Origin of the sequence: Pseudomonas sp. MCal1 (genome assembly GCF_026341415.1) — a bacterium.
GTDB lineage: Bacteria > Pseudomonadota > Gammaproteobacteria > Pseudomonadales > Pseudomonadaceae > Aquipseudomonas.
In genome coordinates, this window is the sequence record NZ_JAKUMP010000012.1 from 57,672 (window position 1) to 112,617 (window position 54,946).

At 61.2% G+C, this 54,946-nt stretch carries 56 protein-coding genes and 1 pseudogene (1 of these 57 running past the window's edge); 28 read left to right on the plus strand and 29 right to left on the minus strand.

Going from position 1 to position 54,946, the window contains the following annotated elements:
- Positions 1–47 carry the 3' end of an SCP2 sterol-binding domain-containing protein gene (locus MKZ87_RS20140; RefSeq protein WP_085696809.1) on the plus strand. It extends 340 nt beyond the left edge of the window, so the window shows 47 of its 387 coding nt (coding positions 341–387); its start codon lies off the left edge, out of view; it ends in the stop codon at positions 45–47.
- Positions 48–167: 120 nt separating this feature from the next.
- On the opposite strand, the gene MKZ87_RS20145 is transcribed toward MKZ87_RS20140, so the two are convergent.
- From MKZ87_RS20145 to exbB, 6 genes are all read right to left on the minus strand, one after another.
- Complete coding sequence (locus MKZ87_RS20145) at positions 168–1,568, minus strand: aminoacyl-tRNA deacylase and HDOD domain-containing protein (protein WP_085702315.1); 1,401 nt, start codon at positions 1,566–1,568, stop codon at positions 168–170.
- 79 nt (positions 1,569–1,647) lie between these two features.
- Entirely contained in the window at positions 1,648–3,723 is a 2,076-nt protein-coding gene (recG, locus tag MKZ87_RS20150; protein WP_085702316.1) for an ATP-dependent DNA helicase RecG, read from the minus strand.
- A gap of 9 nt (positions 3,724–3,732) precedes the next feature.
- Positions 3,733–4,662 carry a hydrogen peroxide-inducible genes activator gene (locus MKZ87_RS20155; RefSeq protein WP_064379831.1) on the minus strand — a complete coding sequence of 310 codons (930 nt, stop codon included), beginning with the start codon at positions 4,660–4,662 and terminating at the stop codon, positions 3,733–3,735.
- Positions 4,663–4,938: 276 nt separating this feature from the next.
- Positions 4,939–5,688 (minus strand): energy transducer TonB family protein, encoded by a 750-nt coding sequence (locus MKZ87_RS20160; protein WP_085702317.1) that lies wholly within the window; start codon positions 5,686–5,688, stop codon positions 4,939–4,941.
- Positions 5,685–6,113 carry a TonB system transport protein ExbD gene (gene exbD / locus MKZ87_RS20165; protein WP_064379836.1) on the minus strand — a complete coding sequence of 143 codons (429 nt, stop codon included), beginning with the start codon at positions 6,111–6,113 and terminating at the stop codon, positions 5,685–5,687. The genes MKZ87_RS20160 and exbD overlap by 4 nt, the downstream gene beginning before the upstream one ends.
- Positions 6,114–6,119: 6 nt before the next feature.
- Positions 6,120–7,073 (minus strand): tonB-system energizer ExbB, encoded by a 954-nt coding sequence (gene exbB, locus MKZ87_RS20170; protein ID WP_085702318.1) that lies wholly within the window; start codon positions 7,071–7,073, stop codon positions 6,120–6,122.
- A gap of 188 nt (positions 7,074–7,261) precedes the next feature.
- On the opposite strand from exbB, the gene MKZ87_RS20175 reads away from it, so the two are divergent.
- Positions 7,262–8,119 (plus strand): NAD-dependent epimerase/dehydratase family protein, encoded by an 858-nt coding sequence (locus tag MKZ87_RS20175; protein WP_085702319.1) that lies wholly within the window; start codon positions 7,262–7,264, stop codon positions 8,117–8,119.
- 63 nt (positions 8,120–8,182) lie between these two features.
- Here MKZ87_RS20175 and MKZ87_RS20180 read toward each other — a convergent pair whose 3' ends face one another.
- From MKZ87_RS20180 to MKZ87_RS20205, 6 genes are all read right to left on the minus strand, one after another.
- Positions 8,183–8,923, minus strand: coding sequence for a hypothetical protein (locus MKZ87_RS20180; protein WP_085696815.1), 741 nt, complete (start codon positions 8,921–8,923; stop codon positions 8,183–8,185).
- A 73-nt stretch (positions 8,924–8,996) separates the two neighbouring features.
- On the minus strand, positions 8,997–9,377 hold the full coding sequence (locus MKZ87_RS20185; protein ID WP_085685905.1) for a RidA family protein: 381 nt from the start codon (positions 9,375–9,377) through the stop codon (positions 8,997–8,999).
- A gap of 24 nt (positions 9,378–9,401) precedes the next feature.
- Complete coding sequence (gene spoT / locus MKZ87_RS20190; RefSeq protein WP_085696816.1) at positions 9,402–11,507, minus strand: bifunctional GTP diphosphokinase/guanosine-3',5'-bis pyrophosphate 3'-pyrophosphohydrolase; 2,106 nt, start codon at positions 11,505–11,507, stop codon at positions 9,402–9,404.
- A gap of 57 nt (positions 11,508–11,564) precedes the next feature.
- The gene (gene rpoZ, locus MKZ87_RS20195) at positions 11,565–11,834 is read right to left on the minus strand and encodes a DNA-directed RNA polymerase subunit omega (protein WP_065258182.1); all 270 of its coding nucleotides are present in this window, start codon (positions 11,832–11,834) and stop codon (positions 11,565–11,567) included.
- Between the two features lie 168 nt (positions 11,835–12,002).
- Positions 12,003–12,623 carry a guanylate kinase gene (gmk, locus tag MKZ87_RS20200; protein ID WP_085696817.1) on the minus strand — a complete coding sequence of 207 codons (621 nt, stop codon included), beginning with the start codon at positions 12,621–12,623 and terminating at the stop codon, positions 12,003–12,005.
- 13 nt (positions 12,624–12,636) lie between these two features.
- Positions 12,637–13,500: a YicC/YloC family endoribonuclease gene (locus MKZ87_RS20205; protein WP_085696818.1), complete on the minus strand. Its 864-nt coding sequence runs from the start codon at positions 13,498–13,500 to the stop codon at positions 12,637–12,639.
- A gap of 267 nt (positions 13,501–13,767) precedes the next feature.
- Here MKZ87_RS20205 and rph point away from each other — a divergent pair, with 267 nt between their 5' ends.
- The 3 genes from rph (at position 13,768) to gltS (ending at position 16,485) form a co-directional block, all read left to right on the plus strand.
- A complete protein-coding gene (gene rph, locus MKZ87_RS20210) occupies positions 13,768–14,490 on the plus strand; it encodes a ribonuclease PH (RefSeq protein ID WP_266201893.1) in 723 nt (240 codons plus the stop codon).
- Between the two features lie 29 nt (positions 14,491–14,519).
- Complete coding sequence (locus MKZ87_RS20215) at positions 14,520–14,888, plus strand: DUF4870 domain-containing protein (RefSeq protein WP_266201894.1); 369 nt, start codon at positions 14,520–14,522, stop codon at positions 14,886–14,888.
- 388 nt (positions 14,889–15,276) lie between these two features.
- On the plus strand, positions 15,277–16,485 hold the full coding sequence (gltS, locus tag MKZ87_RS20220) for a sodium/glutamate symporter (protein WP_266201895.1): 1,209 nt from the start codon (positions 15,277–15,279) through the stop codon (positions 16,483–16,485).
- Between the two features lie 80 nt (positions 16,486–16,565).
- Here gltS and MKZ87_RS20225 read toward each other — a convergent pair whose 3' ends face one another.
- A complete protein-coding gene (locus tag MKZ87_RS20225) occupies positions 16,566–17,345 on the minus strand; it encodes an exodeoxyribonuclease III (RefSeq protein WP_007920349.1) in 780 nt (259 codons plus the stop codon).
- Between the two features lie 82 nt (positions 17,346–17,427).
- On the opposite strand from MKZ87_RS20225, the gene pyrE reads away from it, so the two are divergent.
- Entirely contained in the window at positions 17,428–18,072 is a 645-nt protein-coding gene (gene pyrE / locus MKZ87_RS20230) for an orotate phosphoribosyltransferase (RefSeq protein WP_007954442.1), read from the plus strand.
- Between the two features lie 64 nt (positions 18,073–18,136).
- Here pyrE and MKZ87_RS20235 read toward each other — a convergent pair whose 3' ends face one another.
- The 7 genes and pseudogenes from MKZ87_RS20235 to coaBC all read right to left on the minus strand — a co-directional run bounded on the left by MKZ87_RS20235 (position 18,137) and on the right by coaBC (position 23,416).
- Positions 18,137–18,322: a hypothetical protein gene (locus MKZ87_RS20235; protein WP_323873475.1), complete on the minus strand. Its 186-nt coding sequence runs from the start codon at positions 18,320–18,322 to the stop codon at positions 18,137–18,139.
- Positions 18,323–18,333: 11 nt separating this feature from the next.
- Positions 18,334–18,600 carry a hypothetical protein gene (locus tag MKZ87_RS20240; protein ID WP_227233914.1) on the minus strand — a complete coding sequence of 89 codons (267 nt, stop codon included), beginning with the start codon at positions 18,598–18,600 and terminating at the stop codon, positions 18,334–18,336.
- Between the two features lie 162 nt (positions 18,601–18,762).
- Entirely contained in the window at positions 18,763–18,975 is a 213-nt protein-coding gene (locus tag MKZ87_RS20245; protein WP_085702321.1) for a hypothetical protein, read from the minus strand.
- Positions 18,976–19,177: 202 nt separating this feature from the next.
- Positions 19,178–20,083, minus strand: a complete 906-nt coding sequence (gene argB, locus MKZ87_RS20250; RefSeq protein ID WP_007954443.1) for an acetylglutamate kinase — start codon at positions 20,081–20,083, stop codon at positions 19,178–19,180.
- A gap of 24 nt (positions 20,084–20,107) precedes the next feature.
- A pseudogene (locus MKZ87_RS20255) lies at positions 20,108–21,484 on the minus strand (phosphomannomutase/phosphoglucomutase); the annotation flags it as partial.
- Between the two features lie 262 nt (positions 21,485–21,746).
- Positions 21,747–22,202: a dUTP diphosphatase gene (dut, locus tag MKZ87_RS20260; RefSeq protein WP_085702322.1), complete on the minus strand. Its 456-nt coding sequence runs from the start codon at positions 22,200–22,202 to the stop codon at positions 21,747–21,749.
- A 5-nt stretch (positions 22,203–22,207) separates the two neighbouring features.
- Positions 22,208–23,416, minus strand: coding sequence for a bifunctional phosphopantothenoylcysteine decarboxylase/phosphopantothenate--cysteine ligase CoaBC (coaBC, locus tag MKZ87_RS20265; RefSeq protein WP_085696823.1), 1,209 nt, complete (start codon positions 23,414–23,416; stop codon positions 22,208–22,210).
- 135 nt (positions 23,417–23,551) lie between these two features.
- Between coaBC and radC the strand changes: the two genes are divergently transcribed.
- Entirely contained in the window at positions 23,552–24,226 is a 675-nt protein-coding gene (radC, locus tag MKZ87_RS20270) for a RadC family protein (protein WP_085696824.1), read from the plus strand.
- A 36-nt stretch (positions 24,227–24,262) separates the two neighbouring features.
- Here radC and MKZ87_RS20275 read toward each other — a convergent pair whose 3' ends face one another.
- Positions 24,263–25,849, minus strand: coding sequence for an ABC transporter substrate-binding protein (locus tag MKZ87_RS20275; RefSeq protein WP_085696825.1), 1,587 nt, complete (start codon positions 25,847–25,849; stop codon positions 24,263–24,265).
- A gap of 79 nt (positions 25,850–25,928) precedes the next feature.
- Here MKZ87_RS20275 and MKZ87_RS20280 point away from each other — a divergent pair, with 79 nt between their 5' ends.
- From MKZ87_RS20280 to rpmG, 3 genes are all read left to right on the plus strand, one after another.
- The gene (locus MKZ87_RS20280; RefSeq protein WP_266201896.1) at positions 25,929–26,096 is read left to right on the plus strand and encodes a hypothetical protein; all 168 of its coding nucleotides are present in this window, start codon (positions 25,929–25,931) and stop codon (positions 26,094–26,096) included.
- A 199-nt stretch (positions 26,097–26,295) separates the two neighbouring features.
- On the plus strand, positions 26,296–26,529 hold the full coding sequence (gene rpmB, locus MKZ87_RS20285) for a 50S ribosomal protein L28 (protein WP_003177273.1): 234 nt from the start codon (positions 26,296–26,298) through the stop codon (positions 26,527–26,529).
- 11 nt (positions 26,530–26,540) lie between these two features.
- Positions 26,541–26,696: a 50S ribosomal protein L33 gene (gene rpmG, locus MKZ87_RS20290; RefSeq protein ID WP_003177274.1), complete on the plus strand. Its 156-nt coding sequence runs from the start codon at positions 26,541–26,543 to the stop codon at positions 26,694–26,696.
- 155 nt (positions 26,697–26,851) lie between these two features.
- Here the strand turns inward: rpmG and MKZ87_RS20295 are convergent, their stop codons facing one another.
- Both MKZ87_RS20295 and MKZ87_RS20300 read right to left on the minus strand, forming a co-directional pair.
- The gene (locus MKZ87_RS20295) at positions 26,852–27,067 is read right to left on the minus strand and encodes a hypothetical protein (RefSeq protein WP_266201897.1); all 216 of its coding nucleotides are present in this window, start codon (positions 27,065–27,067) and stop codon (positions 26,852–26,854) included.
- 81 nt (positions 27,068–27,148) lie between these two features.
- Positions 27,149–27,511 (minus strand): cupin domain-containing protein, encoded by a 363-nt coding sequence (locus tag MKZ87_RS20300; RefSeq protein ID WP_085696827.1) that lies wholly within the window; start codon positions 27,509–27,511, stop codon positions 27,149–27,151.
- Between the two features lie 235 nt (positions 27,512–27,746).
- Here MKZ87_RS20300 and MKZ87_RS20305 point away from each other — a divergent pair, with 235 nt between their 5' ends.
- Together MKZ87_RS20305 and MKZ87_RS20310 are read left to right on the plus strand one after the other, a co-directional pair.
- Entirely contained in the window at positions 27,747–29,240 is a 1,494-nt protein-coding gene (locus tag MKZ87_RS20305; RefSeq protein WP_085696828.1) for an aldehyde dehydrogenase, read from the plus strand.
- Positions 29,241–29,423: 183 nt separating this feature from the next.
- Positions 29,424–30,569, plus strand: a complete 1,146-nt coding sequence (locus MKZ87_RS20310) for an MFS transporter (RefSeq protein ID WP_085696830.1) — start codon at positions 29,424–29,426, stop codon at positions 30,567–30,569.
- Between the two features lie 21 nt (positions 30,570–30,590).
- On the opposite strand, the gene MKZ87_RS20315 is transcribed toward MKZ87_RS20310, so the two are convergent.
- The gene (locus MKZ87_RS20315; RefSeq protein ID WP_085696831.1) at positions 30,591–32,159 is read right to left on the minus strand and encodes a phospholipase D family protein; all 1,569 of its coding nucleotides are present in this window, start codon (positions 32,157–32,159) and stop codon (positions 30,591–30,593) included.
- A 344-nt stretch (positions 32,160–32,503) separates the two neighbouring features.
- Between MKZ87_RS20315 and MKZ87_RS20320 the strand changes: the two genes are divergently transcribed.
- From MKZ87_RS20320 to MKZ87_RS20355, 8 genes are all read left to right on the plus strand, one after another.
- Positions 32,504–33,166: a DUF1120 domain-containing protein gene (locus MKZ87_RS20320; protein WP_085696832.1), complete on the plus strand. Its 663-nt coding sequence runs from the start codon at positions 32,504–32,506 to the stop codon at positions 33,164–33,166.
- 129 nt (positions 33,167–33,295) lie between these two features.
- A complete protein-coding gene (locus MKZ87_RS20325; protein ID WP_266201898.1) occupies positions 33,296–34,003 on the plus strand; it encodes a fimbria/pilus chaperone family protein in 708 nt (235 codons plus the stop codon).
- On the plus strand, positions 34,003–36,426 hold the full coding sequence (locus tag MKZ87_RS20330; RefSeq protein ID WP_266201899.1) for a fimbria/pilus outer membrane usher protein: 2,424 nt from the start codon (positions 34,003–34,005) through the stop codon (positions 36,424–36,426). Before MKZ87_RS20325 ends, MKZ87_RS20330 begins: the two co-directional genes overlap by 1 nt.
- 13 nt (positions 36,427–36,439) lie before the next feature.
- A complete protein-coding gene (locus MKZ87_RS20335; RefSeq protein WP_227233907.1) occupies positions 36,440–36,982 on the plus strand; it encodes a hypothetical protein in 543 nt (180 codons plus the stop codon).
- A gap of 221 nt (positions 36,983–37,203) precedes the next feature.
- Complete coding sequence (locus tag MKZ87_RS20340) at positions 37,204–37,854, plus strand: DUF1120 domain-containing protein (protein WP_085696836.1); 651 nt, start codon at positions 37,204–37,206, stop codon at positions 37,852–37,854.
- Between the two features lie 101 nt (positions 37,855–37,955).
- Positions 37,956–38,666 (plus strand): fimbria/pilus chaperone family protein, encoded by a 711-nt coding sequence (locus tag MKZ87_RS20345; protein ID WP_266201900.1) that lies wholly within the window; start codon positions 37,956–37,958, stop codon positions 38,664–38,666.
- Positions 38,666–41,089, plus strand: coding sequence for a fimbria/pilus outer membrane usher protein (locus tag MKZ87_RS20350; protein ID WP_266201901.1), 2,424 nt, complete (start codon positions 38,666–38,668; stop codon positions 41,087–41,089). The genes MKZ87_RS20345 and MKZ87_RS20350 overlap by 1 nt, the downstream gene beginning before the upstream one ends.
- Positions 41,090–41,102: 13 nt before the next feature.
- Positions 41,103–41,630: a hypothetical protein gene (locus tag MKZ87_RS20355; protein ID WP_266201902.1), complete on the plus strand. Its 528-nt coding sequence runs from the start codon at positions 41,103–41,105 to the stop codon at positions 41,628–41,630.
- Here the strand turns inward: MKZ87_RS20355 and MKZ87_RS20360 are convergent.
- On the minus strand, positions 41,627–43,048 hold the full coding sequence (locus MKZ87_RS20360) for a PLP-dependent aminotransferase family protein (protein WP_085696840.1): 1,422 nt from the start codon (positions 43,046–43,048) through the stop codon (positions 41,627–41,629). The genes MKZ87_RS20355 and MKZ87_RS20360 overlap by 4 nt on opposite strands.
- A gap of 179 nt (positions 43,049–43,227) precedes the next feature.
- Here MKZ87_RS20360 and MKZ87_RS20365 point away from each other — a divergent pair, with 179 nt between their 5' ends.
- The gene (locus MKZ87_RS20365; RefSeq protein WP_085696841.1) at positions 43,228–43,473 is read left to right on the plus strand and encodes a DUF1127 domain-containing protein; all 246 of its coding nucleotides are present in this window, start codon (positions 43,228–43,230) and stop codon (positions 43,471–43,473) included.
- 108 nt (positions 43,474–43,581) lie between these two features.
- Here MKZ87_RS20365 and MKZ87_RS20370 read toward each other — a convergent pair whose 3' ends face one another.
- On the minus strand, positions 43,582–44,892 hold the full coding sequence (locus MKZ87_RS20370; RefSeq protein ID WP_085696842.1) for an NAD(P)/FAD-dependent oxidoreductase: 1,311 nt from the start codon (positions 44,890–44,892) through the stop codon (positions 43,582–43,584).
- 145 nt (positions 44,893–45,037) lie between these two features.
- Here MKZ87_RS20370 and MKZ87_RS20375 point away from each other — a divergent pair, with 145 nt between their 5' ends.
- Complete coding sequence (locus MKZ87_RS20375) at positions 45,038–45,391, plus strand: YkgJ family cysteine cluster protein (RefSeq protein ID WP_085696843.1); 354 nt, start codon at positions 45,038–45,040, stop codon at positions 45,389–45,391.
- Positions 45,392–45,395: 4 nt separating this feature from the next.
- Here MKZ87_RS20375 and MKZ87_RS20380 read toward each other — a convergent pair whose 3' ends face one another.
- Positions 45,396–45,884, minus strand: coding sequence for an Lrp/AsnC ligand binding domain-containing protein (locus tag MKZ87_RS20380; protein ID WP_003177284.1), 489 nt, complete (start codon positions 45,882–45,884; stop codon positions 45,396–45,398).
- 154 nt (positions 45,885–46,038) lie between these two features.
- Here MKZ87_RS20380 and dadA point away from each other — a divergent pair, with 154 nt between their 5' ends.
- The 6 genes from dadA to MKZ87_RS20410 all read left to right on the plus strand — a co-directional run bounded on the left by dadA (position 46,039) and on the right by MKZ87_RS20410 (position 52,131).
- Entirely contained in the window at positions 46,039–47,343 is a 1,305-nt protein-coding gene (gene dadA / locus MKZ87_RS20385) for a D-amino acid dehydrogenase (RefSeq protein ID WP_085696844.1), read from the plus strand.
- Entirely contained in the window at positions 47,315–47,668 is a 354-nt protein-coding gene (locus tag MKZ87_RS20390; protein WP_085696845.1) for a RidA family protein, read from the plus strand. The genes dadA and MKZ87_RS20390 overlap by 29 nt, the downstream gene beginning before the upstream one ends.
- 95 nt (positions 47,669–47,763) lie before the next feature.
- The gene (gene alr, locus MKZ87_RS20395; RefSeq protein ID WP_266201927.1) at positions 47,764–48,837 is read left to right on the plus strand and encodes an alanine racemase; all 1,074 of its coding nucleotides are present in this window, start codon (positions 47,764–47,766) and stop codon (positions 48,835–48,837) included.
- Positions 48,838–48,925: 88 nt separating this feature from the next.
- Entirely contained in the window at positions 48,926–49,474 is a 549-nt protein-coding gene (locus tag MKZ87_RS20400) for a cupin domain-containing protein (RefSeq protein WP_003229444.1), read from the plus strand.
- 181 nt (positions 49,475–49,655) lie between these two features.
- Positions 49,656–50,072, plus strand: a complete 417-nt coding sequence (locus MKZ87_RS20405; protein ID WP_039765242.1) for a c-type cytochrome — start codon at positions 49,656–49,658, stop codon at positions 50,070–50,072.
- 136 nt (positions 50,073–50,208) lie between these two features.
- Positions 50,209–52,131 carry an acetyl-CoA hydrolase/transferase C-terminal domain-containing protein gene (locus MKZ87_RS20410; RefSeq protein ID WP_266201903.1) on the plus strand — a complete coding sequence of 641 codons (1,923 nt, stop codon included), beginning with the start codon at positions 50,209–50,211 and terminating at the stop codon, positions 52,129–52,131.
- Positions 52,132–52,198: 67 nt separating this feature from the next.
- Here the strand turns inward: MKZ87_RS20410 and MKZ87_RS20415 are convergent, their stop codons facing one another.
- Both MKZ87_RS20415 and rep read right to left on the minus strand, forming a co-directional pair.
- Positions 52,199–52,771: a xanthine phosphoribosyltransferase gene (locus MKZ87_RS20415; protein ID WP_075946495.1), complete on the minus strand. Its 573-nt coding sequence runs from the start codon at positions 52,769–52,771 to the stop codon at positions 52,199–52,201.
- Between the two features lie 57 nt (positions 52,772–52,828).
- Complete coding sequence (rep, locus tag MKZ87_RS20420; protein WP_039765244.1) at positions 52,829–54,838, minus strand: DNA helicase Rep; 2,010 nt, start codon at positions 54,836–54,838, stop codon at positions 52,829–52,831.
- Positions 54,839–54,946: the final 108 nt, after the last annotated feature.

Consider the following 54,946-nt stretch of genomic DNA (forward strand, 5'->3'; position numbering starts at 1 on the left):
TGATGAAGTATTTGAAGCCGAGGAAGGCCAAGCCGAAGGCTGCTTGAGTATTGCGTGAGGCTGTGACGCGGAGCGTCATGGGCTGCATTCCCACGCAGAGCGTGGGAACGATCAAATACAAAGGCCCCACACTCGGTTGAGTGTGGGGCCTTTTTTATAGGCGCAAATCAGGCCTGGCTGAACTGCGAAGCCAGTTCGCGCAGGAGGACTTCGGCTTCCAGTACTTTGCTGACCACATCATTGGCCTTGTCGCGAGTCAGGCCAACGCGTTCCAGCAGCGCATCCGGAATGTCTTCATCCGGGCCGGAGCCGATGCCGCGACTGCGCAGCAGGCGCACGGCCAGGCAGACGAGGTTCGGGTATTCGGCGTAGGCGCCGTCGTAGTTCGGGTCGTGCTGGAAGCGCAGGGCGGTGGCCAGTTCGTCCGGCATGTCCCAGTAGCGCATCAGCCAGGAGCCGATCTGTTCGCGGCTGATGCCCAGCAGGTGTTGCTCGACGTAGCTGTGGCACAGGTGCGGGTTGACCTCCAGGTGCCGGCAGATCAGCGAGAAGTGCGGCGGGAACACGTGGGCCAGCAGCAGGTAGCCGAAGTTGTGCAGCAGGCCGGCGAGGTAGGTCAGGCCGGATTCCGGACGCTGGGCGCGCGGCATGGCGCGGGTCAGGCCTTCGATGACGGCGGCGGTGTAGATCGACTGCTGCCAGTACGGCGTGGTGTGTTGCGGGTGGTCTTTCGGCAGGCTCAGGGTCTTGCCGAGGGCCAGGCCCAGAGCCAGGTTGATCACCAGATCGAAGCCCAGCACGCGCACGATGGCGTCTTCCACCGAGCGGATCTTGCCCGGCGACGCGTAGTACGGCGACGCCGCCCAGCTCACCACTTGCGCAGCCAGCGCCGGGTCGGTTTCGACCACGCCGGTGATGTCGTCGATGGTGGCGTTCGGGTCGACGCGCAGCTTGATGATTTTTTGTGCGGTTTCGGCCAGTGGCGGAATCTCGATGGTCGCTTCCAGACGCTGCTGGATGCGCCGCGCGGTAAACGCCTGTACGGCCTGGGTGATTTCCTCGCGGTCATCGTCCGGGCGGTCGAGGTTCGGGCGGATGCTGCTCAGGGCTTCGCCGAAGTTGGCGGCGCTGGCCTTGGTCAGCATGGTCTTGAAGTCGTCGCTGGCGATTTCCAGCAGCAGGCCCGGCTCGCCGGAGTTGATCAGCAACTTCGGTTCACGCAGCAGGCTTTCTTCGTAGAGGCACGGCGAGCTGGTCAGCGCCGGCAGGCCCGGCAGCAGGCTCAGGCTGTGTTTGCCGAGCATCTTTTCCAGGCGCTCGGTGGACACGGCGGTCAGGCGACGGCCTGTCAGTTCGGCGAGGCGGTTGAGATCCAGCAACTGGCTCTGTGGAAACAGCACCATCAGCGCACCGACCGCGTCGTCCAGCAAAACGGCCTGCACTTTGCGCGAGGCGTTGAGGCCGTGGTGGTCGAGCACTTCTTCGTAGGCGACGCCCAGCTTGTTGAGCAGCAGCCGAATAACAGACGGAGCGTGCGGGGATTCGGGGGCGAGAGCAGCTTCGGTCATGGTCTGTATCCGTTTTTGAAACAATTGCTGGAGTATAACCAGCTTGGTTGGAACGAGCTTTGAGAAACTGCGACGGTGCTCACACTTGGCCGTATTGCTGCCCGTGTCGCAGCCAGCGGTCGAGCAACGGGCTGACGTGGGTGGGCCAGCGTTCGAGCAACGCTTGGGCGGCATCGCGTACGGCGGGCAGCAGATCGGCGTCGCGCATCAGGTCGGCGACCTTGAATTGCAGCAGGCCGGTCTGGCGGGTGCCGAGCATTTCGCCGGGGCCGCGCAGTTCGAGGTCTTTTTCGGCAATGACGAAACCGTCGTTGGTCTCGCGCATGATGCCCAGGCGCTGGCGGCCGATTTGCGACAGCGGCGGATGGTAGAGCAGCACGCAATGGCTGACTGCGCTGCCCCGACCGACGCGACCGCGCAACTGGTGCAGTTGCGCAAGGCCGAGGCGTTCGGGGTTTTCGATGATCATCAGACTGGCGTTGGGCACGTCCACGCCGACTTCGATCACGGTGGTGGCGACCAGCAGTTGCAGGTTGCCGGCCTTGAACTCGGCCATAACGGCGGCTTTCTCGGCGGGTTTCATGCGGCCGTGGATCAGCCCGACCTTCAACTCACCGAGGGCGGCGGTCAGGTCTTCGAAAGTGGTTTCGGCGGCCTGGCAGGTCAGCTCTTCGGACTCTTCGATCAGCGTGCACACCCAATAGGCCTGACGGCCCTCGGCGCAGGCGCTGCGCACCCGCTCGATGACTTCGACGCGGCGGGTATCGGTGACCAGCACGGTGTTGACCGGGGTTCGCCCGGGCGGCAGTTCGTCGAGGATCGAGGTGTCGAGGTCGGCGTAGGCGCTCATCGCCAGCGTCCGCGGAATCGGCGTGGCGGTCATGATCAGTTGATGCGGACACATGCGCCCGCCGACGCCTTTCTGCCGCAGCGCCAGACGTTGCTGTACGCCGAAGCGGTGTTGTTCGTCGATGATCACCAGCGCGAGGTTCTTGAACTGCACTTCGTCCTGAAACAGCGCGTGGGTGCCGACCACCATCGGTGTGCCACCGGCAATCTGTTCCAGCGCGGCCACGCGGTTCTTGCCCTTGAGCTTGCCGGCCAGCCACGCCACCTCGATGCCCAATGGTTCGAGCCAGCGCTTGAAGGTGATGAAGTGCTGCTCGGCAAGGATCTCGGTCGGCGCCATCAGAGCTACCTGATAGCCGGCCTCCAGCGCTTGCAGCGCAGCGAGGGCGGCGACCACGGTTTTGCCCGCGCCGACATCGCCCTGAATCAGCCGCAGCATTGGTTCGTGCTGACTGAGGTCGTAGGCGATTTCGTTGCCGACTCGTTGCTGAGCGCCGGTCGGGTTGAAGCCGAGGTTGGCCAGGTATTTCGCCGGCAGTCTGGTGGCTTTCGGCATCGCCGGCGCGCGCAGGGAGCGCATGCTTTCGCGCAGGCGCTGCTGCGATAGCTGATGGGTCAGCAGTTCTTCGAAGGCCAGGCGATGCTGGGCCCAGTGATGTCCGAGGGCGAGTTCGTCGACGTCGGCATTGGCGGGCGGGTTGTGCAGGTAGCGGATCGCGTCGGCCAGCGGCGCCAGTTGATAGTCGCGGGCCAGTTCGGTCGGCAGCCAGTCGGGCAGGGTGGCCGGTTTGAGCAGGGTCAACGTCTGCGTGCACAACTGGCGCAGGCGCGCCTGGGTCAGGCCTTCGGTCAGCGGGTAGACCGGGGTCAGGGTTTCATCCACCGGCGGCGGCTCGTCGCCGTTAATGGCGCGGTATTCCGGGTGGTAAATCTCCAGCCCCGAGGCACCGGGCCGGGCTTCTCCGTAGCAGCGAATCCGCGTGCCGCGCTTGAGGCCTTCTTTCTGCGCGTTGCTGAAGTGATAGAAGCGCAGGCTCAGGCCGCCGGTGCCGTCCTGCAAACGCACGACGAGGCTGCGACGCCGGCCCATGACCACGTCGGCACCGCTGACGGTGCCTTCGACCACAGCGTCCTGTCCCGGCCGCAACGCGCCGATCGGCACCACGCGGGTGCGATCCTGATAACGCAGCGGCAGGTGGAACAGCACGTCCTGGAGGTTCTCCAGGCCGACCTTGGCCAGTTTCTCGGCCATGGCTTCACCGACACCCTTGAGTGCGGTGACCGAGACCTGCGACAGCTCAGTCATGACTCTGGCTTAACCGGCCGTGACCGGCGCGGCAGGTTTGGCGACCGAGCACAGGCGAATGGAGTCGGCGAGGATCTCGATGGCTTTCGGCCGCGGGAAACTGGCGCGCCAGGCGATGGCCACGGTACGGAACGGCACTGGTGCCGACAGCGGACGTACTTCGATCACGCCCGGGGCGTAGTGATGGCTGTCCACCGCCGACAGCGGCAGGATCGAAATGCCCAGGCCGGAGGCGACCATGTGGCGAATGGTTTCCAGCGAGCTGGATTCGACCGTGGTGTGCTTGGCGCCGTCGTTGCCCTTGGTCAGCGTCGGGCAGGCTTCCAGCACCTGATCGCGGAAGCAGTGGCCTTCGCCGAGCAGCAGCAGGCTCTTGTCATTGAGCAGGGCGGCGTCGATGGATTCTTTTTGCGTCCACGGGTGCTGGGCCGGCATCAGGACGTAGAACGGCTCGTCATAGAGCGGCAGGGTCAGCACGTCGGCTTCGTTGAACGGCAGGGCGATGATGATCGCGTCCAGTTCGCCGTTGCGCAGTTTGTCGCGCAGCACGTGGGTGAAGTTTTCTTCGATGTACAACGGCATCTGCGGGGCGACCCGGTGCAGTTGCGGAATCAGGTGCGGGAACAGGTACGGGCCGACGGTGTAGATCGCGCCGACTTTCAGCGGGGCGGTCAGCTGGTTCTTGCCGGCCTGGGCCAGTTCGCGGATGCCCTGGGCCTGCTCCAGCACTTTCTGCGCCTGAGCGACGATGCCTTCGCCGACCGGGGTCAGGCGCACGGCGCTTTTGCTGCGCTCGAAAATCAGCACACCGAGTTCGTCTTCAAGCTTTTTCACGCCCACCGACAGGGTCGGCTGGCTGACGTGGCAACGCTCGGCCGCGTGGCCGAAATGCTGCTCTTGGGCGAGGGTAACGATGTAGCGTAATTCTGTGAGAGTCATAGCAAGCGTCCATGAAGATGCGGGCCAAGCATACCGGCTGCAATCGATAGACGCACGTTATCAGACTGAGTGATGAATGCGACACCGGGCAATGCCGGTTTGCCGTTGGTAGATATGACAAAGGCACCTTTGGGTGCCTTTGTGTCGGGTTCGTCCGGTTGTCGCAGAACCCTGTGGGAGCGAGGTTGCTCGCGAAAGCGGTGTATCAGACGAAGCAGCGTTGCCTGACAGGCCTCTTCGCGAGCAAGTTCGCTCCCACAGGTTTTGCGGTGTCTTCTAGCGGCGGCGTTCCAGCGAGTAAACAAACGGCGCAACGATTTCGATTGCGCCATTGGTCAGCATGTCGGCCGGTGGCTTGGGCAGCGGCTGGGCGCGGCGGATCATTTCCAGGGTGGCCCGGTCCAGATCGGCGTTGCCGGAACGGCCCACCAGTTCGAACGACAGCACGTTGCCTTCGCCATCAACCACGAAACGCAACCGGTTCAAACCTTCCTTGCCCCGTGCCTGAGCGCTGGCCGGGTACTTTTTGTACTTGGCCAGATGCGCAAGCAGGGTACCTTGCCAACTGGCCTTGGCCGCCAATTGTGCAGGCGACGGGCCCGGTGCCGGCTGGGCGGATTTCTCCGTCGGCGCCTGGGTCTGCTGAGGCTCCGCCGGTTTTTCCTCGGAAGGTTTTTCCTTCACAGGCTCCGGTTTCTTCTCAACCGGCTTGGGCGGTTGCGGCTTTGGCTTGGGTTTTGGTTTTTGCTTGGGCACCGCGATCTCGGCTTTTGGCGCTTCGGCCAGTTTCGGGATCGGCAGTTCTTCAACCGGAGCCGGTGGCTGCGGTGGCGTGACGACTTTCGGCGGAGCGGGCGGTGGCGGGGCCGGAACCGGTGCCAGCTCGACCATCATTGCCTGCGGCGGCAATTCGATGGGCGGGCGGGCGTTCCAGTTCAGCGCCAGCGCAATGGCCAGCGCGTGAACACCCAGCACCACGGCCAGGCTACCGCTGTAACGCGTCAGCTTATGGCGCGTCGTGATCATTTCTTGACTGCGCTCTCGAGTCCGACCAGACCGACCTTCAGGTAACCGGCGGCGCGCAGGTTATCCATCACGCTCATCAAGTCGCCGTAATCCACGCCTTTGTCGGCCTGGAAGAAGATCGTCGTGTCTTTCTTGCCCTGGGTCTTGGCGTCGAGTGCGGCGCCGAGGGTTTCGGCTTTCACTTCGTCATCGCCGATGAACAGGCGCTGGTCAGCCTTCACGCTGAGGAATACCGGTTTCTCCGGCCGCGGTGCCGGTTTGGCGGTGGAGGCAGGCAGGTCAACCTTGATGTCCACGGTGGCCAGCGGAGCGGCCACCATGAAGATGATCAACAGCACCAGCATCACGTCGATGAACGGCGTGACGTTGATTTCGTGGTTCTCGGCCAGATCGTCGTCTGCGCCTTCTTTCAAATGCAGGCCCATGGCCGATTACCCCACTTTCACCATGTGCGGTTGCGAGCTGTTGCGCTCAGGCTGGTGGTCGAGGTCGCGGCTGACCAGCAGCAGAACCTGAGCCGACGCATCGGACACCTGAGCCTTGTAACCGGCGATGGAGCGGGCGAAGACGTTGTAGATGACCACGGCAGGAATCGCGGCAACCAGACCCAGTGCGGTAGCCAGCAGCGCTTCAGCGATGCCCGGTGCTACGACGGCAAGGTTGGTGGTCTGGGTTTTGGCGATGCCGATGAAGCTGTTCATGATGCCCCACACGGTACCGAACAGACCGACGAACGGCGCAGTGGAGCCGATGGTGGCGAGGACGCCGGTGCCGCTGCTCATGTTGCGGCCACAGGCGGCAACCAGACGCTCGAGGCGGAAGCTGACGCGCTCCTTGATGCCTTCTTTCTCGCGGGCGTTGGCCGACAGGCGCATTTCTTCCAGGGCGTCGTGTACCAGCAGGTTGGCCAGCGTGCCTTCTTTCGCCGCGGTAGCGCTGGCTTCCTTTAGGGAGGCAGCTTTTTTCAGGTGGGCGATTTCACCGCGCAGCCGGCGTTTGGCGCCCATCAGCTCGAAGCCCTTGGCGATCCAGATGGTCCAGGTGATGATCGAGGCGATGGCCAGGCCGATCATCACGGCTTTAACGATGACGTCGGCGTTCTGGTACATGCCCCATGGCGACAGGTCATGGGCCATGCCCAGGCTGTTGTCGGCTTCGAGGACTTCCGGTGCATCGGCTGCGCTGGCCTCTACGGCCTGCACCGGATCGGTCGCGGCAGGTGCGGCGGCCGGAGCGCTCTGCTCGGTGGCGGCTGGCGCGGCCGGGGCTTGTGCGTCAGCGAATGCAGCAACTGGTGCCAGCATCAGGCTGAGCAACAGAGCAGCCACGGCGCCCCAGGCGCGAGGTCGGTTGGTTGGCGAAGCGGAGTTTTGAATGCGTGTCATGCTGGCCGGACCTGAGATAGAAAAACGGTGATGCTCTTCCAGGCCTCGTGAGGCCGAGAACAAAAGTGGCGTGCATTATTGCAAGTAATTCTTGTTAACAAAAGTAATAGAGTTGCTTTTTTTCCTTCATTGCTAGCCGCTCGTCCTTTGCCGAGGCTAGTCTGTCGCTTTCCGATGGGAGATTTTTGATGTCCGCGCCTTCTGTTTTGATCGCCGGTTGCGGTGATGTCGGCAGCCGTCTGGCCACGCAATTGCTGGCTGCCGGCTTCCAGGTATACGGCCTGCGCCGGGATGTTTCACGTTTGCCGGAGGGCGTTATCGGTGTGGCCGGTGACTTGTTCAATGAGGATTGCCCGGCGACCTGGCCGGTGGGCGCTATCGATTACCTGGTGTATAGCGCGGCGGCCACCGATCACGATGAGGCCGGTTATCGCGCGGCATATGTGCAGGGTTTGCAGCATGTGCTGGGTTGGCTGAACGATTACGGGCAACAGCCTGATCGGTTGCTGTTCGTTTCCAGTAGCAGTGTTTACGGGCAGCAGAACGGCGAATGGGTTGATGAAAAATCCGAAACCGTTGCCGCGGGTTATTCCGGTCGGTTGATGCTGGAAGCCGAGCAGGTTGCGCTCAACAGCGGCATTCCCGCGAGCATCGTACGCCTGACCGGCATTTATGGCCCGGGACGTGAATGGCTGCTGACCCAGGTACGCCGTGGTTATCGTGTGGCGGTTGACCCACCGCTGTATGGCAATCGCATCCATGCCGATGATGCGGCGGGGTTGATGGCTTATCTGCTGGACGCGGATCGCAAGGGCGTGGCGCTGGATGACATCTATATCGGCGTGGACGATGCGCCGGCGCCGCTCGCCGAGGTGGTGGCGTGGCTGCGCGAGTATCTGGGCGTCACCGAATGGTCGGAAGACGAGAGTGTGCGTCGTACCGGCAGCAAGCGTTGCAGCAATGCACGGGCCAAGGCGTTGGGCTGGGTGCCGAAGTATCCGAGTTATCGCGAGGGGTATGCCGCGATTCTTGAAGGTCGCTGCTGACTTGCGGACATAAAAAAGGCGGGAGCAATGGCTTGCTTCCGCCTTTCTTGTCTCAAGCGCAGATCACTGCTTCTCAAGCAACCACTTGCGCTCACCCGGGGTGAACTGCGGTTGTTCGTCCGCCAGCGCCGTATTCACGGCCTGCAGGATTTCCAGCTCTTTGCCCTTGCGCACAAAGATCCAGTTGTTGCCCTGGCCGTTCTGCTGCAACCACATGCTGTCGTTGCCGCTGCTCATCGACGCGCAATCGCCCGCGAGGCACAGGGCATAGCGGTCGGCACCCGGCAGACCGGAGACTTGGCCGTCAGCCTGAAACTGCACGGTGGCGCCTTCGCCCTGGCCGCTGGTGATCGTCCAGTTGCCGCCCAGATAAGCGGAATACAGCGCGCGTTCGAAGCTGGCGCCGATCGGTGCGCCGTCCGGCACTGGAATTTGCGCGCGGTCGAAGACTTGTTCCGGTTCGTTTTCGTTGGCGGCTTGTTGCAGTTGGCCACCATCACGTTTCAGCTCGCTGGCGGAGCTGCCATAGAAGTCGACTTTCCAGACGCCGGACTGTTCGCCGAGCAAGCGACCTTCGACGTTTTCGAAACCGTTGGTATAGCGGGCCTGGCCGGCCTTGGTGTTGACGTCCCACTCCAGATTCGGGCCGTAAGCCTGAAGCGCTTCGCGCAGGGGGCCGCCCTTGGCAGCGGCATCGATGGCGACCTGATTGATCCAGGTGCCGCTGATGTCACGGTCGGCAGGGTTGCTGGCGCAACCGCCGAGGAAAATGGCGAGCAGCGAGAGAGCAAGCGCTTTGCGCATGGTGGAATCCTTTCAAAACCTTTTCTTTACCGCAGAGCGGTCGGCGCGGTGTGTTGGACCGCGCCATGGCGCATTACTCGATGACCAGAATGGCATCCATTTCAACCTGCGAACCCTTCGGCAGGGCTGCCACGCCGATGGCGGCGCGAGCCGGGTAAGGCTGGTCGAAGTACTTGCCCATGATCTCGTTGACCTTGGCGAAGTGGCTCAGGTCGGTGAGGAAGATGTTCAGCTTGACGATGTCCTTGAACGAACCGCCGGCGGCTTCGGCCACGGCTTTCAGGTTCTCGAACACCTGGACGGTCTGGGCTTCGAAGCCTTCGACCAGTTCCATGGTTTTTGGATCGAGGGGAATCTGACCCGACATGTAAACGGTATTGCCGGCCTTGATCGCCTGGGAATAAGTACCGATGGCGGCCGGGGCCTTGTCGCTGCTGATAACAGTCTTGGTCATGTATGACTCCTTGTATTGTTTGAGTTATGCGCGCATGCGGGTGATGCGGATCACTCCGGTCAGGGCGCGCAGTTTCTTGATCACGCGGGCCAGGTGCACACGGTCGTGGACGCTGACCACCAACTGGACGACGCTGATGCGGCCATCGCGTTCGTCCATGCTGATTTTCTCGATATTGCCGTCGGCTGCGTTGACGCTGCTGGCCAGCAGGGCGATCAGGCCGCGCTGGTGCTCCAGCTCGACGCGCAGTTCGACGTTGAATTCGCCGGTGACATCCTTGGCCCACGAGAGCTGGATGCATTTTTCCGGGTTGTGGCGGATTTCGCTGATGTTGCGGCAATTTTCCAGGTGCACGACCATGCCTTTGCCCGCCGACAGGTGGCCGACAATCGGGTCGCCCGGGATCGGCGTGCAACATTTGGCATAGCTGAGGACCAGACCTTCGGTGCCGCGAATCGCCAGCGGGCCTTCCGGACTTGGCAATTGCTCGCCTTCGCCGAGCAGGCGGCGTGCCACGACATAGGCCATGCGGTTGCCCAGGCCGATGTCTTCGAGCAGGTCTTCGATCAGTTCGAGGCGGTATTCGGTGAGCATCGCCTTCACGCGCTCGGCCGGAATCTGTTCCAGCGCGCTGTCGAAGCCGTTGAGCACCTTGTTCAACAGGCGCTCGCCGAGGCTGATGGATTCGGAGCGGCGTTGCAGTTTCAGCGCATGGCGGATGTGGGTTCGCGCCTTGCCGGTGACCACGAAGTTGAGCCACGCCGGGTTCGGCCGCGCGCCGGGGGCACTGACGATCTCGACCGTGGAACCGCTTTGCAGCGGTTCGGACAGCGGTGCGAGACGACGGTTGATCCGGCAGGCGATGCAGCTGTTGCCGACGTCGGTGTGCACCGCGTAGGCGAAGTCGACCGCCGTGGAGCCTTTGGGCAGCTCCATGATCCGGCCTTTGGGCGTGAACACATAGACCTCGTCCGGGAACAGGTCGATCTTCACGCTTTCGATGAATTCCAGCGAGTTGCCGGCACGTTGCTGCATTTCCAGCACGCCTTTGACCCACTGACGGGCTCGGGCGTGAGTGCCTTTCGGCTGCTCGTCGCCGCTGGATTTGTACAGCCAATGGGCGGCGATGCCGTTGTTGGCCATCTCTTCCATTTCGCGGGTACGGATCTGGATCTCGATCGGTACACCGTGCATGCCGAACAGCGTGGTGTGCAGCGACTGATAGCCGTTGGCCTTGGGAATCGCGATGTAATCCTTGAAGCGGCCCGGCAACGGTTTGTACAGATTATGCACGGCACCCAGTACGCGGTAGCAGGTGTCGACCTTGTCGACGATGATCCGGAACGCGTAGACGTCCATGATCTCGTTGAAGGCCCGACGCTTGCCGCGCATTTTCTTGTAGATGCCGTAGAGGTGTTTCTGGCGACCGCTGACTTCGCCCTGGATGCCGTCGATGGCGAGGCAATGGCCGAGGGACTCTTCGATCTTGTTGACGATTTCCTTGCGGTTGCCGCGGGCGCGTTTGACCGCCTGGTAAATCCGCGCGGAACGCATCGGGTGCATGGCCTTGAAGCCGAGGTCTTCGAACTCGATGCGTACCGAATGCATGCCCAGCCGGTTGGCGATGGGGGCATAAATCTCAAGGGTTTCCTTGGCGATGCGCCGGCGCTTTTCGCCGGACAGCACTTCCAGGGTGCGCATGTTGTGCAGACGGTCGGCGAGCTTGACCAGGATCACGCGAATGTCGCGCGCCATGGCCATGGCCATTTTCTGGAAGTTTTCCGCCTGGGCTTCGGCCTTGGTCTCGAAGTTCATCTGGGTCAGTTTGCTGACCCCGTCGACCAGTTCGGCCACGGTCTCGCCGAACTGCGCTTGCAGCGCTTCCTTGGCGATACCGGTGTCTTCGATCACGTCATGCAGCATCGCGGCCATCAGGCTCTGATGGTCCATGTGCATGTCGGCAAGAATGTTCGCCACGGCAAGAGGATGCGTGACATACGCCTCGCCGCTGCGGCGGCGTTGGCCGTCGTGGGCTTGTTCGGCGTAGAAATACGCTCGGCGGACCAGATTGACCTGGTCCTGACCGAGGTAGGTCGATATTCGATCGGCGAGGGCGTCTATGCTCGGCATGATGACTCCTGCCGCAAGCTGTGATCCCGCGCCTTGCTACGTCGACCAGGCATAGGCTTAAACGGCCTCGTTGGACTCGTCCTCTGGAGCAAAGGCAGCGAAGACCGGGTCTTCGGTGACAATTTCTTCGGCGGCGATGAATTCGGGAGTCACGATACCTTCAGCGATTTCGCGCAGGGCGACGACGGTAGGCTTGTCGTTTTCCCATGCCACTTTCGGCTCTTTGCCGCCGGTGGCCAGTTGACGGGCACGCTTGGTAGAGAGCATGACCAGCTCAAAGCGGTTATCCACGTGTTCTAGGCAGTCTTCAACGGTTACGCGGGCCATGGTATTCCTCGGAGCGAATGCAATATGCGCGCTGCCCGGTTGGGCGAGCGGACTCGGCAGTTTAAAAAAACACCAGCGATTAGGGAAGCGCTGATTTTTTGACCAGACTCTTCAACGCGCTGCAAGCACCAATGTAAAGCTCTTGCAGCGGTTTTGTGAAGTGCTGTTTCAGCCCAGCAATTCAGCCAGCAATTTGCCAAAACGCACTTGCTGGCGTTTCTGTTGCAGCTGGTTGGCGCGGAAAATCGCCTTCAGATCATCCAGCGCGTGGGCGAAATCGTCGTTGATGATCAGGTAGTCGTATTCGACGTAGTGGCTCATCTCGCTGACCGCTTCGCGCATCCGGCCGTCGATGATCTCGTCGCTGTCCTGGCCACGGTTGGTCAGGCGCTGGTGCAGGGCCTGCAGCGATGGCGGCAGAATGAAGATCGAACGGGCCTGCGGCATCAGCTTGCGCACTTGTTCCGCGCCTTGCCAGTCGATTTCCAGAATCAGGTCATGGCCTTCGTCCAGGGTCTGCTGCAGGCGGCTTTGCGAGGTGCCGTAGAAGTTGCCGAAAACTTCGGCGCGTTCCAGGAAATCGCCGTGCTCGCCCATCTTCACGAACTCTTCGCGGGTCACGAAGTGATAGTTCACGCCGTCCACTTCGCCCGGGCGCATGGCGCGGGTAGTGTGGGAAATCGAGACACGGATTTCCGGTTTGGCGTCGGTCAGGGCCTTGACCAGACTGCTTTTGCCCGCGCCCGAGGGGGCGGAAATGATGTACAGGGTGCCGGTACTGTGGGTCATGTCGGGGATAGCCTTACTCAATATTCTGCACTTGTTCGCGCATCTGCTCGATCAACACCTTGAGGTTGACCGCCGCCTGGGTGCTGCGCGGGTCGAAGGCCTTGGAGCCCAGTGTGTTGGCTTCGCGGTTGAGCTCCTGCATCAGGAAGTCCAGGCGCCGGCCGGCGGCACCGCCGGATTTCAGCACCCGGCGAACTTCGATGATGTGAGTGCTCAGGCGATCCAGTTCTTCGGCCACGTCGCTTTTTTGCGCGAGGATGACCATTTCCTGTTCCAGGCGCTGCGGGTCCAGTTCGGCCTTCATGTCGGCGAAACGGTCGAGGACTTTCTGGCGCTGGGTGGCAAGCATCTGCGGAACCAGTTCGCGCAGGGTCACCACATCTTCTTCGATGGCGGTCAGGCGATCGTTGATCAGGCGTGCCAGCTCTGCGCCTTCGCGCTCGCGGCCGGCCTTGAGGTCTTTCAAGCCTTGATTGAACAAGGCCAGCGCCTCGGCGTTCAGCGCTTGCGGGTCGGTGGCGTCTGCGACCAGTACGCCCGGCCAGGCCAGCACTTCCAGCGGGTTCAGCGCCGCCGGGTTCTTGATCAGGCTGGCGACGGTTTCGGCCGCAGCGACCAGTTGCGCGGCGCGCTCGCGATCCACTTGCAGCGGCTTGCCGGCGCTTTCTTCGGTGAAGCGCAGGGTGCACTCCAGTTTGCCGCGCGACAGGCCCTGGCGCAGGGCTTCGCGGACGGCGCCTTCGAGGTCGCGAAACGATTCCGGCAGACGTAGATGGGGTTCCAGGTAGCGGCTGTTGACCGAGCGCAGCTCCCAGCTCAGGGTGCCCTGAACGCCGGCTTTTTCGACGCGGGCGAAGGCGGTCATGCTGTGCACCATGGGGTGACCTCGCGATACAGATCGGCGCGAATTGAAGCTCCGCAGCTCGATATCAATGAATTTAAGCCGACTGGCAGCAAAGGCGCAGGATTGTAGCGCAGTGCGGCAGATGCGCCCAAACACACGGTGTGACAAAGGGCTGCAGGCCGTCGGCGAAGCGCGTTTCAGGGCCTTCGGTCGTCGGCGGGATTTTTTAACGAGTGCCCAGGCGCGGCGTGCGGCTCTATAATGCTCCGCAGTTTTCCGTCCCCAGTACAGGTATCTCCTATGAAACGTCCAAGTGGTCGCGCTGCCGATCAGCTCCGCTCGATCCGCATTACCCGCAACTACACCAAACACGCCGAGGGATCCGTACTGGTCGAATTCGGTGATACCAAAGTCATCTGCACCGTCAGCGTTGAAAATGGCGTGCCGCGTTTCCTTAAAGGTCAGGGCCAGGGCTGGCTGACCGCCGAATACGGCATGCTGCCGCGTGCTACCGGTGAACGTAACCAGCGTGAAGCGAGCCGTGGCAAGCAGGGCGGTCGCACCCTGGAAATCCAGCGCCTGATCGGCCGTTCCCTGCGCGCTGCACTGGACATGTCCAAGCTGGGCGACGTCACCCTGTATGTCGACTGCGACGTGATCCAGGCCGACGGTGGCACCCGTACTGCGTCGATCACCGGCGCCATGGTTGCGCTGGTCGATGCACTGAAAGTGATCAAGAAGCGTGGCGGCCTGAAAGGTGGCGACCCGCTCAAGCAAATGATCGGTGCCGTATCTGTTGGCATATACCAGGGCGAGCCAGTGCTGGATCTGGACTATCTTGAGGATTCCGCCGCCGAGACCGACCTCAATGTGGTGATGACCAGCACCGGTGGTTTCATCGAAGTGCAGGGCACCGCTGAAGGCGCGCCGTTCCAGCCTGAAGAGCTGAACGCGATGCTGGAACTGGCCAAGAAAGGCATGAACGAGATCTTCGAACTGCAAAAGGCTGCGCTGGCCGACTGAGCAGGTTCGCAACCCGCAAGGAGGACGAGATGAGTGATGAGCAAGAGTTGTTGCCCAAGCCGAGCCAGGAGGTTCGCCAATGGGCGATGTTTTGTCACTTGTCCGCCTTGCTGGGGATCTGGATTCCGTTCGGAACGCTGATCGGGCCACTGGTCCTGTGGCAGATGAAGCGCGAGACCGATCCGTTCATCGACGCCCAGGGCAAGGAAGCGCTGAATTTCCAGATCACCGTGGCGATTGCTTCAATGATCTGCTTCGTACTGATGCTGGTGATCATCGGGTTCGTGCTGTTCGGCCTGCTGGCCATTGCGGCGCTGCTGCTGACAATCATCGGTGGCGTAAAAGCCAATGAAGGTTTTCCGTACCGTTATCCGTTTACCTGGCGCTTGATCAAATAGCATTCAGCCGAAGGTGCATGTTGGAATAATCAATTCTGTATATTTAAAAAGCCCTGGCCTGCCAGGGCTTTTTTTGCAACTTAATAAACCTGAGTTCCTTGTAGGAATAATCTGTCTGCGATGAATGGCAAAAGAAATTTTATATATTCATCGGTCTTACATTTTTAGTCACAACTGTAATGCCTCGATGCGGCCAATGGGCATTGGCAGCATGACTTTGCGCTTGTTAAGGTTGCCGCACGTCATATTCCTTCAGAAATATTTCGATATATTCAGACCATCGAAGGCTCTTGAATTTCAGTGTTTCCAGTGTTGAAACAGCCAGCCGATTCGTGAGGCGTAACCAGGGAAAAGTTCGCCTGCGAATATATAGCCAAGAATAAACCAGATGATTCAGCTCGATTTCTACGGCACGCTCGTGGCCGCTTCTCTTGTACTTCTGCTGGGACGTGGTCTTGTTACCCGTGTTGGTGTACTGCGCAATTTCAATATTCCCGAACCGGTTGCGGGTGGCCTGTTGGTTGCTGTGGTTCTTCTGGTATTGCGAGCGCTCGATATAGAAGTCCGATTCGATACCTCGCTGCAGGCACCGCTCATGCTGGCGTTTTTTGCCACTATCGGTCTGAGTGCGGACTTCGCCAGCCTCAAGAAGGGCGGCCGCGTAGTAGGGATATTTATACTAGCGGTCGCCGGTCTCCTGATCCTGCAGAACGCCATGGGCATCGGACTCGCCACATTGCTGGGGCTTGACCCGCTGATGGGGCTGTTGACGGGTTCCATCACACTGGCCGGTGGTCATGGAACCGGTGCCGCGTGGGGAACGGTATTCAGCGAGAAATACGGTCTGGCCTCCGCCTCCGAGCTGGCGATGGCCTCGGCGACATTCGGTCTTGTACTGGGTGGTCTGATCGGTGGGCCGGTTGCCCGTCTGCTTATCAAACGTGTCGAGGTGCCTGGTTGTCATGCGCAGGAGGCGCCGCGTCTGCCAAAGGGGTTCGAGCAGCCGAACAGGGAGCGCTCGATCACGCCGTTCTCGTTCATCGAAACACTGGCGCTGATCGCGGTCAGCCTGCTGGTGGGCAATCTTCTGAACGGGCTGCTGCACGGCACGGCATTCGAGTTGCCGACATTCGTTTGTGTCTTGTTCGTGGGCGTCGTGTTGCGTAACGGCCTCTCGGCGTTTGGCCTGTATCAGGTATTCGAGCGGGAAGTCTCGGTGCTGGGCAACGTCAGTCTGTCGCTGTTTCTGGCCATTGCACTGATGTCGCTCAAGTTGTGGGATCTGGCAGCCCTGGCGTTGCCGATCTTCATCATCCTGGCCGTGCAGACGCTGGTCATGGCGTTGTTCGCGGTGTTCGTGACGTTCAGGATCATGGGCCGCAATTACGACGCGGCAGTGCTGGCGGCCGGGCATTGCGGTTTCGGCCTCGGTGCGACGCCTACCGCCATCGCCAACATGCAAGCGGTGACGCAGCGTTACGGTCCTTCGCAGATCGAGTTTCTGGTCGTACCGATGGTGGGTGCCTTTTTCATCGATATCATCAACGTCATAGTGATCAAGTTGTATCTGGCGCTGCCGTTCTTCGCCGCGGTCTGACGCGCGTTCCAGCCTGGGTTTGACGCAAAAAAATGCCCGTATCCTGCGATACGGGCATTTTTTCTACTGCGAAACGACGCTTAGATGGTCAGCGTCCAGTCGTAGTCGACGATCAGCGGCGCGTGCTGCGAGAACCGTGGCTGACGCGGCAGGCGTGCGCTGCGCACGAAGCGCCGCAGGCCCGGGGTCAGGATCTGGTAGTCGAAACGCCAGCCCAGATTCAGCATCTCGGCCTGTTCGTTGTCCGGCCACCAGCTGTACTGGTCGCCTTCGCGGCTGACTTCGCGCAGGGCGTCTACATAGCCCATGTTGCCGACAATCTCGTCCATCCAGGCGCGTTCTGGCGCCAGGAAGCCCGGAGATTGCTGGCTGTCGCGCCAGTTCTTGATGTCGAGCTTCTGCTGCGCGACGTACAGCGAGCCACAATAAATGTACTCGCGACGTTTGCGCCGCTGTTTGTCCAGGTACTTGCCGAAGTCGTCCATGAGCTTGAACTTCTGGTTCAAGTCTTCATCGCCGTTCATCCCCGAAGGAAGCAGCAAGGTGGCAATACTGACTTTGTCGAAATCTGCTTGCAGGTAGCGCCCGTAGCGGTCGGCCGTCTCGAAGCCGAGACCGCTGATGACAGCCTTCGGTTGCAACCGCGAATACAAAGCCACGCCGCCTTGGGCAGGGACTTCAGCATCGCAGGCATAAAGGAAGTAGCCGTCCAGTTGGAAGGCTGGGTCGTCCAGTTCAAAGGCGGAGGCACGGGTGTCCTGCAGGCAGATGACGTCGGCATTCTGTGCCTGCAGCCAACTGAGCAAACCGCGCTCGACTGCAGCCTGAATACCATTGACGTTCACACTGATGATCCGCATAAATGGCCCCAAAAATCGCGTGCGTGTATGATACACGGCGTCAAGCTAATTAGCTAAATCCGTGGTATTTGGGGTTTTTTTCATGCAAGCGTATCAGCGCGATTTCATTCGTTTTGCCATCGATCGCGGCGTTTTGCGCTTCGGTGAGTTCACCCTGAAGTCCGGGCGCACCAGTCCTTACTTCTTCAATGCCGGCCTGTTCAACTCGGGCTCCGCGCTGGCACAGCTGGGCCGTTTCTACGCCGCAGCCATCGCCGAGAGCGGTATTCCGTTCGACGTGCTGTTCGGCCCGGCCTACAAAGGCATCCCGTTGGCGGCAACCACTGCCGTGGCGTTGGCCGAACACCACAACCGTGATCTGCCATGGTGCTTCAACCGCAAGGAAGCCAAGGCTCACGGCGAAGGCGGCAGCCTGGTCGGTGCACCACTGACCGGTGAGGTGCTGATCATCGACGACGTGATCACTGCCGGCACCGCGATCCGTGAAGTGATGCAGATCATTGCTTCCCAGGACGGCGCCAAGGCTGCCGGCGTGCTGATCGCCCTGAACCGTCAGGAGCGCGGCAACGGTGAGCTATCGGCAATCCAGGAAGTCGAGCGTGATTTCGGCATCCCGGTCATCAGCATCGTTTCGCTGAATCAGGTGCTGGAATTCCTGGCTGACGATCCGCAGCTCAAGCAGCACCTGCCAGCCGTTGAAGCCTATCGCGCCCAGTTCGGCGTCTGATCGCTTCTTCCAGGCAAAAAAAGACCCCGCTCAGTCAGGCTGAGCGGGGTCTTTTGGTTTTCAGCTAACGCAGCATGCGCCATTTTTTAAGCAATTTCAGCGTCAGGATCGTATTGGTCAACGCAAATGCCAGCAGCGCCCCAACCACCATCCCGTACAGCGTGCGATCAACATCGAAGTCCCACAGATCCAGTGTGCTGCTGTCGATAATGCGCACGGCGGCTGGCAGATTGACGTAAAACAGCGCCACAAAGGCGCACGTCAGTGGTAGCGCATGCCAGTAAAAGGCGTTTTTGATCTTCTGGCGACTGCGCGCATGCTCTGCTGCAGAATGTCATCGAGCTGATTGCGAAAGCGCGACACGGTGTTCTTCAGCAAGGTTTTGCTCTGACTCTGGGTCAGTTGAAAAATGGTCGAGATTTGCGATTCGGTCGGTAATGTCTGCCCGAAGTAGCTTTGAATCAGGTAAAGGAGACGATCCTGCCTGGCTTCGTCGGCCCGGCTGGGCATGCCGCCCTCGACCAGCATTTTCAGGTACTCGGTCAGGCTGGCCTTGGCGATACGCTGAAGAGCGTGGGCAATTTCCGCGTCGCCGATGCGCAGGGTTTTTTTTGACCGGTTCCTTTTACTCCTGCTCGAAAGCGTCGGCGTCGATCGTGAATGAGATCTGCATGATTCAGTTCTCCACGATTATTTGGAAGACTGATCCGGATACGGATCTGCCACTGCATCGCCCTGACCGCTCAAGATGTTCCAGCCATTGAGCACGTGGGTGCTGGGTTGGTAGTCAGGGCAGGGCGGAAGCGAGGTTTTCGATTGATTGGAGTACTGGCGTCCACAGTCTGCACATTTGTAGGTGCCTGCTGAAACGTCACTGCCATACGGTACGTGGTTTTTTTGCATGGGGAAGATCTCCTGTGAATTCAGGGAAGATCCTATGAAGATTGCTGCTTTCGCGATGTAGGACGCTTCGCTGATGAGGGTCGGATATTTCTTTCGCGCACAAAAAAATCGCAGACTTCGTCATCTCCTGCAGAAATTTCATACACGCGAAATTCGTTTTTGCAGGAATTGCCGCAGGCTGCGATCTTTTATCTTTCAGCGATCAGGGACGCTTGCGATTACTGATCAGCGTGCCCACACCGGTGTCGGTGAAGATTTCCAGCAGGATCGCGTTCGGTACGCGGCCATCGATGATCAGCGAGCTGCCGACACCGCCCTGAACCGCTTCCAGCGCGCAGCGGATTTTCGGCAGCATGCCGCCGTAGATGGTGCCGTCGGCGATCAGGTCGTCGACCTGCTGAGTGCTCAGGCCAGTCAGTACGGTGCCCGACTTGTCCATCAGGCCGGCGATGTTGGTCAGCAGCATCAGCTTCTCGGCTTTCAGTGCTTCGGCAACCTTGCCGGCCACCAGGTCGGCGTTGATGTTGTACGACTCGCCGTTTTCACCCACGCCGATCGGCGCGATCACCGGGATGAAGTTGCCCTTGACCAGCAGGTTCAGCAGTTCGGTGTTGATCCCGACCACTTCGCCCACATGTCCGATGTCGATGATTTCCGGCTGGGTCATCTCCGGGGTCTGGCGGGTGACGGTGAGCTTCTTCGCACGAATCAGCCCGGCGTCTTTACCGGTCAGGCCGATGGCGCTGCCGCCGTGACGGTTGATCAGGTTGACGATGCTTTTGTTGACCTGGCCGCCGAGGACCATTTCCACTACGTCCATGGTCGCGGCGTCGGTGACACGCATGCCGTCGACGAAATGGCTTTCGATCGACAGGCGCTTGAGCAGATCACCGATCTGCGGGCCGCCGCCGTGAACCACGACCGGGTTGATGCCCACGGCCTTCATCAGCACGATGTCGCGGGCGAAGCCGGTTTTCAGCTCCTCGCTTTCCATCGCGTTGCCGCCGTATTTGATCACCAGCGTCTTGCCGACGTATCGGCGGATGTAAGGCAGCGCTTCGGACAGGACCTTGGCAGTGTTGGCGGCGGCATCGCGTTCGAGGGTCATTCAGGGCTCCGGGTGAATCAGCAATCAGAACGGTAGTTGGAGATCAGGTGCAACGCGTTTCAGTTGGGCATGGAACACAGCCTTGATGCGCTGCAGTTCCGCCTCGTCATCGGCCTCGAAGCGCAGCACCAGCACCGGTGTGGTGTTGGACGCACGCACCAGGCCCCAGCCTTTGGCGTAGTCGACCCGCACGCCGTCAATGGTGGTCAGGTCGGCGCCTGGGCCCCACTGCGCATCGTGCAGTGCATCAATGATGCTGAATTTGCTCTCTTCGGTCACATGGATATTGATTTCCGGCGTGGAAATATCGTTCGGGAAGGTCGCGAACAGCTCCTCGGCCGAAGATTTTTCCTTGCTGAGGATTTCCAGCAGCCGTGCGGCACTGTAAATGCCGTCGTCGAAACCGAACCAGCGCTCCTTGAAGAAAATGTGCCCGCTCATTTCGCCGGCCAACAGCGCGCCGGATTGTTTCATTTTCTTTTTGATCAACGAGTGACCGGTCTTCCACATTAGCGGCCGGCCGCCATATTCCTTGATCAGCGGGATCAGACGGCGGGTGCATTTGACGTCGAAGATAATTTCCGCGTCCTGGTTGCGCGCCACCACGTCACGGGCAAACAGCATCAGCAGGCGATCCGGGAACACGATGGTGCCGGTGTTGGTCACCACGCCGACGCGGTCGCCGTCGCCGTCGAAGGCCAGGCCGATGTCAGCCTTGGTTTCCTTGACCTTGGCAATCAGGTCGACGAGGTTCTCAGGCTTGCCCGGGTCCGGGTGGTGGTTCGGGAAGTTGCCGTCGACCTCGCAGAACAGCGGGATGACTTCGCAGTTCAGCGCTTCGATCAGTTGCGGGGCGATCACGCCGGCCGCGCCGTTACCGCAGTCGACCACGACTTTCAGGCGCCGGGCCAGTTTGATGTCCTGGACGATTTCGGTGGTGTAGCGGTCGAGAATTTCGACCTGGGTCACGCTGCCCGTGCCGCTGCTCAGGTTGCCGGTCTTGAGACGCTCGTGCAGGGCCTGGATCTGCTCATTGGCGAGGGTGTCGCCGGCGATCACGATCTTGAAGCCGTTGTAGTTCGACGGGTTGTGGCTGCCGGTGAGCATCACGCCGGATTTGCCGGCCAGCACGTTGGCGGCGTAGTACAGCGCCGGGGTCGGCACCAGGCCGACGTCGCTGACGTGGCAACCGCTTTCGGCGATACCGCGAATCAGTTCTGCGACCAGTTCGGGGCCGGACAGACGGCCGTCACGGCCAACGGATACGTTCGGTTCGCCCTGGGCCAGGCTTTGGGAGCCAATGGCGCGGCCGATCCAGTAGGCGGTTTCGGCATTGAGGAATTCCGGCACGGTGCCGCGAATGTCGTAGGCGCGGAAGATGCTGTCGGGAAGCTTCGGGGCGACTTGGGCGGGGGTGCTCATCTGCGAAAATGCTCCATCTCGAAAGTGGCTGGACACGCCGGCGATTCATTCGACGGCAAGCTCAAACTGAAGGGTATGACGGCGGTTTTCACAGAGAGTTCGTGGTGTGAAAGGGCCATGACGCCTTGTCCGGCGTGGCTTTGGCCTGCCAATGCCTTGATTTTCGGCGCTAAACCTTGCAGATGACATTTTGAATTTCGTGGCAAGCAACACGCACTCGCCACGATGGATTTCTAATCGATCACTTGGTGCCGGAATGGCCGAAACCGCCAGCGCCACGCTCGGTTTCGACGAACTCTTCGACCATTTCGAAGTGCGCCTGCACCACCGGCACCAACACCAGCTGCGCCAGACGCTCGCCGACCGGCATGGTGAATTCGGTCTGGCCACGGTTCCAGCAGGACACCATCAGCGGACCCTGGTAGTCGGAGTCGATCAGGCCGACCAGATTGCCCAGCACGATGCCGTGCTTATGGCCCATGCCCGAGCGCGGCAGGATCAACGCGGCGAGGTTCGGATCGCCGATGTACACCGACAGCCCGGTAGGGATCAGCACGGTTTCACCCGGTTTGATCACGATGTCCTCTTGCAGCATGGCGCGCAGGTCGAGGCCGGCGGAGCCCGTTGTGGCGTATTGCGGCAGCGGGAATTCGGTACCGATGCGTGGGTCGAGGATCTTGGCTTGCAAAGCGTGCATGTAAATTAAACCTGGTTCAGACGTTCGGCGATAAAGGTGACGAGCTGGCGAGCGATCTTGCTCTTGCTGGTCTGGGCGAAAACCGTGGCGTGCAGCCCACGGTCGATGACGCTGCAGGCGTTTTCTTCGCTGTTGAAACCGATGCTCGGGTTGGCGACGTCGTTGGCGACGATCAGGTCGAGATTCTTGTCCTTCAGCTTGCGTGCAGCGTAGTCGAGCAGGTGTTCGGTCTCGGCGGCGAAGCCGACACTGAACGGACGGTCGGAACGGGTCGCGATGGTGGCCAGGATGTCCGGGTTGCGCACCATTTGCAGGACGAAGCCGTCACCGCTCGTAGGATCTTTTTTCAATTTTTGTGGGGCGACGACTTCCGGACGGTAGTCCGCGACCGCCGCCGAGGCGATAAAGATGTCGCAAGGGATCGCGGCTTCGCACGCGGCGAGCATGTCGCGGGCGCTGACCACGTCGATACGGGTGACGCGATCCGGCGTCGGCAGGTGCACCGGGCCGCTGATCAGCGTGACGCGGGCGCCGGCTTCCACCGCCGCTTCCGCTAGGGCGAAGCCCATTTTGCCGGAGCTGTGGTTGGTGATGTAGCGCACCGGGTCGATGTTTTCCTGGGTCGGGCCGGCGGTGATGACCACATGCTTGCCGGTCAGTGCCTGACGCTGGAAGCAGTCCGCCGCGAGCTGGGCCAGATCGGTGGCTTCCATCATGCGGCCCATGCCGACGTCGCCGCAGGCCTGGCTGCCGGAGGCCGGGCCGAAGGTCTTCAGGCCACGGCTTTCAAGGAGTTGCAGGTTGGCCTGGGTCGCCGGGTCGCGCCACATGGCCTGGTTCATCGCTGGAGCGACCGCGACAACGGCGTCGGTGGCCAGCACCAGCGTGGTCAGCAAATCATTGGCAATGCCTTGAGCCAGACGGGCCAGCAGGTCGGCGGTGGCCGGGGCGATCAGCACCAGATCGGCCCACTTGGCCAGTTCGATGTGGCCCATCGCCGCTTCGGCGGCCGGGTCGAGCAGATCCAGGTGAACCGGGTGGCCGGACAGGGCCTGCATGGTCAGCGGGGTGATGAATTCGCTGCCGCCACGGGTCATGACCACGCGCACTTCGGCGCCCTGATCGATCAGGCGGCGCACAAGGTCGGCGCTCTTGTAGGCAGCAATGCCGCCGCCGACGCCCAGAACGATGCGTTTCCGATACAGCCGCTGCATAGGTCTGCCTTTCATTTCGTTGGTGACATGCGTGGCGAAACCCCCTCCCCAGGGTGAATTCGCCCGCAAAAAAGATGGGCTACGATATCACAGCGACCGCTATGGAACAGCGGCGCCCACAGACAAGGAACGTGTATGAGTATTCGCGATTGGCCGGCGGCGGAAAGGCCGCGGGAGAAGCTGTTGGAACAGGGCTCGGGAAGTCTTTCCGATGCCGAATTGCTGGCGATTTTTCTCCGAACCGGCGTATCCGGTAAAAGCGCGGTGGATCTGGCGCGACACTTGTTGAATCAGTTCGGCAGCCTGCGGGCGTTGCTGGAGGCTGATCTCGGGGCGTTCAGCGAGCAATTGGGCCTGGGGCCGGCGAAGTTTGCCCAACTGCAGGCTGTGCTGGAGATGGGGCGGCGACATCTGGCCGAGCGCATGCGGCAGAAAACGGCGCTGGAGAATCCACAGGTGGTCCGCGATTACCTCAAGGCGATGCTGCGCCACGAGCCGCACGAAGTGTTCGGTTGCCTGTTTCTCGACTCCAAACATCAAGTGCTGACCTTCGAGACGCTGTTTCGCGGCTCGATCGACAATACGGCGGTGCATCCCCGCGAAGTGGTGAAGCGCTCGTTGGCCAATAACGCGGCGGCCCTGATCCTGTGCCATAACCATCCGTCAGGTAACACCGATCCCAGCCAGGCTGATCGATTATTGACCAAACGCTTGCAGAAGGCTTTGGAGCTGATCGACGTGCGGGTGCTCGATCACTTCATCGTTGGTGACGGGGAACCACTGTCGATGGCGGAGTGTGGCTGGATGTAGCTTGCAGCGACTGCAGTCGCTGCAAGCCGGGGCGGATTACTTGAGGGTGACCTTGGAGTAATCCTGCCGACCGAACGGGCTCACCGAATAACCCTGCACATCCTTGCGCGTCAGCGCATACGCCGTCGGATGCGCCAGCGGCAGCCACAGCGCCTGCTGCTGGATCTGCGCCTGCGCCTGCTCATACAGCTTGGTGCGCACACCTTGTTCGCTGGTGGTCTTGCCGGCGCTGATCAGTTTGTCCAGGTCGGCATTGCAGTAGCGGGCGAAGTTGGTGCCGGACTTCACCGCCGCGCAGGAAAACTGCGGGGTGAGGAAGTTGTCCGGATCACCGTTGTCACCGGCCCAGCCCATGAACAGCAGGTCATGCTCGCCAGCCTTGGCACGACGGATCAGCTCGCCCCATTCGATCACGCGGATTTCTGCCTGAATGCCGATTTCCGCCAGATCCGATTGCAGCAGTTGTGCGCCGAGGCTCGGGTTCGGGTTGAGCAGGCTGCCGGACGGGCGCGTCCAGATGGTGGTCTGGAAACCGTCCTTCAGTCCGGCCTTGGCCAGCAATGCCTTGGCCTTGTCCACGTCGTGCGGGTAACCCGGCAGGTTCTTCGCGTAGCTCCAGGTGTTCGGCGGATATGGGCCGTTGGCGGCTTCGGCGGTGTCCTCGAACACGGCTTTAAGGTAGTTGGCCTTGTCGAAAGCGAGGTTGATCGCCTGGCGCACTTCCGGCTTGTCCAGCGGCGGATGCTGACTGTTGATGCCGACGAATGCGGTCATGAACGCGTCAGTCTTTTCGACTTTCAGCGTCGGTTCTTCTTTTGCGGCCTGTACGTCCAATGGCTTGGGTGACAGGGCAATCTGGCACTCATTACGCCGCAACTTTTGCAGGCGCACGTTGGCGTCCGGGGTGATGGCGAAGATCAGCGGATCCACCGCCGGTTTGCCGCGGAAGTAGTCCGGGTTGGCCTTATAGCGGATCGAAGCGTCTTTCTGGAACCGGTTGAACACGAACGGGCCGGTGCCGATCGGCTGGCTGTTCAACTTGTCGGTTGCGCCAGCCTTCAGCAGCTTGTCGGCATATTCAGCAGAATAAATGGAGGCGAAACCCATGCTCAGGGTCGCGAGGAACGTCGAGTCCGGGTGATCGAGGGTGAAGCGCACGGTCAGCGGATCCAGTGCGTCGATCTTTTTGATCAGCGTTGGCAGTTGCATTGACTGGGCATGAGGGAAACCGCTCTGGGCGACTTTGTGCCACGGGTTGGCCGGGTCGAGCATGCGGTCGAAGCTGAACTTGACGTCTTCGGCGGTCAGTTCGCGAGTCGGCTTGAAGTACTCGGTGCTGTGGAACTTCACCTGCGGGTGCAGCTTGAAGACATAAGTCAGGCCATCGGTGCTGACTTCCCAGCTGTCGGCCAGGCTCGGGACGACCTTGCCGCTGGCGGTGTCGAAGTCCACCAGGCGATTCATCAGCACATCGGCCGAGGCGTTGGTGGTGGTCAGCGAGTTGTACTGCACCACGTCGAACCCTTCGGGACTGGCCTCGGTGCAGACGCTCAGGGCGGCGGCCTGGGCCAGTGGACTCAGTAACAGCGGGGCGAAGAGCAGGGGGAGGGCAGCGAGGCGCATGGTCGGCTTCCTTTACAGATCGAAGGCCCATCTGCAAGTGCAGTCTGGAAAAGGCCTACCCTAGTGGTCGCGATTGCAAATGACTATCCCCTTTTTGCATTTTCGCGGCTTCGCGGCTGAGGATTTGTCGGAAGCGACGGCAGGAAAAGTCTCGACAGCGGGTATTATCGATTTTCTTCGACGAATGGTAAAAATTGCCGGCAGCCTTTATCCAAGGCGTCTGCAGGCAGAAAAAGCGGCTTTTTGACCATTCTTTGCACACGGAAAGTTGTTGCTCCGTGGTCTTTCTGGTATAAAGCAGCGCTCTTTTCTAGGGGCCCGGTTCCTTCGCTTGTAGGTGTAGCCGGTAAGACCTCTAAAGAATCGCGGCGCCTGGCGCCACAATGACTAGAGATTAAGCGGCCAACCCATGCCGGGTTGGGCATGTGGTTTTAGAGGGCTGAGGCATGTCTAGAGTATGTCAAGTTACCGGTAAGGGTCCGGTAACCGGGAATAACATTTCCCACGCAAACAACAAAACCCGTCGTCGTTTCCTGCCGAACCTGCAGCATCACCGCTTCTGGGTTGAAGAAGAGAAACGTTTCGTACGCCTGCGCGTTTCCGCCAAAGGCATGCGTATCATCGACAAGCGTGGCATCAGCGTTGTGCTGGCCGAGCTGCGTCGCGACGGCAAGGTTTAAGGGAGCTAATCATGCGTGAATTGATTCGTTTGATCTCGAGCGCCGGTACTGGTCACTTCTACACTACCGACAAGAACAAGCGTACTACCCCGGACAAAATCGAGATCAAGAAATATGATCCGGTTGTTCGCAAGCACGTGATCTACAAGGAAGGCAAAATCAAGTAATTGATTTTTCCCGACTTACGAAAAAGGCCCGTATCTCACGATACGGGCCTTTTTTGTTGCCGAAAAGTCGTCGCTGCCGTGATCCTGATCCACAAAAAAGGCCTGCACCTTTCGGTGCAGGCCTTCTTGAGAGGGGGAGTTTCAAATCCGTCGGATCATTTTCGGTTCAGATTGAACCAGATAATTCCACGCATGGGGTTGAGGTCGACGATCAGGGTCTCGACGTTTTCAAGATCTTCCTGTTCCTGTTCCTGTTCGTCTGGATCTTTGACGGAGTAGCCGGTGAGCTCCTTGATGTAGGCCCTGACGGCCGGTACAAAGGGAGTACCGATCAGGTGGCTGATCAGTTGAAATGCGTTTTCCTGAGTCATGTTTTCATATCCTTATGATTGAATGTCCTTTGTGGACGTCAGGATTTTTCACTCTTCTCCGGCACTCCGTGCGATATTTATTTATTTTTTGTCTTCAAAAATCACATAAATCTTGCGGCACGCCTCCAGCACTTCCCAGGTGCCACGGAAACCGGCCGGAATCACGAAGCGGTCGCCGACACGCAGAGTCTTGGCATTGCCTTCGCCGTCACGCAGCACCGAAACGCCTTGCAGGATTTCGCAGTATTCGTGCTCGGTGTAGTTCACCGTCCACTGACCCACCGCACCTTCCCACACGCCAACGCCCATTTGCCCGCAGGGGCTGTCGTACTGATTGAACACCGCTTGCTCGGGATCACCCTTGAGCACTTTGGCCGGATCCGGGCGATAGCGTTCGGCCTGGTCCATGGTCAGGCTGATGTCGACGACGTTCTGGATGTTCATTGTTGTTTTCTCCCGTGATGACGGCGCGGTGGCGTGAAAGGGTCAAAGTCTATGTTGATTAAATTGAACGCCGCAAGGCTGTATAACTGCCTTATGTCAAATATATTGAAACAACCCCGGCCGCTGGTTTAGGGTGGCGGGTGCCTTGGGCCGAAAAGCAGGCTGGCCGGGCAGTATTCCTGAGGACGACCGCGACGATCGCGGCGCTCGTATTGAACAAGAGGAGGACACTCGAATGACCACCCTGACTCGTGCCGACTGGGAACAACGCGCCCGCGACCTGAAGATCGAAGGCCGCGCCTACCTCAATGGCGAGTACACCGATGCCGTCTCCGGCGAGACCTTCGAGTGCATCAGCCCGGTCGATGGCCGTCTGCTGGGCAAGATTGCCAGCTGTGACGCCGCCGACGCCCAGCGTGCCGTGGAAAACGCCCGCGCCACTTTCAATTCCGGCGTCTGGTCGCGCCTGGCGCCGACCAAACGCAAAGCCGCCATGATCCGTTTCGCCGGCCTGCTCAAGCAGCACGCCGAAGAACTGGCCCTGCTCGAAACCCTCGATATGGGCAAACCGATCAGCGATTCGCTGTACATCGACGTACCGGGTGCCGCCCAAGCCCTGAGCTGGAGCGGTGAAGCGATCGACAAGATCTACGACGAAGTCGCCGCCACCCCACACGACCAACTGGGTCTGGTAACCCGCGAGCCTGTGGGCGTAGTCGGTGCCATCGTGCCGTGGAACTTCCCGCTGATGATGGCCTGCTGGAAACTCGGCCCGGCCCTGTCGACCGGTAACTCGGTGATCCTCAAGCCGTCGGAAAAATCCCCGCTGACCGCCATCCGCATCGCCGAACTGGCCGTTGAAGCCGGTATTCCGAAAGGCGTGCTGAACGTTCTGCCGGGCTACGGACACACCGTCGGCAAGGCGCTCGCGCTGCATAACGATGTCGACACCCTGGTGTTCACCGGTTCGACCAAGATCGCCAAGCAACTGATGATCTATTCCGGCGAATCGAACATGAAACGCGTGTGGCTGGAAGCCGGCGGCAAGAGCCCGAACATCGTGTTCGCCGATGCGCCGGACCTGCAAGCCGCCGCCGAATCCGCCGCCAGCGCCATCGCCTTCAACCAGGGTGAAGTCTGCACCGCAGGTTCACGTCTGCTGGTCGAGCGTTCGATCAAGGACAAATTCCTGCCGATGGTGATCGAGGCGCTGAAAGCCTGGAAACCGGGCAACCCGCTGGATCCGGCCACCAACGTGGGTGCGCTGGTCGACACCCAGCAGATGAACACCGTGCTGTCCTACATCGAGTCGGGACACACCGACGGCGCCAAACTGGTGGCCGGCGGCAAGCGCATCCTTCAGGAAACCGGTGGCACCTACGTCGAGCCGACGATCTTCGACGGCGTGAGCAACGCGATGAAGATTGCCCAGGAAGAGATCTTCGGCCCGGTGCTGTCGGTCATTGCCTTCGATACCGCCGAGGAAGCGATCAACATCGCCAACGACACGCCTTACGGTTTGGCGGCAGCGGTCTGGACCCAGGACATTTCCAAGGCGCACCTGACCGCCAAGGCCCTGCGTGCCGGTAGCGTGTGGGTCAACCAGTACGATGGCGGCGACATGACCGCACCGTTCGGCGGCTTCAAGCAGTCGGGCAACGGTCGCGACAAGTCGCTGCACGCGTTCGACAAATACACCGAGCTGAAGGCAACCTGGATCAAGCTGTAAACCGTTGACGGAGCCTGCTCAGGCGGGCCGCGAACGATACAAAGATCCCTGTGGGAGTGAGCTTGCTCGCGTTAGTGGTGTATCCATCAGCACATCGGCTGAATGTGAAACCGTTATCGCGAGCACGCTCGCTCCCACAGTGTTTTGGGGTGCACATAAAAATTATCCACAGGAGCGTGGACCATGCGTTGGGCGACGTATTTCGCCGTGTTGGCGTCTGTCTTGAGTGTTGGCCTGGCCCTCGGCGTCAGCATGCCGCTGGTGTCGTTGCGTCTGGAGGGTTGGGGCTACGGCTCGTTCGCCATCGGCGTGATGGCGGCGATGCCGGCCATCGGTGTGTTGCTGGGGGCGAAGATCTCCAGTCATCTGGCGGCGCGCTTCGGTACGGCGAACCTGATGCGCCTGTGTCTGTGGGCCGGGGCGCTGTCCATCGGCCTGCTGGCGTTGCTGCCGAGCTACCCGATCTGGTTGGTGCTGCGGCTGATGATCGGCGTGGCCCTGACCATCGTGTTTATTCTCGGCGAGAGCTGGATCAATCAACTGGTGGTCGAGCACTGGCGCGGGCGATTGGTCGCGCTGTATGGCAGCAGTTACGCGTTGAGCCAACTGTCCGGTCCGTTGCTGTTGGGCGCACTCGGCACCGATCACGATTACGGTTTCTGGGTGGGTGTCGGTCTGCTGATCGCTTCGCCGTTTCTGCTGCTGGGCCGCAGCGGCGCGCCAAGCAGCGAGGCCAGCAGCGTGACCTTCGGCGATCTGTGGGGTTTCGCTCGTGAACTGCCGGCCATCGCCTGGGCGGTGTCGCTGTTCGCCGCGTTCGAAGCGATGATCCTGACGCTGTTGCCGGTGTATTGCCTGCAACAGGGTTTCACCGCAGAGATTGCGCTGGCGATGGTCAGCACCGTGGTGGTGGGCGATGCGCTCCTGCAATTGCCCATTGGTGCGTTGGCCGACTACCTGTCGCGCCGGACTTTGTTCACCGGCTGCGCCGTGGTGCTGATGCTGTCGAGTCTGGCGATCCCGATGCTGCTCGACACTTTGCTGATCTGGCCGCTGTGGGTGCTGTTCGGCGCCAGTGCCGGTGGCTTGTTCACCCTGTCGCTGATCCTGATCGGCGAGCGCTACCGCGACGATGCGCTGGTGCGCGCCAATGCGCATGTCGCGCAGCTGTGGGGCGTCGGTTGCCTGATCGGGCCGTTGATGGCGGGCGCGGGCAGCCAGTGGATCAGCGGTCACGCGTTGCCGTGGCTGATGGCGGCCGGGGCGTTCGGGCTGGTGATTCTGTTGTCGCGGCAAGGGGCGTTCGGCAAGGTGCCGGAGCCCGCTTGATGTGCCGGTTGGAGCGGGCTGCTACAGCATCCGCTCCAGTCCCACGGTGGTGCTGAACCACGCATTGAAGCGTCGCCACCAACTGCCCGGTTCCTTGGTCAGCGTGTGCATCTGGCCGTTGTCCTCGGTGACCCACACCACTTTTCCGTCCTGCAGTTTGGCTTCGTAACTCAGTGCTGGCGCCATGCCCTGCAAGGCCAGCTCGCGCACGTGAGCCGCCAGTTCGGGGCTGTCCACCAGCACACCGACCTCTGTATTCCACAGTACCGAGCGCGGGTCGAAATTGAACGAGCCGATGAACGATTTTTTGCCGTCGAAGATCATCGCCTTGCTGTGCAGACTCGAATCCGAGCCGCGATAGGACTTGCTGTAAAACAGGTGCGGGCCGCTGCCGTAGTTATCCCCAGGCTGGCGCCGCAGCTCAAAGAGCTTCACGCCATGTTCCAGCAGCGCCTTGCGATAGGGCGCATAACCGCCGTGCACCGCCGGCACGTCGGTGGCTTCCAGCGAGTTGGTCAAGAGGCTCACCGCTACGCCGGCATCGGCGCGGCCGGTCAGGTAAACCAGCCCTGGCTGCCCCGGCACGAAATAGGCGGAAATCATCATCAGTTCTTTGCTGACACCCGTCAGCTCCGGTGCCAGTTGGGTCGTCAGCAGCAATTGCGGATCGGGTTCATCCTTGGCCAGCACCTTGCTCGGCGCGTCCCACAGCGCCTGGTTCCAGGCCCAGATCAGCTCTTTGCGCCAGATATCCATGCGCGGGTCGGTGCGGTAGGTCATCAACTGCTGATACAGCGCATGATTCTGTTTGCGGGTTTCTTCCAGGGATTCTTCCAGGCGCGTGCGGGTGTTCTGCAGGTCTTTGGCTGATGGTTTGCTGGAAAGGAACTCGTCGATCGGCTTGCTCAGGGCGCTGTTCCAGTACTGGTCGAAACTGTGCCCGAGCTGCTCGGCGACCGGCCCGACACTGAGCATGTCGATATCGGTGAAGTTCAGGTTGGGCTCGGCATCGAAGTATTCGTCGCCCAGATTGCGCCCGCCGACGATGGCCGCGCTGTTGTCCGCCAGCCACAACTTGTTGTGCATCCGCCGGTGTTGCAGCGACAGGTTGAACAGGCGTCCCGCCGCCCGGGTCACGCCGGTGCTGCGCCCCAGGTGCAGCGGATTGAACAGGCGGATCTGGATCTGCGGATGCGCTGCCAGAGTCGCAATGATCAGGTCGAGGCCGTCGCTGGTGGTGTCGTCCAGCAGGATTCGCACCCGCACGCCACGGTCGGCAGCCTTCAACACTTCTTCCACCAGCATGCGGGTGCTGATGCCGTCATGGACGATGTAGTACTGCAAGTCGAGGCTGCGTTGAGCGTTGCGGATCAGCTCGGCGCGGGCGGTGAAGGCTTCGGTGCTGTTGGACAGCAGGCGAAAGCCGGACTGGCCCTTGTAGGGCGCAGCCTGAGCCTGGATCGAACGGCCGAACGCGGAGTCGGAGGCGGGCAATGCCTGGCTCGGTTCGCGCGGGACATCCAGTGAGGCGCACCCGGCGAGAACCAGGGCGGGCAGCAGTACAAGCGGCAGGAAGTGTCTGGAGCTCAAGTCGGATGGTTCCGGGTGTGGGCGAGGTCTGGAGTATGGCACGGTGCACGCCGCCTGTTGCCTGTTCGAGAGGGCAGTTAATCCGATCCCTGAAACAGAGCGGCTTGTAGCTTATGACTGTCGGCAGGACGCCTTTTCTTAAACAATTTGAGGATTTTTCCGGCTCACATCAGCTACACCCCACAGCGATTTTTCCAGCGCGCATTACTCCCTCGCCTTACATCGCTGTCAGGAAGCAATCTGAATAATGGCGGCGCTGATTCTGAGGCAGGAAATTTCCTGTTTTTCAGCAGAAGAAGCGCAGCTGGCCGTCATCTTTCGATTCTTATGGAGTGAGAATTTTCATGCGCAAGACCTTTCGTGCAATCGCTGTCGCCAGTGCCCTGAGTCCGGCACTGGCCATGGCCGCCGGTGCAGACCTGACCATCACCGGCAAAATCATCCCGACCACGTGTACGCCGGCCTTCACCGGCGGTAACACGGTGGATCTGGGGAATATTTCCGCCGCGGCACTGAACCGCGACAGTCAGACCGAACTGACCAACCACAATGTCACGCTGAATGTAAGTTGCTCGGCCTCCGCGCCCATGGCCATCAAGGTGCATGACAATCAGGCCCATACCCAACTGCAAGGTATCGTCATCGATGGCACCGATTGGGCTTTGTACATCTACGGAATCGGCGAGGTGGCGGGCACCAAGATCGGTGGTTACGGCCTGCGATACGGTACCCCCACAGTCGATGGCAAGCCGTCGATGATCATGTACAAGCAAGGGGGCATGACCAACTGGGACTCTCCGGATACCGCAACGCTGGTGGGAAAGAATGCCGAGGGCGGCAATCTTCGTTATTCGTGGGGCGCATCCCTGGCCGCAGGCCCGACGCCGGGCGTCGTGCACACCTTTCCCATGACGCTGGTGCCGGTCATCGGCCCGTCGGTGAACCTGCCGATCACTTCTGACATCGCGCTCAATGGCTCGGCAACGTTCGAGCTGCTCTACCTCTGACACCGCGCGCAACGCGCAACTAATCGACAGGCACCGGTCGCTTCCGGGCCTGTCCGTTCCAATCAATGTAATCGGCTGGCCTGTGGCCCGGCATGGATGCCGGCTGCGCGCTCGCCCGTGGACAACGTCATGAACGCCTTTTTGCGAAAAGCCATCGCCAGTGTGCTGCTGGTTTCCTTGTGGGTGCCCGGCTCGATCCGGGCGGCGGGAATGGTTCCCGAGACGCCTGTCGTTGTGCTCGACGAAGGTGTGGGTGAGGCCGGCATCAATGTGTTCAACAGCGAGTCGCATCCCGCGCTGCTGCACACGTCTGTCGAAGACGTGCCGCAAGACACCGAGTCATTGCTGTTGCTGACCCCGCCGGTCGCACGGGTCGAGGCTGGTGCGACGCAGCGTGTGCGTTTCATTCTGCGCAGCGCACAACCCTTGAAGACTGAGCGTCTGAAGCGCGTGATCTTCGAGGGCATCGCGCCGCAGGACTCGACGGGCAAGGCGCAAGTGAGTCTGAGCGTGCGGCAGAACATTCCGGTGATCCTGCGTCCGGCGAATCTGCCGGTCGACCGCGAGCCCTGGAAGCATCTGGTGTGGTCGCGACAAGGCGCAGACATCCAGGTGCGCAATCCCAGCCCGTACGTGGTGCGGCTGGGCCATTCGGTGACGCTGCTGCCGGGCTGGAAGGAGATGGATCTGGGTCGCACCTATGTGCTGCCCGGCGAGCAACTGACCTTGAGCGGAACGCCTGATCCGAGTCATGCGCCACTTCAGGTGCGGCTGTTTCCAGTGACCACCTACGGTTTCGCCATTGCGCACTTCGATGCTCCTTTGGTGACGGATTAATGCATCGAAGTTGTCTGGCCGGTGCGGCGTTGATCATCGCTCTCGGTACCGCCGGTGTCGCCAGAAGCGCCGAGGGTCTGCCCGTGCAGTTCAACCAGGACGTGCTCAAGTCCCGTGGGCTGGATCCGCGTCTGGCCGAATATTTCAGCCAGGCACCGCGTTTTCGCGAGGGCGTGCAGGCCGTCGCGCTGTCGGTCAATGGGGTTGCGAAGGGGCGGGTGCAGGTGGCGTTCGATGCCGAAGGCGAGTTGTGTTTCACGCCGTCCCTTCTGGAGCGGGGCGGCATCCGGTTGGCGCATCGCCTCGAACCGGCGGGCGGATCGGGATGCGAGCTGTTCGCCCGGTATTTTCCGGACGCGGTGGTACAGGTCGATCCGACGCAGGAGCACATCGCATTGCTGTTGCCCACCGATGCGCTGGTGCCTGATCGCCCGGCCGGTCGCAGTTTCCTCAACGGTGGCACGGCAGGCCTGTTCAACTACGACGCCTTGCTGCTGGACAGTCGTTTCGCCGGTCAGTCTTCGCAATTTCGCAATCTGAATGCCGAGCTGGGCCTGAATACGGCGGACTGGTCGTTTCGCAGCCGCCAGGTGTACAGCGAGTTCGACGGACAGGATCGTCTCGAGCATTTGTATGCCTACGCCTCGCACACCTCGGAACGCTACCGGGCCAATCTGCAACTGGGTCAGTTGAACATGGTCTCGCCGCTGTTTTCCGGTGAGGCGTTCAACGGGTTGCAGGTGCAACCGGAATTGGCCCTGATCGCGCTGGACGATGACAGCGCCGGTGCGCGGGTTGAAGGCATCGCCTATTCCGCCGCGCGGATCGAAGTAACCCAGAACGGTGCGCTGATCTACACCACCGTGGTGCCCGGCGGGCCGTTCACTTTGGTGGGATTGCCGTTGCTCAGCCAGAGCGTGGATCTGGAAGTGACGGTGCATGAAGAGGACGGTCAGCAACGGCGTTTCATTGTGCCGGCGACGCAGTTGCGAGACGCAATGACGGGCAGGGCGGCAGGTTATGCGCTGGCCGCCGGGCAGGTGCGGCGCTATGCCGGTGACGAGCGTGATGCGCCGTCCTTCGTTTCAGCCAGCAAGGACTGGCTGTGGGGGCCGCGCGGGCAGATCACGGCCGGCGTCATGTTCGGTACGGGTTATGAGTCGCTGGGCTGGGCATTGCAGGGCGGCGTCGGCGATCGCTGGGTACTCGGTGGCCGGCAGGTGATTTCCCGGGCACAGGATGAGGCTGTGTCCGGCACGCAATTGCAGTGGACCGCCAGCGGTCGGTTGAATGAAAGGTTGTCGACAAGTGTTGCGCTGACCCGACAAACACGGGGTTTCCGCACACTGTCGGACACCACTTGGGATTCGCGCAATGAGCGACCGTTCCAGCGAGTACGCAATCAACTGACGGCAAACCTCAGCACCAGCAGTCCGCTGTACGGAGGCTTTTCCACCAGTTACTCGCGGTTTTCCATGTTCGACGGGACGGCCACTTCCAGAGTCGCCCTGGCCTGGTCGCAGAGCATTCGGCGGACCAATGTGACATTTACGGTTGAACGGGATGTCGCCGGGGCCTCCAACGATGCTCGTGGCACCGCGGCCTATCTGAGTGTCAGTCTGCCGTTGGGCGGGCGCCAGACGTTGAACGGTTATGTGCGCAACGACGACGTGAGCGGTACGCGTAGCGGTCTGCGCTTCAATGAACAACTCAGCGACACCCTGGCCTACAGCATCGGAGCCGAGCGACCGGATGACGGCAGCGCCGGGTTCAACGGGCGGGTCAACCTTTTGCCCCGTTACAGTCAGATGGACATGGGCTATTCCCGCAGCGGCGCCGGCAACCGGAACTATGACATCGGCCTTCGCGGCGGTGCGCTGGTACACAGTGACGGCGTGACTTTGTCGCCTTATCCGCTGCGCGAAACCTTCGCCTTGCTCAAGGCCGGTGACAGCGCGGGCGTCAAGTTGAACACCCCGCGCGGCCCGGTCTGGACCGACTATTCCGGGCACGCCGTGGCGGCCAGTCTGCCGGCATACAGCAGAGGCCGCGTCGAGCTCGACACGGCCAGCCTGGGGCGCAACATCGATGTGCACAACGCTTTTCAGGAAGTCGAAGCCGGACGTGGCGCGGTGGCGTATCTGGCGTTCGACATGGTCACCGCACGTCGTCTGCTGTTGCAGGCGCGCACCGCCGATAACGTTCTTTTGCGCAAGGGCGGAGCTGTTTTCGACGCGCAGGGGCAGTACATCACCAACGTATTGGAGGCCGGCACGATCTTTCTGCCCGATGCCCGGCCAGACACGATTTTGCACGTGGTGCTGCCCGATGGCAGTCGCTGCCGGTTGGCCTACAGCCTCGGCGAACAACCCGATACGCAAGCACTGTACGAAACAGCGCATGCCACCTGCCACGCGGTTTAAGGAGTCAGTCACCATGCATCGTTTGAATAGCGCCACGATAGGTCTGGCGTTGCTGAGTACCGTGTTCACCGCCGAGCCGGCACAGGCGCAGTCGGGCTGTGCAGTCAGGCTGGGGCAGCCTTCCATCGATTTTGGTGCGATGACGCGCGGCCAGTTGCTGCAACAGCCCCTGGAAAATGACCTGTTGAGTTTCGGGCGCCGGCGGGTGCAGATCACCGTTCAATGTGAACGGCCAGCTGCGCTGCGACTCGATCTGGCGGCGCCGGCAGCGGATGCCGTGGACTATCGGTTTGGCGCAGGGACGTTGAGGGTCCATGTGCTGGCTGTTCGGGTGGATGGCAAAGCCGTGCAGTGGCTTGGCTTTGAACCGGGTGTCGCCTCCGGAGTGGCCGTCTGGCCCGCCGGGCAAAGCCTGATTCCAGCGCGGGCGGGGGTTGCACTGGAAGGTCAGCGCATGGACGTTGAAGTGGAACTTGAAGGGCGGGTCGGGTCAGCGCAGACCCGGGTTGCCGATCTGACCCGGTTCGAAATCGATGTGCGCTTTAACGCGTACTGAAACCTGGACTCGGGAGGCATGGCGGTACGAAGCATCTCGCCACAGAAATGTAGGATTCCGCCACTGAGTACAAATTGCCTATTCAACCAGTCGTAATTTCACTATTTGAGCGCTCCCGTTTCCTACAGATTTATCTCTCATAAGCCGCAATCATCATCCCGCTTAATTACATACCTGGTTTGCAGGGACTGAACTGTCAATCAAATGGAAGATTACGGCTTATGAAAAAGACATACCGTCTTGCAGTACTGGCGGCGGCGCTGCTGCCAACAATCGCAATGGCAGAAAGCGTTGACCTGAATGTCATCGGCACCATTATCCCGACCTCCTGCATTCCGGCATTTGCCGGTGGCAGCACGGTGGACCTGCGCAAGATTTCGGCGGCGACGCTGAATCCGACCACCCAGACCCTGTTGCCCGGTCGCGATGTGTCCCTGCACATCAATTGCGATGCGCCGGCGCCCGTGGAAGTGTCTGTGCGTGACAACCGCGCCGGCACCAAACTGCCGGGCATCAGTGATGGTACTGGCCAGAGCGATCCGGCGCTGTTTTACGGGCTGGGCGAAATCGGCGGTACGCGTATTGGTGGTTTCGCCTTGCGTCACGGTATTCCAGAGACCGACGGCAATGCCCAGACATTGCTGACCCGGACGCTGGCGGCCCCGGCATGGCGTGTGCCGAACAGTACGCTGGTCAGCAATGCGCCGCAGTTGTACTCGTGGGGCGCCAGCGCCGCGACCGGTCCGGTCGCTGCCCGCCACCACGGTTTCCCGATGCATCTGCTGCCGATCATCGGCCCAAGCAACGCCCTGCCGATTGCCAACGAAATCCCGCTGGACGGCTCCGTGACGTTCGACATGTTCTACCTCTGACGGCCGCGTCCCGGCGTCCCTCAGGCACCGGGACTGGCGGGTACACGCGAGCGCGATCCGGCGCCTGCCGGATCGCATTCAGGATTTCACGGATTATCCCGATGCTCATTTCTTTCAAGTCTGCTCTGAAGACGGCACTGCTGTGCCTGTCCGCATGGTTTTCAATGCCGCTGGCCCATGCCGCCGGAATGGTTCCGCAGACGCCGGTGCTGCTGGTGGAGGAGGGCATGGGTGAAGCGGTGATGAACGTGCGCAATACCGACACGCATCCCGCATTGCTGCACACCACCGTTGAAAACATCGAAGACAGTGACGACGTACTGCTGATCTTCACCCCGCCCATTGCCCGGGTCGAGCCGGGCGGCATTCAGCAAGTGCGATTCATTCTGCAAAACCGGCAACCGTTGAAGACCGAGCGCCTGAAGCGGGTGATCTTCGAGGGGATCAGCCCGACCAGTGACGCCGCCGGAGCGCGGGTTGCTCTCGGTGTACGCCAGAACCTGCCGGTGATTCTGCGTCCTGCCGGTTTGCCGATCGAGCGCGAGCCATGGAAACGGTTGACCTGGTCAATGGACGCCTCGGGTGTGCAGGTCGTCAATCCGAGCCCCTATGTGGTCCGACTGGCGAAAACCATTGTGCCTTTGCCGGGCACCCTTTCGGTGAATCTGCCCAAGACCCACATCCTGCCCGGTGAGCGCTTGCACGCTGAGCTGCCACTGCACACCTCGACCCAGACGATGGCGGTCAGGATCTTCCCGGCCACGACTTACGGCTTTGCGGTCGACCATTACGACGCGCCGGTTACTCGCTGATGAAGGTCTGCGCTCGTTGGGGCGTGTTGCTGATCGCGGCCAACGGCACCGCGCTGGCGGCCGAACCGTTGGAGTTCGACGCCCGCGTGTTGAGAGACCGCGGCATCGATCCTGCGCTGGCGGCGTACTTTCGTGAGGCGCCGCGTTTCACCCAAGGCGAGCATTCCGTGGCGCTTGAGGTCAACGGGCAGGCCAGAGGCCGTGTACGGATGACATTCAACGAGCGCGGCGAATTGTGTTTGCACACCCAGTGGATGAACGCTGCGGGCGTGCGTCCACCAGCTTCGATGGCCGGGCTGCAACCGGAACAATGCATGACGCTGACGGAGGGATTTCCCGAAGCGGTCGCGCAACTGGATCCGGGGCGCGAGCTGATTGATCTGCTGGTGCCGACCGACAGCCTGATGTTGCCGGCGCGTGCGCCCATCAATTTCGCTCATGGCGGTACGGCCGGCGTTTTCAACTACGACGCGTTGCTGGTCGGCAGCCAGCAAGAAGGCCGGGACGACAGGTTTCAGAGCCTGGGCTCGGAGGTCGGCCTGAATGCCGGTGACTGGGTGCTGCGCAGTCGGCAGTCCTATACGTCGACTTCCGGCAACTCGCGGTTCGAGCACTTGTATGCCTACGGTGCGCGAACCCTGGAGGACGCCGAGGCCAGTCTGCAGATCGGGCAATTGAATCTCGCATCGACCTTGTTTGCCGGCGAGTCGTTCGACGGTGTGCAGATCGTGCCGGAAGCGGCATTCGCCCAGTTGCGAACGGCGCAGGACGGTGCGCGCGGGCAAGTGGAAGGCGTTGCCTATTCGCCGGCTCGCATCGAAGTCCGGCAGAACGGCGTGATGATCTACACCACCATGGTGCCGAGTGGGCCGTTCACGCTGCGAGCGCTGCCGTTGCTGAGCAACCGGATTGATCTGGACGTGACCGTCCACGAACAGGATGGGCAGGCGCGGCGCTTGCGCGTGCCGGCGGCCAGCCTTCACGAAGCGCAATGGGCCGGGCCGAGCGGGTTCAACTTTGCGCTGGGTACGGTGCGACGGTTGGGCTCGGACGACCGACCGACACCTTCTTTCACCGCGATCAGCAAGGATTGGGATTGGGGACAGGCCACCCGACTGACCGCCGGTGTACTGGGGGCAACCGACTACCTGTCGGCTGGCTGGGGCCTGCAACGGCAGTGGGCCGGTGGCTATGCACTGGGCGTGAAGCAGGTGTTGTCCGATGAACGCTCCCGTGGCGTGAAGGGCAGCCAGACGCAATTGACGCTCGGTGCGCCGTTGTCCGAGAGCCTGTCGACGAGTCTGGTTGCGGTGCGCCAGAGCCGGAACTTTCGCACGCTGTCTGACACCGGTTGGGATCAAGACCTTCACCGCGCCGAATCCCCCGGTCGCGATCACCTGGTTTTTTCTGTCACGGGGTCGGCGGATCAATGGGGCGCATTCGGGGCGACCTGGTCACGCTATTCGACCCAGGGTGAACCGGCGCAGTCGCGTCTTGGCCTGTCGTGGTCTCGCACATGGCCTGAGCGCATCAGCCTGTCGTTGAACCTGGAACGCGCCATTGGCGATGCGGCGCCCGATCGCCTGGGCAACTCCGCCTACCTGACGCTGGGAATGGCGCTCGGAGGCCAGCGAAGGTTGCGGGGTTATTTGCGCCGTGATGATCGATCCGGCCTGCGCCGGGGCGTGGCCGTCAGCGACGTACTGGGTGAAAACCTGGCTTACAACGCCAACGCTGAATACCGCGATGAGACTGCGGCCAGTTATGGCGTGCGCTTCAATGCACTGCCGCGCTACACCAGCCTCGACGCAGGCGTCGGCCAGCGATCCGGCGCGACCGATTACGACGTGGGGCTGCGCGGTGGTGTAGCGCTGCATCGCGATGGCGCAACGTTGTCGCCCTATCCCCTGCGCGATACCTTCGGCGTTCTCAAGGCCGGTGACCGATCGGGCGTGAAACTGCACACGCCTCAAGGTCCGGTCTGGACCGATGGCTCGGGCCACGCAGTCGCGGCGAATCTGCCGGCCTGGTCGACCGCACGGCTGGAAGTCGACCCGCGAAGCCTGTCGCGCAACGTTGAAGTGCTCGACGGGGTGAAGCAGGTGCAGCCCGCCCGCGGATCGGTGCAGCATCTGGACTTCTCGCTCGTCACGGTCCGGCGCCTGTTGCTCAACGCCATGACCGTCGACCGGCAATGGCTGGCCAAGGGGTTGAGTGTTCACGATGAACAGGGCCGCTACCTGACAACGGTCCAGGACGGCGGAACGATTTTTCTGCCTGACGCAAAAGCGGGTCAGCGCCTGCATGTGCAGCTCCCTGACAACACGCGGTGCTCGTTGCGTTTCCCGCTTTCCGAATCCCCTGAAGACAGCGCACTGATCGAGCGGGTCGATGCCACCTGCGCCCCGGCCGAACTGTCCTGAACGAGTGCATCTGATGAAATTTCTGCTGTTTCTGGTCGTGTTGCTGTGCCTGGTAGTTGAACCGGCGTCAGGCGCCGAAACGTGTCAGTCGAGCCTGTCGTCGGCGAGCATCAACCTGGGTAGCGCAACGCGCGCCGACCTGCTGCAACGCACGGCGCTCGATGGCCGGGGGCCGGGCTTCGGCCTGCGCAGCGTGCATTTGCGGGTGCAGTGCCCCGACGTGCGCTTGATGCGCTGGGCATTTGTCGCGCCCCCGGCCGATCCGCAGCGTTTCCGTTGGGCGACGGGCACGCTGCAACTGCGTATCGTGGCAGTGCGTCTCGATGGTGTGGCGGTGCATTGGCGGCTGGACAGCGGTCAATCGGTCGAAGGCGATGTTCTGCGCCCGGGGATCCGCGTCGTCCCGTGGCGGGCGGACACCGGTGCCCGGGGCAGTCTGCTGGAAGTGGAGATGGAGCTTGATGCGCGGGTGGATGACGCCTCAAGCCGCCCCGTCGAACCGGTGCGGTTTGAAGGTCAGGGCGCCTTTACGGTGGATTAATCGGCCTCGGCCAACAGCTTGATCGCGGCCGCGCCGACTTTGCGCACCGCCTCTTCGATCAGCGCTGTCGGTTTGGCCGCGTAGTTCATGCGCAGGCAATTGCGGTACTTGCCGGAGGCGGAAAAGATGCTGCCGACGGCAATCTGTACGCCCTGGTCGTGCAGCGCACGATTCAGTTTCAGCGTATCGAAACCTTCCGGCAATTCGACCCAGAGCATAAAGCTGCCCTGCGGGCGGCTGGCGCGGGTGCCGGCCGGGAAATATCGGGTCACCCAGTCAATCATCACGTCGCGATTGCGCTGGTATTGCGTGCGCATCCGCCGCAAATGTGGCTCGAAGTGCCCGGCCTTGAGAAATTCGGCGATGGCGATCTGCGGCTGTGGGGCTGTAGAACCGGTGCTGATGTATTTCATGTGCAGCACCCGTTCGAGATAGCGACCGGGCGCGACCCAGCCGATGCGCAGCCCCGGCGCGAGAGTCTTGGAAAACGAACTGCACAGTAAGACACGGCCATCTTCGTCGAAGGATTTGATCGTGCGCGGACGTGGATAGGTGTAGGCCAGTTCGCCATACACATCGTCCTCGATGATCGCCACGTCGAAGCGCTGGGCCAGGGTGAGGAGGGCGCGTTTACGCGACTCCGGCATGATGTAGCCAAGCGGGTTGTTGCAGTTGGGCGTGAGCTGGATGACCTTGATCGGCCATTGCTCCAACGCCAGTTCCAAGGCTTCGAGGCTGATGCCGGTGAGCGGGTCGGTGGGGATTTCCAGCGCTTTCATGCCCAGTCCCTTGAGGGTCTGCATGGCGCCGTGAAAGCTTGGTGAATCCACCGCGACGATGTCGCCGGGCTCGCAGATCGCGTGGATGCTGGTGGACAGCGCTTCGTGGCAACCGGTGGTGACCACCAGATCGCTGGCGCTCAACTGGCAGCCGGAATCGAGCATCAGCCGGGCGATCTGTTCGCGCAGTTCGAGGGTGCCGTGGATGTTGTCGTAATGCAGACCGGGCATGTCCTGACGGCGGCTGATACGGGCCAGGCCGCGCAGCAGCGGTTTCATCGTCGGTGACGAGATATCCGGCATGCCGCGACCGAGTTGCACCACGTCCTTGCGCGGCACGGCGCGAATCAGTTCCAGCACCTGATCCCACTGGGAAATCTCCACCGGCCGTTGCGCCGGACGCCCGACCGCCGGCAGTTCCGGCAACTCGCGACCCACCGGCACGAAGTACCCGGACTTGGGTTTGGGCGTGGCCAGTCCGCTGTCTTCCAGCATTCGATAGGCCTGCTGCACCGTGCTCAGGCTGACCCCGTGTTCCACGCTCAGGGCGCGCACCGACGGCAGGCGATCACCAGGACGGTAGAAGCCTTGTTCGATGCGGGTGCCGAGCAGTTCGGCAAGGTTCACGTACAGGGTCATGGCACTGCCTCGATGCAGATGATTCGAAAAACCAGTACAGATGCGGCGTAAATCGACAATTCAGTCTCGGGAACAACAAATCTGTATGGAAATAATACAGATGTGTTGAATCTGTAATGCTTTTGCTCGCCCGCGCATCATGGAATCTCTGGCTACCCAAGTAAACAGGAGCGACAAAAATGAACGGCTTGAGCGATGTGCGGCTGACGTTACACAGTCAGGAACTGGAGGCTGGGCAACAGGACAACGCGCGCAATGAGATCCTGCGCAACGCACCGTCCGGCCTGAGTCGCTGGGGTCTGTTCTGGCATCGTCTGCACACGCGCAAGGCGTTGCTGCGCCTGACGCCGGAACAGCTCAAGGATATCGGGCTGACCCGCGAACAGGCGCTGGAGGAGGGGTTGAAGCCGTTCTGGCGGATTTAGAGGGATCGTTCCCACGCTTTGCGTGGGAACGCCGCCCCGGACGCTCCGCGTCCGCTGTGACGCAGAGCGTCACTGGATGCATTCCCACGCAGGAGCGTGGGAACGAGCTCACACCAGCTCTTTAAGGCGATGCCACAACATCCCCAACGCCAGCAGCGGCGAACGAAGATGCTTGCCGCCGGGGAAGGTGATGTGTGGCACTTTGGCGAACAGGTCGAAGCCACCGCCGTGCTGGCCGCTGATGGCCTCGGCCAGCAGCTTGCCCGCCAGGTGCGTGGCATTCACGCCGTGACCGGAATAGGCCTGGGCGTAATACACATTCGGCTGGTCGGCGAGCCGGCCAATCTGCGGCAGACGGTTGGCGCCGATGCCGATCATCCCGCCCCACTGATAATCGATCTTCACCGAGGCCAGTTGCGGAAAGACTTCGAGCATCTTCGGCCGCATGTACGCGCCGATATCCTTCGGGTCACGCCCGGAGTAATGGCACGCGCCGCCGAACAGCAGGCGCCGGTCCGCCGAGAGCCGGTAGTAGTCGAGCGCCACTCGCTGGTCGCAGACCGCCATGTTCTGCGGCAGCAGGTTGTGGGCCTGCTCCTCGCTCAGCGGTTCGGTGGCGATGATGTAGCTGCCGGCCGGCAGCACCTTGCCGCTGAGTTGTGGATTCAGATTGTTGAGATAGGCATTGCAGCCGAGTACCAGGGTTTTTGCCCGCACCGAGCCTTGCGCGGTGTGCACGCGGACTTCGGGGCCGTAATCGATGCGGGTCACCGCCGATTGCTCGAACAGTTTCACCCCCGCTTGCTGCGCCGCGGCGGCTTCGCCGAGTGCCAGGTTCAGCGGGTGCAGATGCCCGGAACCCATGTCGATCAAACCGCCTACGTAGCGTCTGGAACCGACCACGGTGTGCATCTCGTTCGCCTGCAGCAGACGTGTTTCATGGCGATAACCGAGGCTGCGCAACTCTTCGGCGTCTTCGGCAAAACCTTCCAGGTCGGAGGGTTTGTTGGCGAGGTCGCAGTAACCCCAGGTCAGGTCGCAGGGGATCTGAAATTTCTCGACGCGCCGGCGGACGATTTCCACCGCTTCCAGGCCCATGAGTTTCATCTGCCGCACGCCGTCGGCGCCGATCACGTTGGCGAACTGATCGAGGCCATGACCGACCCCGCGAATCAGTTGCCCGCCGTTGCGACCGCTGGCGCCCCAGCCGATCCGGTGCGCTTCCAGCAGCACCACGCTCAAGCCCCGTTCAGCCAATTCCAGCGCGGTGTTCAGCCCGGAGAAACCGCCACCGACCACGCACACGTCGGCGATCAGTTCACCTTGCAGCACCGGATGGTCGGGTTGCGGCAGGCTGCTGGCGGCGTAGTAAGAGGCAACGTGGTGCTGGCTCGCGGTGGCTTGGGCGCGGGCATTCATGGGCGTCATCCTGAGCGGGTGTCGAGAAAATTTGACGGAGCATAAGCCGCAGGCCCGAGGCCGGGCAACATTGGTCGGCCCGTGGTGTCTGGAACACGGCTTTTGCGGCACAATTGCCGCCTATTTCGCTCCGGTTAATGCTGCAATGAGCTGCAACAGTCAGAAAATCCGCACCCTGCGTCAGCAGATTCCCACGTTCGAGTGCGTGCCAGGCTGCCATGACTGTTGCGGGCCGGTGACCACCTCACCCGAGGAAATGTCCCGCCTCCCGCGCAAGACGCGCGCCGAGCAGGACGCGGCCATGGAAGCACTCAACTGTGTGCACCTGGGGCCGAATGGCTGCACGGTGTATGACGAGCGGCCGTTGATCTGTCGGTTGTTCGGAACGACCCAGACCTTGCCGTGCCCCAACGGCCGGCGGCCGGTGGAGCTGATTCACCCAAGGGTCGAGAAGCAGGTGTTCGAGTACATGGCGGAAAACCGACAGGTGCTGGTCTGAGCGTTCAGTCCGGAATCGGCAGGCTCAGGCTCTCTTTCACTTCTTCCATCACGATGTAGCTCTTGGATTCACGTACGTGCGGCAGCTTGAGCAGGATGTCGCCCAGCAGCTTGCGGTACGAGGCCATCTCGGAAATCCGTGCCTTCACCAGATAGTCGAAATCCCCTGACACCAGATGGCACTCCAGCACGTGGGGCAACTTCAGCACCGCACGTCGGAACTCTTCGAAAGTATCGCCGGATTTGTAGTCGAGGCTGATCTCGACGAACACCAGCAGGCTACCCTTCAAGTGCTGCGGATTCAGGCGGGCGTTGTAGCCCATGATGATTCCCTCACGCTCCAGGCGCCGCACCCGCTCGGTACACGGCGTGGTGGAGAGCCCGACCTTCTCGCCCAGTTCGGTGAATGAAATCCGCCCGTCCGCCTGCAGAATCCGCAAGATGTTGCGGTCGATCTTGTCCAGCTCACGTTTGGTCTGAGTGTTGGTACGCATAGGGGATGCGCCTCCGTGAAAAGGGTTTTTGCCGAGAATTGTCGCCAAATATAGGCGCTTATACAGTGAAAAGCACTGGCGAATCTTTTTTACACTGCGCGCATCATTGCTCTAACAACAGACGTACGCGGCACGCCGCGAGAGGGATACAAAAATGCGCGTTATGGTCTTGGGTAGCGGCGTCATCGGTACCGCCAGTGCTTACTATCTGGCCCGTGCCGGGTTTGAAGTGGTGGTGGTCGACCGGCAGCCCGCCGCGGCCATGGAGACCAGTTTCGCCAACGCAGGCCAGGTCTCGCCGGGCTACGCCTCGCCGTGGGCTGCGCCGGGCGTGCCCCTCAAGGCCATCAAGTGGCTGCTGCAACGTCACGCGCCGCTGGCGATCAAGGCCACTGCCGACATCGACCAATACTTGTGGATGGCGCAGATGCTGCGTAACTGCACCGCAAACCGTTACGCGGTGAACAAGGAGCGCATGGTCCGCCTGTCCGAGTACAGCCGTGACTGCCTCGACGAATTGCGCGCCGAGACCGGCATCGCCTACGAAGGCCGCAGCCTCGGTACGACTCAATTGTTCCGCACCCAGGCGCAACTGGATAACGCCGCCAAGGACATCGCCGTATTGAAAGAGTCCGGCGTGCCGTTTGAAGTGCTCGACCGCGCCGGCATTGCCCGCGTCGAACCGGCTCTGGCGGGTGTCACCGACATCCTCGCCGGTGCCCTGCGCCTGCCGAACGACCAGACCGGTGACTGCCAGATCTTCACCACTCGCCTCGCCGAAATGGCCACCAGACTGGGTGTGGAATTCCGTTTCGGTCAGGACATCCAGCGCCTCGACTTCGCCGGCGACCGCATCAACGGCGTGTGGATCGACGGCAAGCTGGAAACCGCTGACCGCTACGTACTCGCCCTCGGCAGTTACTCGCCGCAACTGCTCAAGCCGCTGGGCATCAAGGCCCCGGTGTATCCGTTGAAGGGCTACTCGCTGACCGTGCCGATCACCAATCCGGACATGGCCCCGACGTCGACCATTCTCGACGAGACCTACAAGGTCGCGATCACCCGTTTCGACAACCGCATCCGCGTCGGCGGCATGGCGGAGATCGCCGGTTTTGACCTGTCGCTGAACCCGCGCCGGCGCGAAACCCTGGAGATGATCGTCAACGACCTTTATCCTCGGGGCGGCAATCTGGCCGAAGCGAGTTTCTGGACCGGCCTGCGCCCAACCACCCCGGATGGCACACCGATCGTCGGTGCCACCCCGTTCAAGAACCTGTTCCTGAACACCGGTCACGGCACCCTCGGCTGGACCATGGCGTGCGGCTCCGGTCGCTTGCTGGCCGACCTGATGGCGAAGAAAAAACCTCAAATCAGCGCCGAAGGCCTCGATATTTCCCGTTATGGCAACACCACCCAGGAGTCCGCGAAGCATGGCAATCCAGCGCCAGCTCACCAATGAGCGCATGAGTCAGATCGTCAGCCACAACGGTACGGTGTATCTGTCCGGGCAGGTCGGCGATGACTTCAACGCCGGTGTCGAACAGCAGACCCGCGACGTACTCGCCAACATCGAGCGTCTGCTCGATCTGGCCGGCACCGACAAGCAACATCTGCTGTCGGCGACGATCTACCTGAAGGACATCGAGGCGCACTTTGCCGGCATGAACTCGGTGTGGGACCAGTGGCTGCCCAAGGGAGCCGCCCCGGCCCGCGCCACGGTGGAAGCGAAGATGGCCAAGCCGAGCATCCTGGTCGAGATCTCCATCGTCGCTGCATTACCGTAACCCGTTGTAAAGATCCCTCTCCCGGTGCTGTTGGCGGTTCACGCCGTCAGCCAGCGCCGGTTTTTATTTCCATGACCGCCAAGAAGTCTGCTGCCATGCGTCCTGCCCGTGCCCTGATCGACCTTCAAGCCCTGCGTCACAACTACCGTATCGCCCGTGAAGTTACCGGTGCCAAGGCACTGGCGGTGATCAAGGCCGATGCCTATGGCCATGGTGCAGTGCGTTGTGCCCAGGCGCTGGAAGCTGAAGCGGACGGCTTCGCGGTGGCGTGCATCGAAGAAGCGCTGGAGCTGCGTGCTGCCGGGATTCGTGCACCGGTGCTGTTGCTCGAAGGCTTTTTCGAGGCGGACGAACTGGCGCTGATCGTCGAGCACGATTTCTGGTGCGTGGTGCATTCGCTGTGGCAGCTCGAAGCTATCGAGCAGACGGCATTGAGCAAACCGATCACCGTATGGCTGAAGCTCGATTCGGGCATGCACCGTGTCGGCCTGCATCCGAAGGATTACCCGGCGGCTTACCAGCGTTTGCTGGCCAGCGGCAAGGTGGCGAAAGTCGTGCTGATGAGCCACTTCGCCCGGGCCGATGAGCTGCACGAGCAGAGCAGCGCCGATCAGGTTGCGGTGTTCGAAGCGGCACGTCAGGGGCTGGCGGCTGAAGTCAGCCTGCGCAACTCGCCGGCGGTGCTGGGCTGGCCGCAGATTCACAGCGACTGGGTGCGCCCGGGCATCATGCTCTACGGCGCCACCCCGTTCGAAGAAGCCAACGCCGTGGCCGAGCGTCTGCAACCGGTGATGACGCTGGAGTCGAAAGTCATCAGCGTGCGCGAACTGCCGGCCGGCGAGCCGGTGGGCTACGGCGCCAAATTCATCACCGACAAACCGATGCGCATCGGCGTGGTTGCCATGGGTTACGCCGACGGTTATCCGCGTCAGGCGCCGACCGGCACCCCGGTGCTGGTGGCCGGCCAGCGCAGCCGCATTCTTGGCCGGGTGTCGATGGACATGCTGTGCATCGACCTGACCGACGTGCCGCAAGCCGGCCTCGGTTCGACTGTCGAGCTGTGGGGCAAAAACATCCTCGCCAGCGACGTGGCGAAGTGGGCGGACACCATTCCTTACCAGATCTTCTGCAACCTGCGTCGGGTGCCAAGGCTCTATTCCGAGGGTTGAAGCGCAAGCGGGGCCCAAGTGTTGTAAATACTGAACGCTGTCGCCATGATAACGCTCAATATTTCTACAGCATCAGGAGGCTCCCGCCTTGGACGTCGGTGAACGACTGCAATCGATCCGCAAGCTCAAAGGACTGTCCCAGCGTGAACTCGCCAAGCGCGCGGGCGTCACCAACAGCACCATTTCGATGATCGAAAAGAACAGCGTCAGCCCTTCGATCAGTTCGCTGAGGAAAGTTCTGGGCGGGATTCCCATGTCCATGGTCGAGTTCTTTTCCGAAGAGATCCTGCAGGAAAAACCGACTCAGATCGTCTACAAGGCCAACGAGCTGATCGACATTTCCGACGGCGCCGTGACCATGAAACTGGTCGGTCGCGCGCACCCGAGCCGGGCCATCGCGTTCCTCAATGAAATCTATCCGCCGGGCGCCGATACCGGCGAGGAAATGCTCACCCACGAAGGCGAGGAAACCGGGATTCTGGTGGAAGGGCGCCTGGAGCTGGTGGTGGGTCTTGAAACTTTTATCCTCGAAGCCGGCGACAGCTACTACTTTGAAAGTACCAAGCCGCATCGTTTCCGTAATCCGTTCGATGCGCCGGCGCGACTAATCAGCGCAGCCACGCCGGCGAATTTTTAAACAAAGAGGCGCCAGGCCACACGGCGAAGGCACCCGAACCGTTGTTCCACAGCGCGATATAACCCCTTCGACTTTGGGGTTGTTTCAGTGAAGCGGGCTAACCGCTATACTTGCGCCCGCCTGCGAACCGTGGCCGCAGGCGTGAATAGCCACCATTGAGGGTGAACGCGTGAACCTAATTATGAAAATGCTGGCTGCACCAGCAACCGTACTGGCCCTCTGGGCTGTCAGCGCTCAAGCTGCGACGAATGACGACATTGCCAAACGCCTCGAGCCGGTCGGCCAGGTGTGTGTTCAAGGGCAAGAGTGCAAGGGGATGGAAGTCGCTGCTTCGGCAGGCGGCGGTGGCGGTGCCAAGACGCCGGACGAAGTGATTGCCAAACATTGCAACGCTTGCCACGGCTCCGGCCTGTTGGGCGCACCGAAAATCGGTGACACCGCGGCCTGGAAAGAGCGCGCCGATCACCAGGGCGGCCTCGACGGCATCCTGGCCAAGGCCATCACCGGCATCAACTCCATGCCACCGAAAGGCACCTGCGCCGACTGCTCCGATGAAGAGCTGAAGGGCGCGATCCAGAAAATGTCCGGCCTGAAATAAGCCACGCTTTCGACGAAAAAAACCGTCTTCGGACGGTTTTTTTGTACGCGCGATTTGGGCCTGAGGCTGTTCTTTGCAGCAAACAACCGGCAATCTCGGTCGTACCTCTATTCACGGAACGGGCAGGAGGCTTCAGATGGTGCAGTTGTGTTCGATCGAACAGGCAGTGGACGACGTACTGGCGCGGTTGCCGGCGCATATCCACATGGGCCTGCCGCTGGGGCTGGGCAAACCCAACCCCTTCGTCAACGCGCTGTACCGCCGCATCGCCAGTTTGCCCGAACGGCAACTGACGATCTACACCGCCCTGTGCCTCGGCCGTCCGGCATTGGGCGATGGGTTGCAGAAGCGCTTCATCGAACCCTTCGTCGAGCGGGTGTTTGGCGATTACCCGGAGCTGGACTTCCTCGCCGACCTGCACCGCGACAGCCTGCCGTCCAACATTCGCATCGAACAGTTCTTCATGCAGCCCGGCAGCCTGCTAAACAGTGCGCCGGCCCAGCAGGATTACGTCAGCAGCAACTACAGCCACGCGGCCCGCGACATCAATGCCGCCGGCCTGAACCTGGTGGCGCAGTTGCTCGCCAGCAGCAGCGAACATCCCGATCGCCTGAGCCTGAGCTGCAACCCGGACATCACCCTCGACCTGTTCCCGATGATCGCCAAACGCCGGGCAGCGGGGGAGACCATTCTGCTGGTCGGCCAGGTGCACACCGAGTTGCCGTACATGCCGGGCGATGCCGAAATCGATATCGACACCTTCGACCTGCTGATCGATGAAAAGGACAGCAGCACGCTGTTTTCCACGCCGAACATGCCCGTCGGGTTTCAGGATCACTTCATCGGTCTGCACGCCAGCACCCTGGTGCGCGATGGCGGCACCTTGCAGATCGGCATCGGTTCGATGGGCGATGCGCTGACCGCTGCGTTGCTGGCGCGTCAGGCTGACAACGCCTCGTACAAGCACTTGCTGACCGATGTGAACCTCAGCCAGTGGGCACAGTTGATCGAACGCGAGGGCGGCATCGAACCGTTCGCCAAGGGCCTGTACGGTTGCAGCGAAATGTTCGTCAACGGCCTGCTGGTGCTGGCCGAAGCCGGGATCATCCGGCGCAAGGTCTACCCGGATGTGCAGACTCAGGAGCAGGCCAACGCCGGGACTCTCGACGAGGCGGCGCAAACCGACGGCTTGTCGATTCACGGTGGTTTCTTCCTCGGGCCGCGCAGTTTCTATGAGCGCTTGCGCGAGTTGCCGCTGAGCAAACGCCTCGAATTCAACATGACCCGTATCAGCTACATCAACGAGCTGTATGGTCAGGAAGAGCTCAAGCGCCTGCAACGCCTCGATGCGCGCTTCATCAACACCGTGTTCACCATGACCCTGCTGGGCGCCGGGGTGGCGGATCAACTGGAAGACGGGCGGGTGCTCAGCGGCGTCGGCGGGCAGTACAACTTCGTTGCCCAGGGCCATGCGCTGCACGATGCGCGGTCGATTCTGCTGCTGCGCAGCTGGCGCGAGTCCGGCGGCGATGTCAGTTCGAACATTGTCTGGGAGTACGGCCACTGCACGATTCCACGGCACCTGCGTGACATCGTCGTCACCGAGTACGGCATCGCCGACCTGCGCGGCAAATCGGATGCGGTGGTGATCGAGGCGCTGTTGAACATCAGCGACTCGCGCTTCCAGCAAGGCCTGATCGAACAGGCGCAGAAGGTCGGCAAGCTGCCGAAGGATTTCCGTCTCGATCCGCGCTTTACCGACAACACCCCACAACGCTTGCAGGCGATTGCCGCACGGCATCCGAACCTGTTTCCGGAATATCCGCTGGGCTGTGATTTCACTGAGGTCGAGAAGGATCTGTTACGGGCGCTGAACTGGCTCAAGAGCAAATTCAAGCTGACCGAGATTCTGGAACTGGGCAAGGCCGCGCTGGATGCGCCGCAGGCTTCGTTGTATCCGGAGCATTTGGCGCGCATGCAGCTGACCCACCCGGAAGGCCTGAAGGAAGACCTGTTTCAGCGGTTATTGCTTACGGGCCTGAAGGCCACCGCGCAGTAACCGCTACACAAAACACTGTGGGAGCGAGCTCGCTCCCACAAGTATTGCGGCGCAGTTGAGTCAGTGATCAGTCGATGAAGGTCACGACGCCGCCCGCCAGCGATTTCACGCGAGCCAGCGACTCGACGCGGTAACCCTGCGAATCCAGTTCCGCACGGCCGCCCTGGAACGATTTCTCGATCACGATGCCCAGGCCCGCGACGGTGGCGCCGGCCTGTTTGATGATCGAGATCAGCGCCTGGGATGCCTTACCGTTGGCCAGGAAGTCGTCGATGATCAGCACGCGGTCGCTGCTGGTCAGGTGACGCGGGGAGATGGCCACGGTGCTTTCGGTCTTCTTGGTGAACGAGTAGACCGTCGCCGACAGCAGGTTTTCAGTCAGGGTCAGGGACTGTTGCTTGCGGGCGAAGATCACCGGCACGCCGAGGTTCAGACCGGTCATGATCGCCGGGGCGATGCCGGACGCTTCGATGGTGACGATCTTGGTGATGCCCGAATCCTTGAACAGCGTGGCGAATTCGTCGCCGATCAGCTTCATCAGGGCCGGGTCGATCTGGTGGTTCAGGAAGGCGTCGACCTTCAGGACCTGGTCGGAAAGCACAATGCCTTGTTCGCGGATTTTCTGGTGCAGGGCTTCCATGAAGCTGTCCTCTGTTGGCGCCTTGTGCGCCCTAAGGTTTTAAAAAAGTGGTCAATTCTAGCGCTTTAACATCGCGCGTATATCTGCCAATGCGCTATTGCCCCGCACGGCTTTGACTTCGGTCGGTGTGTCGTCGTTGCCTTCCCAGGCCAGGTCGTCCGGCGGCAGCTCATCGAGGAAGCGGCTGGGCGCGCAGTCGATGATCTCGCCGTACTGTTTGCGCTTGGCGGCGAAGGTGAACGCAAGGGTCTGGCGCGCGCGGGTGATGCCCACGTAGGCCAGTCGGCGTTCTTCTTCGATGGTGTCGGCTTCGATGCTGGAGCGGTGCGGGAGGATTTCCTCTTCCATGCCCATGATGAACACGTAAGGAAATTCCAGGCCCTTGGACGCATGCAGGGTCATCATCTGCACGCCTTCGGCGCCGTCCTCTTCTTCCTGCTGACGTTCGAGCATGTCGCGCAGAACGAGTTTGCCGATGGCATCCTCGACGGTCATTTCGCCGTCTTCGTCTTTTTCCAGGGTGTTTTTCAAGGCTTCGATCAGGAACCAGACGTTGCTCATCCGGTAGTCCGCGGCCTTGTCGCTGGAACTGTTGGTGCGCAGCCAGTTCTCGTAGTCGATGTCCATGACCATGCTGCGCAGCGCCGAAATCGGGTCTTCGCCGGCGCACTGCTCGCGCACCTTGTCCATGAAACGCTTGAAGCGCGACAGGCGATCGGTGAAGCGGCTGTCCAGATGCTCGCCCAGGCCGAGTTCGTCGGTGGCGGCGTACATCGAGATCTTGCGTTCGGTGGCGTAGTTGCCGAGTTTTTCCAGGGTCGTAGAACCGATCTCCCGACGCGGCACGTTGATCACCCGCAGGAAGGCGTTGTCGTCGTCCGGGTTCACGATCAGGCGGAAGTAGGCCATCAGGTCTTTCACTTCCTGGCGGCCGAAGAAGCTGTTGCCGCCGCTCAGACGGTACGGCACCTGATGGTGCTGCAGTTTCAGCTCGATCAGCTTGGCCTGGTAGTTGCCGCGATAGAGGATCGCGAAATCGCTGTACGGGCGGTCGGTGCGCAAGTGCAGGCTGAGAATTTCCATCGCCACGCGCTCGGCTTCGGCGTCCTCGTTGCGGCAGCGGATCACGCGGATCTCGTCGCCGTGGCCCATCTCACTCCACAGCTGCTTCTCGAATTCGTGCGGGTTGTTCGAGATCAGCACGTTGGCGCAACGCAGGATGCGGCTGGTGGAGCGGTAGTTCTGCTCCAGCATCACCACTTTCAGGGACGGATAGTCGTCCTTGAGCAGCATCAGGTTTTCCGGCCGTGCGCCGCGCCAGGCGTAGATCGACTGGTCGTCATCGCCCACCACGGTGAATTGGTTACGCTTGCCGATGAGCATTTTCACCAGCAGATACTGGCTGGCATTGGTGTCCTGATATTCGTCGACCAGCAGGTAACGCACCTTGTTCTGCCACTTTTCGAGGATGTCGGCGTGCTCTTCGAAGAGTTTCACCGGCAGCAGGATCAGGTCGTCGAAGTCCACCGCGTTGAACGCCTTGAGCGTGCGCTGGTAGTGGGTGTAGACGATGGCGGCAGTCTGTTCCTTCGGGTTGCGGGCGTTTTCCAGGGCCTGGGCCGGCAGGATCAGGTCGTTTTTCCAGGCGCCGATCATGTTCTTGATCTCGTCGACGCCGTCGTCGCCTGCGTATTCCTTTTGCATGATGTCAGTCATCAGCGACTTGACGTCGGTTTCGTCGAAGATCGAGAAACCGGGTTTGTAGCCCAGCCGTTCATGTTCCTTGCGGATGATGTTCAGGCCCAGGTTGTGGAAGGTGCAGACCGTCAGGCCGCGACCTTCGCCGGGGCGCAGCAGGGTGCCGACCCGTTCCTTCATCTCGCGCGCAGCCTTGTTGGTGAAGGTCATGGCGACGATGTACTGGGCGCGGATGCCGCAGTTCTGGATCAGGTGCGCAATCTTGCGCGTGATCACGCTGGTCTTGCCGGAGCCAGCACCGGCGAGCACCAATAGAGGGCCGCCGACGTAGTTCACGGCTTCTTGCTGCCGGGGATTGAGTCGGGACATACGGAAATTCGGGAGTCGTTGACGAAATGGGCCGGCATTTTAACAGGCTCAGCGATTTGTGCTGCTCTCTCCGACTTGTGACGCAGCACGCGATTGAAATTTGCCGGT

What these genes read in the sequence shown, in the direction of transcription:
- MKZ87_RS20145 (WP_085702315.1), bottom strand. Translation starts at nt 1,568, where the DNA reads ATGACCGAAGCTGCTCTCGCCCCCGAATCCCCGCACGCTCCGTCTGTT.
- recG (WP_085702316.1), bottom strand. Translation starts at nt 3,723, where the DNA reads ATGACTGAGCTGTCGCAGGTCTCGGTCACCGCACTCAAGGGTGTCGGT.
- MKZ87_RS20155 (WP_064379831.1), bottom strand. Translation starts at nt 4,662, where the DNA reads ATGACTCTCACAGAATTACGCTACATCGTTACCCTCGCCCAAGAGCAG.
- MKZ87_RS20160 (WP_085702317.1), bottom strand. Translation starts at nt 5,688, where the DNA reads ATGATCACGACGCGCCATAAGCTGACGCGTTACAGCGGTAGCCTGGCC.
- exbD (WP_064379836.1), bottom strand. Translation starts at nt 6,113, where the DNA reads ATGGGCCTGCATTTGAAAGAAGGCGCAGACGACGATCTGGCCGAGAAC.
- exbB (WP_085702318.1), bottom strand. Translation starts at nt 7,073, where the DNA reads ATGACACGCATTCAAAACTCCGCTTCGCCAACCAACCGACCTCGCGCC.
- MKZ87_RS20175 (WP_085702319.1), top strand. Translation starts at nt 7,262, where the DNA reads ATGTCCGCGCCTTCTGTTTTGATCGCCGGTTGCGGTGATGTCGGCAGC.
- MKZ87_RS20180 (WP_085696815.1), bottom strand. Translation starts at nt 8,923, where the DNA reads ATGCGCAAAGCGCTTGCTCTCTCGCTGCTCGCCATTTTCCTCGGCGGT.
- MKZ87_RS20185 (WP_085685905.1), bottom strand. Translation starts at nt 9,377, where the DNA reads ATGACCAAGACTGTTATCAGCAGCGACAAGGCCCCGGCCGCCATCGGT.
- spoT (WP_085696816.1), bottom strand. Translation starts at nt 11,507, where the DNA reads ATGCCGAGCATAGACGCCCTCGCCGATCGAATATCGACCTACCTCGGT.
- rpoZ (WP_065258182.1), bottom strand. Translation starts at nt 11,834, where the DNA reads ATGGCCCGCGTAACCGTTGAAGACTGCCTAGAACACGTGGATAACCGC.
- gmk (WP_085696817.1), bottom strand. Translation starts at nt 12,623, where the DNA reads ATGACCCACAGTACCGGCACCCTGTACATCATTTCCGCCCCCTCGGGC.
- MKZ87_RS20205 (WP_085696818.1), bottom strand. Translation starts at nt 13,500, where the DNA reads ATGGTGCACAGCATGACCGCCTTCGCCCGCGTCGAAAAAGCCGGCGTT.
- rph (WP_266201893.1), top strand. Translation starts at nt 13,768, where the DNA reads ATGAAACGTCCAAGTGGTCGCGCTGCCGATCAGCTCCGCTCGATCCGC.
- MKZ87_RS20215 (WP_266201894.1), top strand. Translation starts at nt 14,520, where the DNA reads ATGAGTGATGAGCAAGAGTTGTTGCCCAAGCCGAGCCAGGAGGTTCGC.
- gltS (WP_266201895.1), top strand. Translation starts at nt 15,277, where the DNA reads ATGATTCAGCTCGATTTCTACGGCACGCTCGTGGCCGCTTCTCTTGTA.
- MKZ87_RS20225 (WP_007920349.1), bottom strand. Translation starts at nt 17,345, where the DNA reads ATGCGGATCATCAGTGTGAACGTCAATGGTATTCAGGCTGCAGTCGAG.
- pyrE (WP_007954442.1), top strand. Translation starts at nt 17,428, where the DNA reads ATGCAAGCGTATCAGCGCGATTTCATTCGTTTTGCCATCGATCGCGGC.
- MKZ87_RS20240 (WP_227233914.1), bottom strand. Translation starts at nt 18,600, where the DNA reads ATGCTGGTCGAGGGCGGCATGCCCAGCCGGGCCGACGAAGCCAGGCAG.
- MKZ87_RS20245 (WP_085702321.1), bottom strand. Translation starts at nt 18,975, where the DNA reads ATGCAAAAAAACCACGTACCGTATGGCAGTGACGTTTCAGCAGGCACC.
- argB (WP_007954443.1), bottom strand. Translation starts at nt 20,083, where the DNA reads ATGACCCTCGAACGCGATGCCGCCGCCAACACTGCCAAGGTCCTGTCC.
- dut (WP_085702322.1), bottom strand. Translation starts at nt 22,202, where the DNA reads ATGCACGCTTTGCAAGCCAAGATCCTCGACCCACGCATCGGTACCGAA.
- coaBC (WP_085696823.1), bottom strand. Translation starts at nt 23,416, where the DNA reads ATGCAGCGGCTGTATCGGAAACGCATCGTTCTGGGCGTCGGCGGCGGC.
- radC (WP_085696824.1), top strand. Translation starts at nt 23,552, where the DNA reads ATGAGTATTCGCGATTGGCCGGCGGCGGAAAGGCCGCGGGAGAAGCTG.
- MKZ87_RS20275 (WP_085696825.1), bottom strand. Translation starts at nt 25,849, where the DNA reads ATGCGCCTCGCTGCCCTCCCCCTGCTCTTCGCCCCGCTGTTACTGAGT.
- MKZ87_RS20280 (WP_266201896.1), top strand. Translation starts at nt 25,929, where the DNA reads ATGACTATCCCCTTTTTGCATTTTCGCGGCTTCGCGGCTGAGGATTTG.
- rpmB (WP_003177273.1), top strand. Translation starts at nt 26,296, where the DNA reads ATGTCTAGAGTATGTCAAGTTACCGGTAAGGGTCCGGTAACCGGGAAT.
- rpmG (WP_003177274.1), top strand. Translation starts at nt 26,541, where the DNA reads ATGCGTGAATTGATTCGTTTGATCTCGAGCGCCGGTACTGGTCACTTC.
- MKZ87_RS20295 (WP_266201897.1), bottom strand. Translation starts at nt 27,067, where the DNA reads ATGACTCAGGAAAACGCATTTCAACTGATCAGCCACCTGATCGGTACT.
- MKZ87_RS20300 (WP_085696827.1), bottom strand. Translation starts at nt 27,511, where the DNA reads ATGAACATCCAGAACGTCGTCGACATCAGCCTGACCATGGACCAGGCC.
- MKZ87_RS20305 (WP_085696828.1), top strand. Translation starts at nt 27,747, where the DNA reads ATGACCACCCTGACTCGTGCCGACTGGGAACAACGCGCCCGCGACCTG.
- MKZ87_RS20310 (WP_085696830.1), top strand. Translation starts at nt 29,424, where the DNA reads ATGCGTTGGGCGACGTATTTCGCCGTGTTGGCGTCTGTCTTGAGTGTT.
- MKZ87_RS20320 (WP_085696832.1), top strand. Translation starts at nt 32,504, where the DNA reads ATGCGCAAGACCTTTCGTGCAATCGCTGTCGCCAGTGCCCTGAGTCCG.
- MKZ87_RS20325 (WP_266201898.1), top strand. Translation starts at nt 33,296, where the DNA reads ATGAACGCCTTTTTGCGAAAAGCCATCGCCAGTGTGCTGCTGGTTTCC.
- MKZ87_RS20330 (WP_266201899.1), top strand. Translation starts at nt 34,003, where the DNA reads ATGCATCGAAGTTGTCTGGCCGGTGCGGCGTTGATCATCGCTCTCGGT.
- MKZ87_RS20335 (WP_227233907.1), top strand. Translation starts at nt 36,440, where the DNA reads ATGCATCGTTTGAATAGCGCCACGATAGGTCTGGCGTTGCTGAGTACC.
- MKZ87_RS20340 (WP_085696836.1), top strand. Translation starts at nt 37,204, where the DNA reads ATGAAAAAGACATACCGTCTTGCAGTACTGGCGGCGGCGCTGCTGCCA.
- MKZ87_RS20345 (WP_266201900.1), top strand. Translation starts at nt 37,956, where the DNA reads ATGCTCATTTCTTTCAAGTCTGCTCTGAAGACGGCACTGCTGTGCCTG.
- MKZ87_RS20350 (WP_266201901.1), top strand. Translation starts at nt 38,666, where the DNA reads ATGAAGGTCTGCGCTCGTTGGGGCGTGTTGCTGATCGCGGCCAACGGC.
- MKZ87_RS20355 (WP_266201902.1), top strand. Translation starts at nt 41,103, where the DNA reads ATGAAATTTCTGCTGTTTCTGGTCGTGTTGCTGTGCCTGGTAGTTGAA.
- MKZ87_RS20360 (WP_085696840.1), bottom strand. Translation starts at nt 43,048, where the DNA reads ATGACCCTGTACGTGAACCTTGCCGAACTGCTCGGCACCCGCATCGAA.
- MKZ87_RS20365 (WP_085696841.1), top strand. Translation starts at nt 43,228, where the DNA reads ATGAACGGCTTGAGCGATGTGCGGCTGACGTTACACAGTCAGGAACTG.
- MKZ87_RS20370 (WP_085696842.1), bottom strand. Translation starts at nt 44,892, where the DNA reads ATGAATGCCCGCGCCCAAGCCACCGCGAGCCAGCACCACGTTGCCTCT.
- MKZ87_RS20375 (WP_085696843.1), top strand. Translation starts at nt 45,038, where the DNA reads ATGAGCTGCAACAGTCAGAAAATCCGCACCCTGCGTCAGCAGATTCCC.
- MKZ87_RS20380 (WP_003177284.1), bottom strand. Translation starts at nt 45,884, where the DNA reads ATGCGTACCAACACTCAGACCAAACGTGAGCTGGACAAGATCGACCGC.
- dadA (WP_085696844.1), top strand. Translation starts at nt 46,039, where the DNA reads ATGCGCGTTATGGTCTTGGGTAGCGGCGTCATCGGTACCGCCAGTGCT.
- MKZ87_RS20390 (WP_085696845.1), top strand. Translation starts at nt 47,315, where the DNA reads ATGGCAATCCAGCGCCAGCTCACCAATGAGCGCATGAGTCAGATCGTC.
- alr (WP_266201927.1), top strand. Translation starts at nt 47,764, where the DNA reads ATGCGTCCTGCCCGTGCCCTGATCGACCTTCAAGCCCTGCGTCACAAC.
- MKZ87_RS20405 (WP_039765242.1), top strand. Translation starts at nt 49,656, where the DNA reads ATGAAAATGCTGGCTGCACCAGCAACCGTACTGGCCCTCTGGGCTGTC.
- MKZ87_RS20410 (WP_266201903.1), top strand. Translation starts at nt 50,209, where the DNA reads ATGGTGCAGTTGTGTTCGATCGAACAGGCAGTGGACGACGTACTGGCG.
- MKZ87_RS20415 (WP_075946495.1), bottom strand. Translation starts at nt 52,771, where the DNA reads ATGGAAGCCCTGCACCAGAAAATCCGCGAACAAGGCATTGTGCTTTCC.
- rep (WP_039765244.1), bottom strand. Translation starts at nt 54,838, where the DNA reads ATGTCCCGACTCAATCCCCGGCAGCAAGAAGCCGTGAACTACGTCGGC.